Genomic DNA, 56,034 nt, shown 5'->3' with positions numbered 1-56,034 from the left:
TGCCGGCCGTCGTCGCGCAGCATGCGGAGGAAAGCGCGGTGCTCTTCCATGTGCGGGCGCGGATGGTCGATGCGCCTCATGTCAGGCTGCATCATCTGCGCCGCCTGGACGACCGGCTGGCGGCACATCTGGACGGTCTTGCCGTGGCGGGTGCGTACGGCGCACATCTGTGCGCGACGGCGCTGGCCATGCCCGGCCCGGGCGAACTCTTCGCAACCACCGCGCTGGCGCTCGACACGCACGACGGCCCTTGCCTCGACAAGGTGCTGGCGCTCGCGCATGCCTTGCCGGAGTGCCGCCCCGGCGTGCTGGCCGCCTTCGAATGGGTTTCAGCGCCTTCGTTGCGCGGCATCACCGGCGGGCTGCTGGCTTCTCCATCGGCATTCCATCGCATGGTGGGCATCCTGGCCTGCGGTGCGCATCGCGTCGATCCGGGCGCGCCGCTGGTGGCGGCGCTGGGCGATCCGGACAGCTTGTTGCGCGAGCACGCGCTTCGCATCGCAGGGGAGTGCGGCAGGCTGGACCTGCAGGGCGCTTGCGTGCGCGCCTTGGCCGATGAGGACGCCGCTTGCCGTTTTCAGGCTGCGCGTTCGGCGGTGCTGCTCGGCGACCGGCATGCAGCGATACGGGTACTGCACGAGGAGACGGGCGCAGGCAGGCCGCACCGGGCGCAAGCCATCGGGCTGCTGCTCAAGCTCGCCTCGCCCGAGCAGGCGGTGCCGATCCTGAAGTCTCTGTTCGAGTCGCAGGCGGATGCGCGAGAACTGATTCGCGGCCTTGGCACGAACGGCGATCCGCGCTGGGTGCCTTGGCTGATCGACAGGATGGACGATGCTTCCCTGTCGCGCCTGGCCGGCGAAGCCTTCACGCTGATCACCGGCCTCGATCTCGCGGAGCACGATCTGGAGCGCAAGCCACCCGATGGCGCCGAGACCGGTCCGATGGACGATCCGGCGGACGACGACGTTGCGATGGACGAAGACGACGGCCTGCCCTGGCCCGACGCGGGCAAGGTCGCCGACGCGTGGGCCGTTCGCGCGCAGGGCTTTCCGGAGGGCGTTCGCCACTTCATGGGAGCGCCACCGTCGTGGGACCACGCCGTCCAGGTGCGCGCCCGGGGTTGCCAGCGGCAACGCCGGGCGGCCTCGGAATACCTGTGCCTGCTTCGGCCCGGCACGGCGCTGTTTCCGACCGGAGCTCCTGCGTGGCGCCAGCAGCGCTGGCTTGGCGGACCCGAGGCCTGAGCGTTCATGCGTACCCCGTACATCCTCGCGCTCCTGGCCTTCGTGTTCGCTGTCGCGGCGGCCCTGCGCTGGACGCGCAACGCCGGGCACTCTGATCCCGCCACGCGCACCTGGCTCCTCGTCGCCCTGGTCTTCACCGCCATCGCAGCCTGGCTGCAATGGCATACCTCTTAAGGCGAGATTGCCAACATGTCCCACGGAATGAATACTCCCTGCGAGTTTGTTCGGGTGCATTCAGGCAAAGAGCCTTCGGGGGCCGATTCATGATCCATATCGCTGTCATCACCCGGCAAGGCGCTCCGGCGGGGCAGTCCATCTCTGCGGACTTCGGCCCCAATGGCGGCACCATCGGCCGGGCCGATACCAACACGCTGGTGCTCGACGATCCCGACCGCACGGTCTCGCGCGTGCATGCGCAGGTGCTGTGCCGCGACGGGCAGTACTTCGTCATCGACCGGGGCAGCAACCCGATGCAGTGCAACGGCGTGTCGCTGGGCTCGGGCAAGGAGGCGGCGCTGACCGATGGCGCGCGGCTGGTGGTCGGGAGCTTCGAGCTCACGGTGCGCGCGACGGCCGCCGCGCCGCCGCCTTCGCTGGCCATTCCCAACACTGTGATCGGGGCGCCCGCGGGCGCGCCTGCCGCTGCCGCGTCGTCGAGCGACGATCCCTTCGCCGACCTGCTCGCGGGCCTCGCTCCTGCGCCGGCACCGGCTGCGCCTGCAGTGGCGGCTCCCGCGGCCGCGCTGCCCGATTCGCTGCTCTTTCCCGACCCGATGGAAAGCGGCTCGCGCAACGTGCAGGCCGCGCAGGTCGATCCTTTCGCGAATCTGCTCGGGCCCACGCCTTCGTCGACGCCAGCGGCCGGCCTCGGGGCGCTCGATGATTTCTCCGACCTCGGTGCGCCGCCCGCGCATGGCAAGGCGGCGAACATCGACGAGCTTTTCGGCGGTGTGGGCGGTGGCGGCGGCATCGGCGGCGATCCGCTCGCGCTGTCGCCGCTGGCCGATCCGCTGCTGCAGCCGAACACCGCATCGAACGCCGATCCGCTGGCGGCCCTGCAGCAGGCGGCGCCGGCCACGCCCGTGCCGCGGCCGGACCATCTGCCGATCGACCAGTTCGGCTTCACTCCGCCCAAGGCCGTCGAGCCGCCAAAGCCGCCCGCACCGGTGCCCGTGCCTGCACCATCGCCGGCACAGTTCGACGACATGACCGGCCAGCCGATCCGCATCAGCGGGCCGGAAGGCTCGGGCAGGCCGCTGGAACCGCTGAGGCCTCCGGCGCCGGCGCCGGTTCCACGCCCCGCCGCACCCGCACCGGAGCGCATGGCCAGCGACGACGAATTGCTCGCCGCCTTCCTGCGCGGCCTCGCGAGCACGCACCAGCCGCCCGAGATGCTCACGCCGGGCCTGATGGAGCGCATCGGCTCGATGCTGCGCAGCGCCACCGAGGGCACGCTGCAGCTGCTGCTCACGCGCCAGGAGTTCAAGCGCGAGGTGCGCGCCGAGGTCACGATGATCGCGGCGCAGGCCAACAACCCGCTGAAGTTCTCGCCCACTGTCGAGGTGGCGCTGGCGCACCTGCTGGGCCCCGGCGTGCGCGGCTTCATGCCGCCCGAGGCCGCGATGCGCGATGCCTTCAATGACCTGCGCGCCCACCAGTTCGGCGTGATGGTGGGCATGCGCGCCGCGCTGGCCCATGTCATCGCGCGCTTCGAGCCTGCGGAGCTGGAGAAGAAGATCAGTGCGAAGACGGCGCTCGACGCGCTCTTCAGCGCCAACCGCAAGGCCAAGCTGTGGGACCAGTTCGTGTCGCTCTACGGCGGCATCGCGAGCGAGGCGGAGGACGACTTCCACAGCCTCTTCGGCAAGGCCTTCCTCGAGGCCTACGAGGAGCAGATGGCGCGCCTGAAGTCCGACGGTCAGTAGGTACAAGAGCCGGAGCAGGAAGAACGACGACCCCGGTCGAAGCCCCCACAACAACACCAGCCATCGCGAGGCACCCCGCTTGGAAATCGAAATCGTCACGCTCTCCCGGCAAGGAGGCCGCACCTACAACGAGGACGTGCACGGCCATTGGCACGATGAGCGCTACGTTGCCTGCCTGGTGGCCGACGGTGCGGGCGGCCATGGCGGCGGCGACGTGGCGGCGGCCACCGCGCGCGCCAGCATGCTCGGCGGCTTCTCGGCCGCGCCGGGGCTGGACGAAGCCACGATGCGCGGCCTGGTGGAACAGGCCAACCGCGACGTGGTGGCGCGCCAGGCGGAAGGCGGCAAGCTCGCGGGCATGCGCTCGACCATCGTGTTCGCGGCCATCGACCTCGAAAGCCAGGCGCTCGCCTGGGTGCACAGCGGCGACAGCCGCGCCTACCTGTTCCGTGGCGGTGCCATCGTGGCGCGCACCACCGACCACAGCCTGGTGCAGCAGATGGTGGCCGGCGGCATGCTCGACGAGGAGGGCGCCCGGCTGCATCCGCAGCGCAACATGCTGCTGTCGGCGCTGGGCTCGATCGAGGAGGCGCCCGACATAGCGGTGTCGGAGCGCATGCGCCTGCTGCCCGGCGACGTGCTTCTGCTGTGCAGCGACGGCGTATGGGAGCCCTTGGGCGACGAATGCCTGATCGACACGCTGCACGCCTCGCGCACGCCCAGCCAGTGGACCGAGCTGATCGACGCGCAGGTCAAGGCCAATGCCAAGCCGGGCCACGACAACTACACGGCGCTCACGCTGTGGGTGATCGAGGACGACGGCGACGACGTGACGCGGCTGATGCCGGAGAACGTTGCGTCCACGGATTGCTGAGGATTTCCGTCTCGAGGCAAGGAAAGAGGCAAAGAAGAAGGGCCCGAAGCAATCGCTCCGGGCCCTTGTCGTTCCAGCCGGGTCGGCTGTCCGTTCAGGCGCCGCCCGTGCTCGGCACGGTCTGGGGCGCGACGTAGGTGTACTTGCTCGCCGTCTTCTTCACCTTCTTCAGCGCGTTGCGCAGCTGCGCCGGCATGTCGCTGCGATTGGGCAGGTTGGTGTAGTTGTCGATGCCCTGTTCCTTGCAGCAGTTGGCGCAGCCGTTGTTGAGCAGGTCGAGCGCATAGCGCGTCTTGCTCAGCGTGCTGGAGGCGCCGGGCTCGCGGAACGGATCGAAGATGCCGTCGGGCAGTACCTTCTGTCCCAACGCGATCGCCTGCGTCTGGAAGTGCGTGATGTGCTTCTGCGTGACCGGCCCGTAGTAGCCGTCCACGACGATCACCTCGGTCTGGCCCGGGGGCGGGTCCAGGTCGTGGTTGAAGCCCAGCAGCTCGTAGTAGAAGATCTTGAACAGCGCCTGCACCAGCATCACGTCTTCACGCGTGTTGGAGCCGATCCGGCCTACCGACCAGTCGATGTTGTAGGCGGTGAGCAGAGCGCCGCTTTTGCCGATGAGTGGGGTGCTGAATGCCATTGCATTGCTCCGGTGAGGACGCGTGGGAACCGCACCGGGCACTGGCGCGCCCGATGCCGTGCCCGGCGGGTCCGTCGTCCGTCAGCGCGTCTCGGTGGTCGCGACGTTCCAGCCGAACTTGACTTCGCCGCCGGCCGCGCCCTTGTCGTCCTGGGCCTTGTAGGCGAACTCGATGTCCTTGAACGAGCACGACACCTGCTCCTGCACGTCGCCGCCCTGGGCGCCGCCGGGGCCGACCATGGAGATGAACACTTCCTTGAGCGTGACCTTCAGGTACTCCTGCTGGCCTTCGCCCGATTTGCGGCAGGTCAGGACCATGTCCTTGAAGTGCTTGCCGCTCACGCAGTTCTTGGCCAGCACCGGGGAGGCCTTGTCGTAGACGTGCGTGAAGTGGAACTCGCCGGGCGTGGCCTTGCCCTTGCCCGAGCCGCCGCCGGAGCCTGCGCCCGAGGAATTGCTCACGTTCCAGGTCCACGACGAGATCTCGATCTCGTCCTTGTGGTCCTTGTGGGAAGACTCGCCCTTGACGCCGTCGAGCTTGATGTGAAAGTCAGAAGACATGTTCCTACTCCTTGGAACCCGATTGCGTTCGGGCAGTTGCTGTTGATGATCGAGACGGATGCTTGTGCTGCCGGAGGCTTGTCGGCGGGGCCGGTCCCCGGCAGCTGTGGATAGAACGAAACGGGATCGGGAATTTCAAGAAAAAACCGGCCCGTTCCGAGCTTTCTTTTCTTCTTCTCTTTTTCCTTCCGGCGCCTCAGGCGCCGCCCTTGGCCGAGGGAAGCTTCGACACCAGGCGCAGCGAGACGGTGAGGCCCTCCAGCTGGTAGTGCGGGCGCAGGAAGAACTTGGAGGTGTAGTAGCCCGGGTTGCCTTCCACTTCCTCCACGACCACCTCGGCGGCGGCCAGCGGCTTCTGGGCCTTGGTGATCTCCGAGGAGTTGGCGGGGTCGCCGTCCACGTAGTTCATGATCCACTTGTTGAGCCAGCGCTGCATGTCCTCGCGCTCCTTGAAGCTGCCGATCTTGTCCCGCACGATGCACTTCAGGTAGTGCGCGAAGCGGTTGCAGGCGAAGAGGTAGGGCAGGCGCGCCGCCAGGTTGGCGTTGGCGGTGGCGTCGGGGTCGTCGTACTCGGCCGGCTTGTTCAGCGACTGGGCGCCGATGAAGGCCGCGAAGTCGGAATTCTTGCGGTGGATCATCGACAGCAGCCCCGCCTTCGAGAGCTCGGCCTCGCGGCGGTCGCTGATGGCGATCTCGGTGGGGCACTTCTGGTCCACGCCGCCGTCGTCGCTCGGGAAGGTGTGCAGCGGCAGGTTCTCCACCGCGCCGCCCGACTCGATGCCGCGGATGCGCGAGCCCCAGCCGTAGAGCTTGTACGAGCGGTTGATGTTGGTCGCCATCGCGTAGGCCGCGTTGGCCCAGGCGTACTTGTTGTGGTCGGCGCCGGCGGTGTCTTCCTCGAAGTCGAATTCCTCCACCGGGTTGGTGTTGGCGCCGTACGGCGTGCGCGCCAGGAAGCGCGGCATGCACAGGCCGATGTACTTGGAGTCGTCCGACTCGCGCAGGCTGCGCCAGCCGGCGTACTCGGGGGTGGAGAAGATCTTGGTCAGGTCGCGCGGGTTCGCGAGCTCCTGCCACGACTCCATCTGCATCAGGTTGGGGCTGGCGCCGGTGATGAAGGGCGCGTGCGCCGAGGCGGCGATCTTCGCCATCTCGCCGAGCAGCTCCACGTCGGGCGGGCTCTGGTCGAAGTGGTAGTCGCCCACAAGCGCGCCGAAGGGCTCGCCGCCGAACTGGCCGTATTCCTGCTCGTAGATCTTCTTGAACATCGGGCTCTGGTCCCAGGCCGCGCCCTTGAACTTCTTGAGGTTCTTGGCCAGCTCCTGTTTGGAGATGTCCATCACGCGGATCTTGAGGTTCTCGTCGGTCTCGGTGTTGTTCACCATGTAGTGCAGGCCGCGCCACGCACTCTCGAGCTTCTGGTAGTCGGGGTGATGGATGATCTTGTTGACCTGGTCGGTCAGCTTGGCGTCGATCGCGGCGATCATGGCCTGGATCGACTTGGTCACGTCCTTGCCGATGATGGTGCTGTTGGCCAGCGCCTGCTGCGCCAGCGTGAGCACGGCGGCTTCGACGGCGCTCTTGGCTTCGTCGCTGCGCGGCTTGAATTCCTTCTGCAGCAGCGACGAAAAGTCGCTGCCAGCGTACGCGACATCTTTCAGCGCGCTCTGTTCGAGTGCTTCGGCCATGGTGATCTACTCCTCGTGTGCTCTGATGGTTGTCGACTCAGGCGGCGGGGGCGCTGCCGTCCTCGGGTTTCTTGCTCGCGGCCAGCGTCTGCAGCAGGGCCGGGTCTTCCAGCACCTTGGCCAGCAGTTCTTCCGCGCCGCCCTTGCCGTCCATGTAGGTGACGAGGTTCGAAAGCTGCGTGCGCGCCTCCAGCAGCTTGTTGAGCGCGCCGACCTTGCGCGCCACCGCGGCGGGCGAAAAATCTTCCATGTTCTCGAAGGTGAGCTCCACCTTCAGGTCGCCCTCGCCGGTGAGCGAGTTCTCCACCGCGAAGGCCGCGCGCGGCTTCATGGCCTTCATGCGCGAGTCGAAGTTGTCGACGTCGATCTCCAGGAACTTGCGGTCTGCCACCGGCGCGAGCGGGTCGGCCGGCTTGCCGGAGAGGTCCGCCAGCACGCCCATGACGAAGGGCAGCTGCACCTTCTTCTCCGCCCCGTAGAGCTCCACGTCGTACTCGATCTGGACCCGGGGCGCCCGGTTGCGGGCGATGAATTTCTGACTGCTCTTGGCCATGGAGATGCTCCTTGCGGGTGTGAATGGGGACGGATGCGGGGTGGTGGTCGGGGCTTACTCGGAAGGACGGCGGCCCGTGACCGTTTCAATGGTGTCCATCGCGTTCGGCGCGAGGTTGGCCATGATCTCGAGGAAGCTCACTCCGATGAGCTTCTTGGCGCGCTCGATCAGAAGCGGCGCGGGGTTGCCCGGCTCGGCCTGCTCCAGGTAGCGGATCACGCGGTCGAGCATCTGCACGGCGTCCTGCCGGTTCTGTATCTCGCCGCGCGCGGCGGCGGGGCGCGAGGCCGCGGCACCGTTGGCTTGTGCATCCGCCGCGGCGCCGCCGGAGTCCTGCGCGGCGGCGGCATCTGCCGGCGAGCCGCTGGCGGAGGCGCAGGCCTTCTGCAGCACGCGCGCGATGGAGCGCAGCGGGTCGAGGTCGAATGCATCGGCGCGGCCTGTGCGCTCGGCGATGAGCTTCTTCAGCTGCTCCACCAGCGCGGGCACGCCCAGCGCTGCCTGGATGGCATCGGGCCGCTCGGACTGGATGGCCTCCAGCCCGCCCTGCACCTGCGCCATCGAGTAGGTGGCTTCGCCGCCCACGGCGGTGAGCGCGTTGTGCGCGATGGCGATGTCGCGCACGCGGATCGGCCCCACGCCGCGCGCGACGCCGACCTGCGCCTCGTAGAGGTCGCGCAGGCCCATGGTCTCGTCGGTCAGCGGCGCGAGCGCGTTCAGGCGCATCGTCGGGTCGTTGTCGTCGTCGGCATCCAGCTTTGGATGTATGCCGTCCCAGAAGGTGTCGAGCAATCCGTTGAGCAGCCGCAGGCCGGAGGCGAAGCCTTCCACGCCCTGCAGGCGGGTGGAGGCGCGCAGCAGCAGCACGGCGGCGCGCACGTCCTTGCTGCGCCGCAGGATGTTCCCGGCCTTCTCGCCCACCTCGCGCCACTCGGGCTCGACCGCGGGGATCACCGTGTCGCCGAACTGCTGCTCGGGCTTGCCCTGCGCGTCCGCGACCAGCGCCATGAAGTCCGCGTCGTACTCGAGATCGTCGCCGCACGGCGATGCATCGCCGATGGGCGCGAGCAGTGTTGCAGCGAGTTCGTTGTTCAGCATGTTGCCTATCGGAGTTCGCTGGTGATAATCAAAGATGCGTCTTGACCGGTCAATGCAACGAAGGGAATAGCATGCGCACGCTGGGTACACACCATTCGTCCTATGAGGGCTTCCTTGCCGCGGCAACGCGGCGCCACATCGCCGTTCTTGGCCTTGCTGGAGCCGGTCTTCTGCTTGCGGGCTGTGCGGCGAAGCCCGTGGTCACCACGGTGGCCGTCACGCTCACCGCGGGCGCCGACGCCAACCCCGATGCGCGCGGCCGCGCATCTCCGCTCACGGTGCGCGTGTATGCATTGAAGTCGCCCGGCCCCTTCGAAGGCGCCGACTTCTTCTCGCTGTTTGAGAAGGACCAGGCCACGCTCGGCGCCGAGCTCGTGCAGCGCGAAGAGGTGCTGCTGCGGCCCGGCGAGACGAAGAAGCTCGACTTCAACCTGCCGCCCGATGCGAAGTCGATGGGCGTGATGGCGGCCTACCGCGACCTCGACCGCGCACGCTGGCGCGAGGTGCGCCCGGTGGTCACCGGCAAGGCGCAGTCGCTCGATGTGACCTTCGGCGCGCGTGCGATGCGCGTGGACGCCAGGTAGCCCGTGCGCTACCGGTCATGACGGCCTTCCCGGCCGCACCAAAGGCTGGTCGACGGGAAGGAAGTGCTCGAACAGGTCGTGCACGAAGGCGCCGCCGGCCGCGTCCGACGCGGATGCCGTAAGATAGAAGCCGCGCCAGCGCGGCGCGCGCGGCCCGCGGCCGTGGTTCTCGAACAGCACCTGCGCGAACTGGCGCAGCCCCGGCTGCAGGGCGCGCACCGCTTCCACGAACTCATGAATGGCGAGCCGGCCGGTGGGGCCGGGCTGCTCGCGCAGCAGCGACATGCGCAGCGCGTGCAGCTGCTGAGCGATGGGCTCGAACACGGTGTCCAGCCGCTCGCCAGCCGGAGTCTCGATGAAGGCTGAAGGATCGGTCAGCCTGTGTCCCAGTGCCTGCGCAAGCACTTCGGGCGGCAGCGCTCCGCGCAGGGTCGCATAGCCCGGCAGCCGTTCGAGGCCGGTCACGACGAGGTAGGTGGGCATCTGCAGCCGCAGGCCGTCGCTGGCTTCGCCGAGCAGGCGGCGCGTTCGCGCGGCGAGCGACTTCAGCTCCGTGGCGTCGGCATCCAGAAGGTCGCCGGCGGCCACGGCCACCACGAGGCCGTTGAGCGGCAGGCGGTCGCGCCGCTCGGCCAGCGCAAGCAGTGAGTGAAGCCAGAGGCTGCGCGACTGCGGCGTGCCCGCCTTGTCGCCGACCGCGGCCGCATCGATCTCGATAGCCACCAGCCGATGGGTCAGCCACCAGTGCCACCAGGCGGCACCGGATGCGGCGTCCGTGCGTTCGGCGTGCGCGGTCGCGAGCAGCCCCGCGAGGTTGGCCGATGCATCGCCGAAGAAGAGGAACCACGGCACCGGCGCCGAGGGCCTGGCCCATGGCGCGCGGCGCATGGCCTGCTGCGCCCGCGCCATGCTTTCCTTCAGCGTGTCGACGGCCAGTGCGGTTCCCTCGGCATCGGCCGCCGGTTCGGCCAGCGCGGCGAGGCGCTTGCGCAGCCCGCGCCGGCGCGCGCCCCGGCCGGCATCGCGCACCACCGCGTACAGCAGGCCGAAGCCCAGCAGGCACAGCGCCAGCAGCAGCCAGAAGCGGTGGGCGGGCGACAGCAGCAGGCCGGTCATCGCGAGACGGTCTCCAGGAAGACGAAGTCGGCGATCAGCCGGTCGCTGTTCTTGCTGGCCGCGAGCGACTCGCGCAACCTCAGCAGGTAGGCGGAGGCGAGCTCGAAGGGCGGCCGGTCGGCGGTTTCGGTGAGGGGCGTGGGCGACGAAAGCACTGTGATCAGCACGCTGCCGAAGGGCGGACTCACCAGCCAGCTGGAAGGGATGTCGCGGCCTATCTCCAGGACCTCGCCCGCGTGCAGCCGCGTGGGCTGCTGCCCGGCGTTGAGGTGCATGACGGAGCCGTCGGCCGTGTAGTAGTCGACCCAGATGTAGCTGTCGTGGCGCGGCGCGGTCACCTGCACGCGCACGTTGTCGCCCTCGCGCAGGCGGCCGTCGCGGGCCGTGGGCGCGCTCACGTCGAGGCCGTAGGCCTTCTCGGTGTTGCGCGCCTGGTAGGGCTTGAGGATGGCGAACACCTCGCAATGCGGCCACACGCGCAGTCCGATGTCGAAGCGCGGCGACTTCACGCCGGGCAGGGCGCTCACTTCGTGCTCGACGCGCGGCAGGTCTCCGGGCTGCGAGACGAAGCCGGTGACCCGCGTGCGGCCCTCGTGGTCGACGCTGGCCGTGAGGTCGGCGCAGGCGAAAGCCTGCAGGTGCTGCTCGACGCGCTGGGCCAGGCCGGTGGCGGCTGCGGGCGGGCCGCCGGACCACAGCCACGGCGTGTACAGCAGCGGCAGCGCCAAGGCCAGGGCGGCGGCGCCGAGCAGCAGGGTGCGGTCGCGCCGGCGCGTGTCGTTGGGGCCGCGCGGGTCGGGCGCCTCGTAGGGTTGCGGCGCGATGTGGTCCTGCAGCAGGCTGCCCATGGACAGCGGGCGCAGCAGCAGCTGGCGGCCGTGCAGGTCCTTCAGCTTGCCGAGTTCGCCCTGGTCGCCGTCCTCGAAGTAGTACTGTCCCCTGAAGCCGAGCGCCAGCGCGTGCCAGTACACCTCGCGCACCGCGTCGTCGTCGGGGCCCAGGGCCGAGAGGTGGTGGAAGAACTCGCTGTGGGCGTTGTTGGAGTTGAATAGCTGCACCTGCAGGGGAGCGGCCGTGCCTGTCGCGCCGGCCGCGTCCGGGTGCCGCGCGAGGATCTCGTCGATCCAGGCCACCATGGCGAAGGAGGCCGACTCGATCTGCGCGGCGGGCGTGCCGGCGGCCTCGGCGGCGGCGCGCGCCGCGTCGAGCTGCTGGCGGGCCCGTTGCTGCGCCGCGTCGTGCGGCAGCAGGGGCGCGCCGGACGCGATGGACGCATCCAGCGCGAGGCCGGATGAGATGAAGCTGGAGAAACAGTCGAGAAGGCGGGCCATGGGCGGGCCCGCTCATTCATGCGTTGCGAAGGATGCCTTGCACCGGCGTCTGCAGCGATGGCACATGCCCATGTCCCCGGTTCCTTCGAGTAGGCGGCCATTCTTTCAAAGGGCTTGCAAGGGGCGCCATACCGCTTGGGGTCTATGCCGTTGGTGGGGCCGCCGGCCTTGCTGCGCGGGGCTTTCGCCGGTATCTTCAGCGTCTGCCGTGCTTCGCACGCTGGGATACGGGGAAAAGACATCATGAAAATACTGATCGCCGACGACCACCGGCTCGTCATCGAGGCGGTCAAAGCCAAGCTGTCGGAGCTGGAGCCCGGCATCGAATTCGTCCTGGCGATGAGCGTCGACGAATTGCTTGCCGGAGCCACCGACGACCTCGACCTGGCCCTGATCGACCTCAACATGCCCGGCGCCGACGGCCAGGCCCACATCGACGAGATCCGCCAGCGCCATCCGGCCGTGCCGGTGATCGTGCTGTCGGGCTACGAAGACCCGGCCATCATGCGCAGCGCGCTCGAGCGCGGCGTGCTCGGATTCATACCCAAGGCCTACTCTCCCGACGTGATGCTCTCGGCCGTGCGGCTGGTGCTGGCCGGCGGCGTGTACGTGCCGCCGATGATGCTGACGGCAGTGCCCCCCGGCATCGTGGCCGGCATGGCGCAGCAGGCGGGCTCCGAGGCGATGGTGCGCGGCACCGGTGGTGGCGGCACCCAGACGCTGGAGCACCTGCGCAGCGTGCTCACCGAGCGGCAGGTCGAGGTGCTGCAGCTGCTGTCGCAGGGCAAGCCCAACAAGCTGATCGGGCGCAGCCTTGGCATCAGCGAGGGCACGGTGAAGATCCACCTGGCGGCGATCTTCCGCGCGCTCAACGTGCGCAACCGCACCGAGGCGGTGGTGGCCGCCCAGGCGCTGACCGAGGCGCAGCAGGCCTGAGCGGAGCCGCGCCTTGCGGCTCCTTTCTCCTTTCATTGCACCAGCAGTTCGAACTCGGCCACGGTCATCGTGCCGGTGTTGTCGAACTCGATGCGGTACTTGCTGTAAGACTCGGTGCCCGCCTTCAGCGCGAAGGGGCGGGTCTGCTGGCGCCATGTGAAGCTCTCGTTGCTGCGCTCGTCGAGCGTGACCCAGGCGACGCCGTCCTTCGATGCCTTGAGCTTCCAGCTTCTCGGGTCCTGCCCTGCGTCCTGCGTGCCGGAGGTCAGGGTGTAGATCTTCGGCACGCTGGCGGGCTGGCCCGTGGCGGCGTCGGCCTCGATCCATGCGTTGGCCGACGTGCTCCGCCAGGCGGTGTCGGAGTTGCGGTCGTACACGTTCGCCAGCTGGCCGGTTGCGCTGGACGACACCGTGTAGGCCCCGGTGGGCAGCAGCGACTTCAGCGGCGAGGGCCTCGCGCTGCCCTGCGTGATCGAGCTCGGCACGTCGTTCTCGCCCGTGCCCCACGAGGAGGGCTGCGCACCCATGACGAACTCCAGCGTTGCGCCGTCGGCGATCTCGCTGTGCAGCAGGTAGCTGCGCGTGACCGGCTGGCCGTTCAGGCGCAGGCTCTGCACATAGCGGTTGGTGTCGCTCACGCCGGGGGCGGTGATGACGATGCGCTTGCCGTTCTCCAGGCTAACCACCATTTTCGGGAAGTAGGGCGCACCGATCGCGTACTCGGGCCGGCCCATGCTCACCGGGTAGAAGCCCATGGCGCCGAACACGTACCAGGCCGACTGCTCGCCGTTGTCCTCGTCGCCGATGTAGCCGCTGCCGTCGGACAGGCCGTTGGCGTCGAATCCGGATGTGTAGAGCTTGCTCATCACGTCGCGCAGGTACTTCTGGCCCTGCGAAGGCGCGCCCGCGTAGTTGTACATGTAGATCGAGTGGTGCACCGGCTGGTTGGAGTGCTGGTACTGGCCGACGCCCGCCAGCTGGCTGACCACGTGGGCTTCCTTGATCTCGTGGATCACCGTCCAGTAGCTGCCGGACTGCAGGTAGGTCGGCGCGGAGAAGAAGGTGTCGAGGCTGGCCTTGAGCTGCGCGCGCCCGCCGTGCAGGTTGGCCAGGCCCTGGCCGTCCTGCGGCGCGAGGAACTGGTACGACCAGGCGTTGCCCTCGGTGTAGCCGTAGCCCCAGTCGTCGGGCGTGGTGCCGTCGTCGGTCCATTGGCCGGTGCTGTCCCTCTCGCGGAACCACTTGCCGGCCCAGGCGCCCGCGCCCTTGTCCGAGAAGAGGCGGGTGTAGTTCAGCGCGCGGTCCATGTAGTAGGCATGGTCGTCGGGCTTGTTCAGCGCCTTGGCCATCTGGGCGATGCCGAAGTCGTTGAGGTTGGCCTCCAGCGACCAGGCCACGCTCTCGCGCGACATCGTGTCCGAGGGCACGTAGCCGTAGAAGACGGATTTGTTCATGCCCTTGCGGCCCTTGGCGCCGTCAGTGCTGTTGACCGAGGCGTTGCGCAGCATCGAGGCGTAGGCCGCGTCGGCGTCGAAGTTGCGCACGCCCTTGAGATAGGCGTCGGCGAAGATCACGTCGGAGCTGGTGGCGACCATGCTGTCGCGGTAGTCGGGGCCCGACCAGCGCGGCACCCAGCCGCCGTCCTTGTAGGCGTTGACGAAGCCGTCCAGCATCTCGCCCGCCTGAGTCGGAACGAGCAGGGTATAGAGCGGCCAGGTGGTGCGGTAGGTGTCCCAGAAGCCGTTGTTGACCCAGATCTTTCCCTGCCTTTTCGGCGTGCCGGGGAGATAGGGGCTCATGTAGGTCGGCGAGCCCTTGCCGGTCGCCGCATCGCGCACGTTCTCCCAGGCGGAGTTCGGGTACAGGAAGGCCCGGTACATGTTCGAGTAGAGCGTGATCTTCTTCTGCTCGAAGGCCTTGGCATCTTCCGTGCCGCCTTCCACCTGGACCGTGTTGAGCGTGTCGTCCCACGCCGCGGCCGCCAGCTGCCGGACGTCGTCGAAGCTCCTGTCGCCGATCTCCTGCGCGAGGTTGTCCTTCGCCTGGTCGACGCTGATGAAGGAGGTGGCGATCTTCATGCCCACGACCTTCGCGCCGTCCGGCGTCGCGAACTGCACCCAGGTCTTGATGCTGCCGATGTCGATGTTCTTCGACGCGGTGATGGGCGCGTCGAACTTCGCGTAGAAGTACATGAGCGGCGCGTTCTTGTCGCCGTTGTTGTCCACCATGCCCGATACCGCATTGGCGGCCGTGTCGACCGAGAGGTTGCCGGAGCCCTCGCCGGCGAAGCGGTCGAACAGTACCGTGGAGGTCGGCATGGCGGCAGGCGCGGTGAAGCGGAAGTAGGCCGCATGGTCCGTGGGCGTGATCTCGGTGCGGATGCCGTTGTCGAAGATCACGCTGTAGTAGTGGGCGTGCGCGACTTCCTTGGCCCGCGAGTAGGTCTGTGCGCGGTTGTCCGGATTGAGCCTGCCCAGGTCGCCGATGGGCATGATCGCGAGCGACTGCCTGTTGCCGATCCACGGGCTGGGTTCGTGCACCGCGGCGAAGGACTGGATCGTCTTGATGAGCGCGCCGTCGGAGGTTTCGCCGGTGCTGGTGTGGAATTGATAGAACCAGTTGTTGTCGTTGCGATTGATCGGTGTCCAGAAGTTGAAGCCGAAGGGCACCGCGATGGCGGGGAAGGTGTTGCCCCGCGTGAAGTCGCCGCTCGAATTGGCGCCGCGCATGATGTTGACGTAGTTCGCCAGCGGCTGCCTGGCGAAGGCGGCGGGCCCGGAAGGATTCGATCCGTCGGAGCCCGTGGTCGACGCCGTCGTCGTTGTTGCCGTGGCTCCTGCGCTACCACCGGACGCGTCGCCGGCGGTGCCCCCCGTCGTCGATGGAGGCGCCGTTCCCGCGCCCGTTCCGGGCAAGGGCAGGAACGAGCCGTTCGACCCGCCACTACCGCCGCCGCAAGCGGCAAGCGATGCAAGTCCCATGGCCAGCGCGAGCTGGCGCAGTCTTCGAGTGCTCATCTGTTTGCTCCCTTTCGAAATCGCAGCACGCTGCGCGATTCAGTCTAGGGACGGGGCGCGCAAGCAGCGCCTGTGCTTTCCCGCAAGCAATGCAGCGTTGCGAACGCAACAAGGGAACGGCGAGCTGCGGCCGTTGCTACCAGCGGTAGGTGAACTTCGCCTGCACCGCGCGCCGCTGGCCGAAGTACTGGCCGTTGCCCGCGACGTAGCTCCTGTCGGTGAGGTTGGTGGCGTTCAGCGCGAAGCTGTAGGGGCCCTGCTCGTAGCGCAGCGCCGCGTCCACCAGCGTGTAGGGCGGGTTGTAGCTGCTGTTGTCGGTGCTGGCCGGCACCTTGCCGACGTGGCGTATGCCGCCGCCCACGCTCCAGCCTTTCAGCGCGGGACTGCCGAAGCGGTAGTCCAGCCACAGCGAGGCGGTCTGGCGCGCCGTGTTCAGCGGCTGCTTGCCGATCTCCGCCGGGTTCAGGCTTTGCGTGACCTTGGCGTCGAGCAGCGTGTAGCTGGCCACCAGCTTGAGCTGCTTCGTGAGCGCGGCGCGCGCCTCGAACTCGGGGCCGCGCGTGCGCACCTCGCCGATCTGCGAGACCGGGCCGATGACGAACGGGTCGAAGACGGGCGAGTTGCTCTTGCGCAGGTCGAAGACCGACACGGTGAAGAGCGCGTCGATGCCGGGCGGCCGGTACTTCAGGCCCGCCTCGAACTGGCGGCCCAGCTCGGGCTTGAGCAGGGTGCCGTTGGGGATGGCGCCCGGCAGCGGCGTGAACGAGGTCGCGTAGCTGAAGTAGGGCGCCAGCCCGTTCGGCGCGAGGTACAGCAGGCCCGCGTTGTAGGTGGTCTTGGTGTTGGTGTCGATGCCGAAGGACGAGCTCACCAGCCGGTTGACGCTGCTGCGCGCGCGGTCCTGCCGCACCGTGAGACCCAGCGACCACGGCCCCTTGCGCATCTGGTCCTGCACGTAGAAGCCGCGCTGCGTGATGCTGTTGTCGCCCAGTCCGTTCACGGGCGGGTCTGATACAGGCTGGCCGTACACCGGCGCGAAGGCATCGATGGAGGGCGCCGGGCCGATGCCGCCTTGCTGCGAGCTGGCCTGCCGCTGGTACTCCATGCCCATCAGCAGCGTGTGCGAGACGGCGCCGGTGCTGAAGCGGCCTTCGACCTGGGTGTCGAGCGTGCTGGTGCGGTTTCTCTCGTCGACCCGCATCACCATGCGGTCGAGCGTGCGCAGGTCGCTCTGGAAGCCGGTGCCGTAGACCTGCCGGTAGTCGATGTCGAGCCTGGCGTGGCGCGCGTTCTGCCGCAGCGTCCAGTTGTCGCTGAGCTGGTGTTCGAAGAGGTAGGTGAGCGAGAACGCGTCGCGGTCGTAGCGGTCGTAGCCGGGCTCGCCGATGTAGCGCTCACGCGGAATGCTGCCCCAGGGGTTGGGCGTGATGAGCGCGCCTTGCGGCCAGATGCTCTTGGGCGTGGTGCGGTCGCGCGTGGCCTCCGCCATCAGCGTGACCTTGGTGCGCGCGGAGGGCATCCACGTGAGCGAGGGCGCGATGAAGCTGCGGTCGTCGCGGGAGTAGTCGGTCTGGCCGTCGCTGTTGCGCAGCACGCCGTTGAGCCTGAAGAGCAGGCTGCCGTCGGCGTTCATCGCGCCGCCGATGTCGAAGCTGCCCTGCCGGCGGTTGCGGTTGCCCAACGAGACGCTCACCTCGCGCACCGCCTCCGCCGAGGGCCGCTTGGACACCATGTTGATGGCCCCCCCGGGCGCCGACGGGTCGTACACCGCGCCCGGCCCCTTCAGCAGCTCGACGCGCTCCAGCGCCTGCGGCTCCACCAGCCAGCGCGTGGCGAAGCTGTTGGTGGGGAGCTTGAAGCCGTCGAGGTACTCGGCCGGCGCGAAGCCGCGCACCGTGAGCGAGGCGAAGCGCGTGTCGTAGCCCGCGACTTCGGTAAGCACGCCGGCCGAGTAGCGCAGCGACTGCTCGACGGTGTGCACGGCCTGGTCGTCCATCTGCGCGCGCGTGACCACGGTGACGGCGCGCGGGGTTTCCAGCAGCGGCGTGTCGGTGCGCGTGGCCGTGGCGCTGCGCTGCGCCACGTAGCCTTCGACCTGGCCGTCGGCGCGCTCGCCCGGCGCGTTGACGGTGAGCGTGGGCAGGATGGCGTTGGGCCCGGAGACCGCTGCGGGCGTGCCCGTGGCCTGGCGCACCGCATAGGCGCCGCTGGTGCCGGGCACGGCTTCGAGCCGGTGCGGCGAGAGCAGCTCGGCCAGGCCCTCTGCCACGGTGCGGCGGCCCTGTATGGCGGCGGCATCCTTTCCGCGCACCAGCGCCGGATCGAAGGAGAGCGTGATGCCGGCCTGCCGCGCGAAGCTGCTGAGCGCGTCTTCCAGCGCGCCGGCCGGGATGTCGAAGCTGGCGCGCGCCGGCACATCTGCCGGCTGCGCCTGCGCGCGCGCGGAATTCATGGGCGCAGCCCATCCCGCCGCGATACCCAGCAGCAGCGCGGAAAGCAGGGTGGGCCTTGTCTGCCGGAACCGCCAGAACCCGGGATGGCGGTCCGGAGAAAGGCGTCTCAACGTCGCGCGACAGTCAATGTGCCTCCAGTGCCGCGGTCGAGCCGGACCGGCAGTGTGCGTACCAGCGCCTCCAGCGCGCGACCGACGGGGTCGGGGCCGCTGAGCTGGAAGACGCCCGACACGCGCAGCGATGCCGCATCCGCGTCGCAGAGCAGCGGTGTGGCGTGGTAGCGCGCCAGCTCGGCGATGAAGGCATCGAGCCTCATCTGCCGCGCCACCAGCGCGCCGTCGGTCCAGGCGTCGGGCTCGAAGCTGCGGTCCACGATGCGCTGGGGCGGTTGTGCCGCGCCGCCGCGCACGATGTAGCCGTCTCCCGCCTGGGCGACTACCGGCTGTGCGTCGACGGTGGTGTGGATGGCCACGCGGCCCTCGGTCATCGACAGCCGCGTCTGGTCGTCCTGCTCGCGCACGCCGAAGCGCGTGCCCAGCGCCTCGAAGCGCGCGTGCGGCGTCTCGACCCAGAATGCGCGGTGGCCGAGCAGCGAGCCGCCGTCCGCGCCGGTGCGTACGAAGAGTTCGCCGCGCCGCAGCACGATGCGGCGGCGGCGCGGCGAGAAGATCACCTGCACCTCGGAGCCGGTGTTGAGGTTCAGCTCGGTGCCGTCGGCCAGCGTCACGCGCTTGCGCTCGCCCACGGCGGTGGCGTAGTCGGTGCGGCTCTCCCACGGCTGCTCGCGCCAGACGAAGAGGCCGGCCATGCCGCCCGTGACGGCCAGCCCCATCACGCCCAGAACCCCGAGCGCGCGGCGGCGGCCCTGCTGGGCCCGCAGGCGGGTGGCCGCCTGCAGCGCGCCGTGCGCCAGCGCGCCGCCGGCCTCGCCCATGCGCGGCACCTGGCGGAAGGTGTCTTCCACGGCCTGCACCTGCTGCCAGGCCTGCTCGTGCGAGGGATGCGCGGCGCGCCATGCGCCGCATTCGTCATGGGTCTTCTCGTCGGCGCTGCCGGAGCCCAGTCGCACGGCCCAGGCGATGGCCTGGTCGAGCAGCTCGGCGGCCGTGGCCGTGCCGTCGCCGGTTAGCGGGGTGGAAGGAAATGCGGCTTTCATTCTGGATGGCTCTGCGCACTTCCCGTGATCCCGGTCGCACGAAATAGCCTCGGCCAAAGCCAGGAACACCGCGGAACCGGCTTTGCCGGGCCGCCGGTGTTGCCCCCGGCGAGGGGGGAGGAGAAGCGACACGAAGTGCGCGAAGCCTGGGGGAGTTTCATCATTTCAGCGCCAGGCAGTGACGGATGGCGGTGGCCATGTATTTTTCTACGGAGCTCAGGCTCACATCGAGGCGCTGCGCGATCTCCGCATAGCCGAGGCCGTCGAGCCGCGAGAGCAAAAAGGCGCTGCGCGCCTTGGACGGCAGCCCGTCGAGCATCGCGTCGATGCGCACCAGCGATTCGACCAGCAGCATCTGCGCCTCGGGCGAGGGCGCCTGCGGCTCGGGCAGCGCGGCGATCGCCTCCAGGCAGGCGCGCTCCAGCGTTCGGCGGCGCACGTGGTCGACCACCAGCCCATGCGCGATGGTGGTGAGCCAGGCGCGGGGCTCGCGGACCTCGTCGATGTCGCGCGGGCGGCCCAGCACGCGCACGAAGGTGTCCTGCGCCAGGTCGGCGGCGTCGCCCGGGTGGCCCAGCTTGCGGCGCAGCCAGCCGAGCAGCCAGCCGTGGTGGTCGCCGTAGAGGCTTTCCACGCTGCGCGAAGGAGGACGGTCGTCCGGCATGGAGGAGGGCGAGGAAAAGTCGTTCGGGAACGCGGCGAGTGCGGCAGGCATGAATCTATCTCACTGCGTTGGCGCTGGCGAACGGCGTTTCGCCCCGGCAGGGCAGCCTGTCGGGAGCCGGTGGCTGCGGGTCTGCATGATGGGCGCGAGCGTGGACAGGGCCGTGGCGCCCGCGCGGCCCTGCTCGCAGCGGCCGAAGCCGACCGAGAGCGCGAGGCCGGCCACGGCCGCGCCGAGGCAGCAGCCGTCGAAGAGCCGGGAGCGCGCGGTGCCGCCGGCGTCCCGCGAGCGCAGGCTCTCCCGGACGAAGAGCCGGCGGGTGGCCATCACAGCAGCCCCTTCGGCGCACGCGCGGCGCGGACGCCGTACAGCGGAAACCGCAGCGTGAGGCAACCGTCGCCCAGCGGCGAGGGCGCGGTATAGATGCGCGCACCGTGGCGCGCGGCGATGGCCTGGCAGGCATGGGCCAGGGACGACGTGGGTCGGCCGATGCCGGTCTCGAAGGCCTGCGAGAGGCGGGGCGCGGTGCCGGTGGAAATGTCGGCTTCGCGCAGGCTCACCACCGCCTGGTGTCCTTCGGCGCGCGCCAGCACATGCAGCGTGGCGCCCCGCGGCAAGGTCGCGGCCGCGGCGTCCGCGATGTGAGACACGAGCCGCGGCAGGTCGCCGGCGATGGCTACAACCGTGAGCGCGGCGTCCGGCACGGCGAGGTCGAGCCCGATGCCGCGCTGCGCCAGGGTTTCGCCATGCGTGGTGGGCGTTGTGGCGAGCGCGCGCAGCGGCTGGCGCAGGTCGATGCGTTCGCGCGCGGCGGCTGCTTCCTGCCGGGCGGCGAGCTGGGGCATCGGCGTGCCGTTGGCGCGGGTCGAGAGCGTCTTGCCGGCGAGCCAGGCGGCGCCGAGGGCGAAGCAGGCGGCGACCACGAGGCCGAGGCTGCCGGTGCTCATCGGACGCTTCCCCGGGGGCACGCCGAGGGCGGCGGTGCCTGAAAGCGATGACGGGGGGTCTGAAGCATGGGGAGGCGGCTCCTCTTTTCGGTCTCGGGTGAATGCACTCCCTTGCCGGACGAGGCCCGCAAAACCCGTAATGGCGGGCCGAAAAAATCCGGGCGTCAGGCCCGGCATTCGGGCGCGGCCTTGTCCAGCATGAGCACGATGCGCCCGATCAGCCGCTCGCTGTAGGCAGGCGCGGGATGCAGCACGTCGGCCATCTCGGCGGGCTTGAAGGTCACGGCGCCCCAGTCGGCGAAGAGCGCCCCCGTCTCGCCGGCCACCCTGCGGGCGATGGCGTCGGCCTCGTCCCTGCCCGTCGCGGTGAGCGGCTGCCGGCTGAGCCCGGTGATGACCGGGGTGCGCCCCTCGGCCTGCACATGCGCGACCATGCGGCGCAGCGCGGGCTCGTAGGGCTGGCCAGACATCGCGTCGTTGATGCCGTGCTGCAGCACCACGAAGTGCGTGGTGAGCGGCGCCGTGGAGAACGCCGGCGCGCGCCGGGTGGCGGTGGCGCCCGGCTCGCTGTTGTCGATCACCGTGTAGGCGGGGCGCAGGCGCTTGAGCATCGCGGCGGGCGGCTCGTCGAAGCGCCTGTTGGCGGCATAGCCGCCGTGCAGGATCGAGTCGCCCTCGAAGGTGACGGTGCAGTCGCGCGGGGCCTGCGGGTCCGGCTGGGCTGTCGAAGAGGCCGCGTGCGCCGGCTGTCGCACGGAGGCCTTGTTGTTGCCGGTGTTGTGGTTGTGGCTGTTGCCCCCGCAGGCGGGGACCAGCGCGCCGATCGCCAGGATGGCGAGCAGCGTGAATGCGATGTCGGACAGGCGGACGCAGGCCGCGCGGCGGTGAGCGGGAAGGAAAACCAAGGCAATCTCCGGATGGCGCCACTGGCAATTCAGTGGCGTTCATCCGGTTGCCGAACGAGATGCGCAAACCCGCAATGCGCATCGCAAGGAAATCCCGCTTCAGTCCTTCGACGCCACGCAGGCCATCTGCAGCTGCTGCAGGTGCGAGCGGAACGCGACCGCGTCCTGCCAGCCGTCCACCACGAATCGGTGGTCGCGCGCGGCCGGCAGGTTGGCGGCCGGGGCCAGGTTCACCCGGTAGCGCTCGTCCACCGAGAAGGCGATGTGCAGCGTCTCCAGCCGCAGCGAGGCGGTGGATTCGTGCGCGCCGGGCGCGGTGGTCGCGAGCCGCAGGATGCACGGCGTCGCCAGCGTCAGCCTCGCGTCCACGCTGCGCGCCTCGTGGCGCAGCATGTCGTTGAGCGCGTGGACGTGCTCCGCGGCGCTCATGTCGCCGGCGGCGGGCGCGTCCCTGGTGGGATAGCCGTCGGTGCAGGCGCTTGCCGCTGCCGCGACGGCGAGCCCGGCGGCGATCCAGCGTCGCCGCCGGGCAGCTTGCGGCGCCGTCACACCGCCAGCGACACGATGCCCGCCACGCCCGCGAAGGCGGCCACGCCGGCGAGCAGGCCGGCATCGCGGTGGTTCGAGACGAGGCGTTCGCGCCAAGCCAGGTAAAGCAGCAGGAGGCAGGCGCCGAAGATGATCAGTGAGAGTTCGCTCATGAATGACAGGAATCGATTGGGTGAATGGGGTTGGATGCCCGCGCCGGACACGCCCGCGCGGGACGACGACGAACGCGACGCGCGGGCACAGTGGCCCGCACGTCGCGCATCGCGAGGATTCGTGAAAGTGGAAAAGGAAAGAGATGCGGGCGGACCCGCACCCTCTCTCGCCTAGGCGGCGATGCGCATGCGCGGCGGTTTCAGTGGAACCGGTGGCACGCGGGATGCGGGCGTGTGAGAGTGCTGCGGCGGTGGCGCGTCACGCCACGCGGCGTGGTGCAACGTGGCGTTGCGCAGTCCGCAGATTTCGGAGAGGTCCGGCGCGAGTTCGGTGGCCGGCGAGCGCTCTTCCAGCGTGGTGAACGGCTCGGCCGGTGCCTCGCAATGGGGGCTCGACGACAGATGGAGCCCGGCGACGGCCGGCGCCATCGCCGCCTCGTGCGACTGGGCTAGAGCGGCAAAACTCTGGCAGCCCAGTGCGAGCACGAGCAGCAGCGACAGCAGCCAGCGGGGCATCGTCAGGAGAGCGTTGTTGCAGTGTTCTTCAGCGCTTGGCGAAGACGCCGTTCCACGCGAAAACCGAATTGGGTGCGTTCACGCGCAGCGGCAATGCGGCGGGGCTCAGTGGGGCTTCCTTCCTCTTCGGCTGCGACGGCTCGTGCTCCACGCGCACACCCTTGGCGAGCTGGTCTTCGACCAGGCTCTGCAGCGTGACCGAGCCCAGGAACTCCATCACGTGATGCTTGGCGGAGGCCCACAGCGCCTCGGTGGAATAGCAGCCCTTGCCGCCGGCTTCGCCCTTCTTCGACGAGTCTTCGGCGTCGGACAGCGGCTGGCCGTCGACCGAGGCAAGGATGTCCGCCACCGTGATTTCGGATGCCCTGCGCGTCAAGGTGTAGCCGCCGCCCGGTCCGCGTGTCGCCTTGATCAGCGCATGCTGGCGCAGCTTGCTGAACAGGAGTTCGAGCGACGAGCGGGCAATGTGCTGGCGCTTGCTGATCGACGCCAGTGGCACCGGGCCATCCTGCTCGCGCATCGCGACATCGATCATGGCCGTCAAGGCGAAGCCGCCCTTCGTCGTGAGACGCATGGAGTGTTCCTCGTTGTTGGGTTTTTCAAACAATGCGTCATAGGTGTGCAAAAGGCCCCGAAAAGTTTCCGAGGCATGGCAACTACGGTTTTTGAAACAGTTTGAAAACCCCGGCCAGGCACGATCGCCGCACGACAGCTGAACTCGGACTCCGCTGAAAACCGATGCCGAGGGCTATTTACGGGCCTTTCCAACAAGCGCAACGACCTCCGTGAGATCGGCAATCTGCCCCTGGTGCAGAAGCGCGAGCTTTTCCAGCTTCCTGCGCCCGGCTACCAGCAGATGAACCTCGACCTGGCGCCGGTCGGTGGTGCTGGGCTTTCGCTTGACAAGGCCGGCTTCCTCGCAGCGCGAGACGAGCGCGACCACGCCGTGAAGCTGAGCCTGCAGGCGCTCGGCGATCTCGCTGACCGTCGCCCATTCCCGGCCCGGGAAGGCCTGGGTGTGGAGCATCAGCTGGTACTGCAGCACGGTGATGCCCTCGGCGCGCGCGGCGTCCTCGCTGAAGCGCAGGAAGCTGCGCAGCCTGAATCTGAAGTCGGAAAGCGCCTCGAGCTGGTGCTTCTCGATGCTGCGCGGTTGGCTGGCCATTGACGTCTTGTTGGTGTCATGTGTCGAAGCGGCCAATGTAGCAGCGCCCCCGGAAGACGCATGGGGTAATTACTCACAACATGATCTATTAAACCTCATAGCATGAGGTACCTGTCTGCAACCTGACCAGGAGGCATCGCGCCTCCGCGCTGCCCGTTGCACGCATCCTCCTTGTCCGGCGCCGTTGTCCTGCGGCGGTGCGCGCGGCGAAATCCATTCATCGGAAAGAGAAATTGCCTATGCGGATCCAGAGCCAGAAGACTTTCTTCTCCGGCCTCATGTTCACTTGCGTCGGAGCGGCCTTCGCGATCGGGGCCAACAACTACAACGTCGGCAGCGCGGCCCGCATGGGCCCCGGCTATTTCCCGCTGATCATCGGCACGCTGCTGACGGTGCTGGGGCTGGTGGTGGTCGCGAGCGCATTCACCATGAAGACCGCCGATGGAGATCCCGTCGGAAAGATCGCATGGAAGCCGCTGGGCTTCATCATCAGCGCGAACCTGTTGTTCGGAGTCCTGCTGGCGGGCCTGCACAACATCGGGCTGCCGGCCATGGGTCTGATCGTCGCGATCTACGCGCTCGTCGTCGTCGCCTGCATGGCGGGGGCGAACTTCTCGATGAAGCTTTCGCTGATCCTCGCGACCGTGCTGGCCGTGGGCAGCTACCTCACCTTCATCGTCGGGCTGAAGCTGCAGTTTCAGGTCTGGCCGACCTTCATCAGCGGCTGAAGGAGGAAGGCGCCATGACCGACCTGATCAACAACCTCTCGCTCGGCTTCGCAACGGCCGTATCGCTGCAGAACATCCTGTACGCATTCATCGGCTGCCTGCTGGGCACGCTGATCGGCGTGCTGCCCGGCATCGGCCCGACGGCCACCATCGCCATGCTGCTGCCCGCCACCTATGCGCTGCCGCCGGTGGCGGCGCTGATCATGCTCGCCGGCATCTACTACGGCTCGCAGTACGGCGGCTCGACCACTGCGATCCTGGTGAACCTGCCGGGCGAATCGTCTTCCGTGGTCACGGTGATCGACGGCCATCAGATGGCCAAGCAGGGCAGGGGAGGGCCGGCGCTTGCCGCGGCCGGCCTGGGGTCGTTCTTCGCAGGCTGCGTGGGCACTCTGATCCTGGCCGCGTTCGCGCCTCCGCTGACGGAGATCGCCTTCAAGTTCGGCCCGGCCGAATACTTCTCGCTGATGATCCTGGGCCTCATCGGCGCCGTGGTGCTGGCCTCGGGCTCGCTGCTCAAGGCGATCTGCATGATCATGGTGGGTCTGCTGCTCGGACTCGTGGGCACCGACGTCAACTCCGGCGTTGCGCGCTACAGCTTCGACATCCCCGAACTCACGGACGGCCTGGGGTTCATCGCCATCGCGATGGGCGTGTTCGGCTACGGCGAGATCATCGCCAACCTGGCCAGGCCGGAGGACGAACGGGAGGTGTTCACGGCGAAGGTCTCGGGCCTGATGCCGACGAAGGAAGACTTCCGGCGCATGCTCCCCGCGGTGCTGCGCGGCACGGCGCTGGGCTCCTCCCTGGGCATCCTGCCAGGCGGCGGTGCGCTGCTGTCGGCCTTCGCGGCGTATACGCTGGAGAAGAAGATCAAGCTCAAGCCGGGCGAGGTCACCTTCGGCAAAGGCAACATCCGCGGCGTTGCGGGCCCTGAAGCCGCCAACAACGCGGGCGCGCAGACTTCGTTCATTCCGATGCTCACGCTGGGCATTCCGCCCAATCCGGTGATGGCGTTGATGGTCGGTGCGATGACCATCCACAACATCCAGCCCGGCCCGCAGGTCATGACCAGCAATCCGGAGCTCTTCTGGGGCCTGATCGCCTCGATGTGGATCGGCAACCTGATGCTGGTGATCCTGAACCTGCCGCTCATCGGGCTGTGGATCAAGCTGCTGACGATTCCCTACCGGTGGCTGTTTCCGGCCATCGTGCTGTTCTGCGCCATCGGCGTCTACTCGACCAACAACAACGTCTTCGACATCTGGCTGGTCGCGATCTTCGGCGTGGTGGGCTACACCTTCATCAAGCTGGGCTGCGAGCCGGCGCCATTGCTGCTGGGGCTGATCCTCGGGCCGATGATGGAGGAGAACCTGCGCCGCGCACTGCTGCTGTCGCGCGGCGACTGGAGCGTGTTCGTGTCGCGGCCGATCTCGGCGGGCCTGCTGGTCGCCGCGCTCATCCTGCTGCTGATCGTGCTGCTGCCGTCCATACGCTCCAAACGCGAGGAGGCTTTCGTCGAGGAGGGCGGCTGAGGCGGAGGCCGCCTTCGACCACACCGGGAGGCGGGCAGTCGTTGCGGGCTGGATTCCGGCGGCACTGAGGTTTGGGTGCTGCTCGGATAGAGTGCCGGGAATCCCTCGAAACTCTGCTCGCGCGTCCTTGAACTCCATCAGCTTCTCCCGCACCCGCTTCGACGCCGCCATCGTCGACCTCGACGGCACCATGGTCGACACGTTGGGCGACTTCGCCGCCTCGCTCAACCGCATGCTCGACGATCTCTCGCTGCCGCACGTGGCGCCTTCCGCCATCGAGAAGATGGTGGGCAAGGGCTCGGAGCACCTGATCCATTCCGCGCTCGTGCACGTGATGGGGCCGGCCGTCGCCGATGCCGCGGAGGCCGACGCGAAAGCGCGTGCGCTGTTCGACCGGGCCTGGGAGCGTTATCAGCATCACTACCTCGCCATCAACGGGCGGCATTCGGCGGTGTACCCCGGCGTGATCGAAGGGCTGAAAGCGCTGCGCGCACAGGGCCTGAGGCTGGCGTGCCTCACCAACAAGCCGACCTCGTTCGCCAAGCCGCTGCTGGCCGACAAGGGGCTCGACGGCTTCTTCGAGCTTGTGTTCGGCGGCGACGCCTTCGAGCGCAAGAAGCCCGATCCGCTGCCGCTCTTGAAGACCTGCGAGGCGATGGGCACGGCACCTGAGCGCACGCTGATGGTCGGCGACTCGAGCAACGACGCGCGCGCCGCGCGTGCGGCGGGTTGTCCCGTGGTGCTGGTGACCTACGGCTACAACCACGGCGAGCCGGTGCGCGGCGTGGATGCCGACGGTTTCGTCGATTCGCTGGCCGAGTTGGCGCCGGCCGCCGCGCGGTAGCAGCGCCAGTTACTGCTTGCCGAGCAGCGCGTCCTTCAGCTTCCAGTCGGCCGGGTTCGGGCCCAGCCAGATGCGCAACAGCGCGTTGAAGAAGGCCTGCTCCTTGATCGGATCGGGCTGGGGCACGCCGCGCACGGTGATCAGCGTGCCTGTGCCGGGCAGCCAGTCGATGGTGAAGGTGTCGCCGGTCTTCAACTGTTTCTGGTCAGCGAACATCTGGCCCATGCGCAGCAGGCCCGGAATGAGGTTGACCATCTCGCTCTTGGGTGAGTTGTCTTCCACGCCCTTGGTGAAGAGCTTGCCGAGCTCGTTCGCGTCGATGTCGCGCAGCATCGTGATGGCCACGCGCTTGGGGCCGGGCGCGGCCAGTGCTTCCTCGGGCGTCGACACCTTCTTGCCCACGTAGAGGCCGGCCGTGTAGACCTTGAAGATGGCCTTGTAGCGGATGCCCGCGCCATTGAGCACGAGGGGCGCGCCACGCAGATCCAGCTGGTCTTCGAGCTTGACGCCACCTACGTCGACCTGTGCGGCCGGCACACCGAGGCTGGCGGCGGCGAGGCAGGCGGCCAGGACGAGGCGAGGGAACACGGTCGTGAGCGGAAGGGCGGTCAACGCTGTCTCCTTGAAAATTTGCGAACGGTCGTTCGAATGTATCTTTTCGTTCTACTCCTTCGGCTTCGGGGGAACCCTGAAAGCCACCGCCGATGCGCCCGGTTGCACGTTCGGGCGTTTTCGTGGGCTAAACTCCGCAGCTCATATGTTCGTTCATCACGTCATTCAAACAGGTGAAGGCAGCCGGGGAGCCTGGCCCTGGCGTCGCCATACTTCGCTGACTGTTTGATTGCGCGGCGCACGCCGTGCGCCCGCGGTTCCGGACCGGCACGTTCGCCGGCACCGGGCCAACCCGTGAATGACCTTGCCGCCGGCCGAAGGAGCGCCGCAGGCAACTGGAGAACGAATCCGTGATCACCGAACTTGAATTCAAGAGCCTCAGCGCCCAGGGCTACAACCGCATTCCGCTGATGGCCGAGGCCTTCGCCGACCTCGAGACTCCTCTTTCCCTCTACCTCAAGCTGGCCCATTCGCAAGGCGGCGGCAAGCACAGCTTCCTGCTCGAATCGGTGGTGGGCGGCGAGCGCTTCGGGCGCTACAGCTTCATCGGGCTGCCGGCGCGCACGCTGCTGCGCGCCAGCGGCTTCGGCGCCGAAGCCGTCACCGAGGTGGTGACCGACGGGCAGGTGATCGAGACCATCCGCGGCAATCCGCTCGATTTCGTCGCCGAGTACCAGAAGCGCTTCAAGGTCGCGCTGCGCCCGGGCCTGCCGCGCTTCTGCGGCGGCCTTGCCGGCTACTTCGGCTACGACACCGTGCGCCACATCGAGCGCAAGCTCGAGAAGACATGCCCGCCCGACGCGCTGGGCTGCCCCGACATCCTGCTGCTGCAGTGCGAGGAACTGGCGGTCATCGACAACCTCTCGGGCAAGCTGTACCTCATCGTCTATGCCGATCCGAAGCAGCCCGAGGCCTATGCGGTGGGCAAGCGCCGGCTGCGCGAGCTGAAGGAAAAGCTCAAGTACTCGGTGAGCGCGCCCATCGTGAAGCCCACGCAGCCGCACCCGCCCGAGCGCGGCTTTGCCAAGGCCGACTACCTTGCGGCCGTGGAGCGCGCAAAGGAAATGATCGCCGCCGGCGACTTCATGCAGGTGCAGGTGGGCCAGCGCATCAGCAAGCGCTACACGGAGTCGCCGCTGTCGCTGTATCGCGCGCTGCGTTCGCTGAACCCGTCGCCCTACATGTACTACTACAACCTCGGCGACTTCCACGTGGTGGGCGCTTCGCCCGAGATCCTGGTGCGCCAGGAGAACACCGGCGAGGGCGAGCAGAAGATCACCATCCGCCCGCTGGCCGGCACCCGCCCGCGCGGCGCGTCGCTGGAGCTCGACAAGGCGGCCGAGGTGGAACTCATCAACGACCCGAAGGAACGCGCCGAGCACGTGATGCTGATCGACCTCGCGCGCAACGACATCGGCCGCATCGCCAAGACCGGCAGCGTGAAAGTGACGGAAGCCTTCGCGGTGGAGCGCTACAGCCACGTGATGCACATCGTGAGCAACGTCGAAGGCACGCTGAAGGACGGCATGACCGCCATCGACGTGCTCAAGGCCACCTTCCCGGCCGGTACGCTGACCGGCGCGCCGAAGGTGCATGCGATGGAGCTTATCGACGAACTGGAGCCCACCAAGCGCGGCCTGTACGGCGGCGCCTGCGGCTACATCAGCTACGCGGGCGACATGGACGTGGCCATCGCGATCCGCACCGGCATCGTGAAGGACCAGATGCTGCACGTGCAGGCCGCGGCCGGCGTGGTGGCCGACTCGGTGCCCGAGCTGGAGTGGAAGGAAACCGAGGCCAAGGCTCGGGCGCTGCTGCGGGCGGCGGAACTGGTCGAGGAGGGGTTGGAATGAGTGGCGTGGGATACGGGCAGCCGAACGCAGAGGGCGCGAAGGTTTCGCAGAGGTCGCAGAAGGAACCGCCAGGTTTTGAAAATGACTGTTCGCACGATGTCATCGGCGCGGCGGTCGAGGTTCAACGTGTGCTTGGCACGGGGCTTCTGGAAAGCGCCTATGCGGCTGCGATGGCGATCGAACTGCATGAGCGCGAGTTGGCGTTCGAACGCGAAGTCCCGATCGAGGCGGTCTACAAGGGGCGCCCGCTGGGCATCGCATACCGCGCAGACTTCGTGATCGAGGGCAGCGTGCTGCTCGAACTCAGGGCCATGGATGCCGTCAGCGAGGCGCATCGTGCGCAGTTGCTGTCGTATCTGCGCGTCTCCGGCATGAAGCTGGGCCTGCTGATCAACTTCCATACCTTCCCCGTCGTCAAGGGAATCCATCGGGTGGTGAACAAGCTATGAAGACCTTCTTTTTGAATTCCTTCTGCGATTTCTGCGAAACCTTCGCGACTTCTGCGTTCGGAAGTCCGGATTCGGAGGGCCTCGAAAAATGAAGCTCCTGATGATCGACAACTACGACAGCTTCACCTACAACATCGTCCAGTACTTCGGCGAACTGGGTGCGGACGTGCAGGTGCACCGCAACGACGAGATCACGGTCGAGCAGATCGGCGAGCTGATCGCTTCGGGCGTGACGCGGCTGGTGGTGTCGCCGGGGCCTTGCTCGCCGGCGGAGGCGGGTGTGTCGGTGGCGGCCATCGAGGCCTTCGCCGGCAAGCTGCCCATCCTGGGGGTGTGCCTGGGGCACCAGGCCATCGGTGCGGCCTTCGGCGGCAAGATCGTGCGCGCGCAGCAGCTCATGCACGGCAAGACCAGCGAGATCACGACCACGCAGGAAGGTGTGTTCGCGGGGCTGCCCCAGAGGTTCGTCGTCAACCGCTACCACTCGCTTTCCATCGAGCGCGAGAGCTGCCCCAAGACATTGGCTGTCACCGCCTGGACCGACGACGGCGAGATCATGGGCGTGCGTCACACCGGCTTCGCGCACGATGTGCGCATCGAGGGCGTGCAGTTCCATCCGGAATCGATCCTGACGGAGCACGGTCACGCCATGCTCAAGAACTTTCTGGATTGACCACCACCATGACCACCGATCGCACTTCCTTCGTCGACCTGCGCAGCGACACCGTCACCCAACCCACGCCCGCGATGCGCGAAGCCATGATGGCTGCGCCCTTGGGCGACGACGTCTTCGGTACCGATCCGAGCGTGAACGCGCTGCAGGAAAAGATCGCGGCCATGCTGGGTTTCGAGGCGGCGCTGTTCGTGCCCACCGGCACGCAGAGCAATCTGTGCGCGATCCTGTCGCACTGCGGCCGCGGCGACGAGTACATCGTCGGCCAGCAGGCGCATTGCTATCGCTGGGAAGGCGGTGGCGCGGCGGTGTTCGGCAGCGTGCAGCCGCAGCCGCTCGACCACGCGCCTGACGGCACGCTGCCGCTCGCGCAGATCGAGGCGGCCATCAAGCCCGACGACGCGCACTTCGCTCGCACGCGGCTGCTGGCGCTGGAGAACACGCTGGGCGGTAAGCTGCTGCCATTCGAATACGTGCAGGCGGCGACCGATCTCGCGAAGAGCAAGGGACTGCAGCGACATCTGGACGGTGCGCGGCTCTTCAACGCCGCGACCGCGCAGGCCGCGCTGAACAAGCGCGGCGACATCCGGGCCGAAGCCCGCCGCATCGCGCAGTGCTTCGACAGCGTGTCGGTGTGCTTCAGCAAGGGGCTTGGTGCGCCGATCGGCTCGGCGCTGGTCGGTTCGCGCGAGTTCATCGCCCGCGCGCACCGCATCCGCAAGATGGCTGGCGGCGGCATGCGGCAGGCCGGCCTGCTGGCCGCGGCGGCGTCGCATGCGCTCGACCACCATGTCGACCGCCTTGCTGACGACCACGCGCTGGCACAGCGCCTGGCGCAGGGGCTCGAAGGCATCGAGGGGCTGAAGGTGGAGGCGCCGCACACGAACATCGTGTTCGTCGATCTCGCCGGTGCTGCGCAGGCGCGCTCTTCGGAGCTGCTGGCGAGCCTCAATTCGCAGGGCATTCTTGCGACGGGACTCTACCGGCTGCGCTTCGTGACGCACCTCGATGTCGACGTCGCCGGCGTGGACCGGGCCGTTGCCGCGATCCGCGCCTTCTTCGCCAAATCCTGAAAACGGCGGGAACGCGATGCCCGATCTTCCGCATCTGCTCGCATTCATCGCCGCCGGCTGGCTGCTGAACCTCACGCCGGGGCCCGACGTGCTGTACGTGGTCACGAATTCGCTGCGTTCGGGCGCGCGCGCCGGCATCATGGCCGGGCTGGGCATTACGACAGGGTGCTTCGTGCACGTCTTCGCTGCCGCCATCGGCGTGGGCACGCTGATGGCGACTTCTGTCGGGGCCTTCACCGTGCTCAAGTACATCGGCGCGGCCTACCTGCTGTACCTTGGCGTGCGCATGCTGATGTCGCGCGCCACGCCGCCCGCCGATCTCGACGCTGCCGCCGCGGCGGTGAGCGGGGAACGCAGCCTCAAGGCGATCTTCGTGGGCGGCTTCTGGACCAACGTGCTCAACCCGAAGGTCGCGCTGTTCTTCCTGGCCTTCGTGCCGCAGTTCATTGCGCCGGGCACCGGCAACACGGCGCTGGCCTTCGTGCTGCTGGGCGTGCTGTTCAATCTCAACGCCGTTCCCGTCAACGTGGGATGGGCGCTGGCGGCGGGCTGGATGGCGCGCCGCAGTGCTGTGCGCAAGGGCATGCACTGGCTCGACCGCGCCGCCGGCGTGCTGTTCATCGGCTTCGGCCTCAAGCTCGCGTTCACCGACGCGCCCGCCGCCGTTCGCGTCGGCCGCTGATTCTTTTCGAGGAGACTTTCCATGATCACCCCCCAGGAAGCGCTGCAGCGCACCATCGAGCACCGCGAGGTCTTCCACGACGAGATGCTGCACATCGTGCGCCTCATCATGAGCGGCGAGTGCTCGCCCGTGATGATGGCCGCGCTGATCACCGGCCTGCGCGTGAAGAAGGAAACCATCGGCGAGATCACCGCCGCCGCGCAGGTGATGCGCGAGGTGTCGACCAAGGTGCCGGTGAAGGACACGACGAACCTCGTGGACATCGTGGGCACGGGCGGCGACGGCTCGCACACCTTCAACATCTCGACCTGCTCGATGTTCGTGGCCGCCGCCGCGGGCGCCAAGGTGAGCAAGCACGGCGGGCGCAGCGTGTCGAGCAAGTCGGGCAGCGCCGACGTGCTGGAGTCGCTGGGGGTGAACATCAACCTCAAGCCCGAGCAGATCGCGCGCTCCATCGAGGAGTGCGGCATCGGCTTCATGTTCGCGCCGAACCATCATCCGGCGATGAAGAACGTCGCGCCGGTTCGCAAGGAGCTGGGCATCAAGACCATCTTCAATATCCTCGGGCCGCTGACCAACCCGGCCGGCGCTCCGAACATCCTGATGGGCGTGTTCCACCCCGACCTCGTGGGCATCCAGGTGCGTGCGCTGCAGCGGCTCGGTGCCGAACATGCGGTGGTGGTCTACGGGCGCGACGGCATGGACGAGATCTCGCTCGGCGCGGCGACCATGGTGGGCGAGCTGAAGGATGGCGAGATCCGCGAATACGAGCTGCATCCCGAGGACTTCGGCTTCCAGATGTCGAGCAACCGCGCGCTGCGCGTGGAAACGCCTGAACAGTCGAAGGCGATGCTGCTGGCCGTGCTCGACAATCAGGCCGGCCCGGCGCTAGACATCGTGCTGCTGAACGCCGGGGCGGCGCTTTACGCGGCGAACGTGGTCGACTCGGTGCAGGCGGGCGTGGAGCGCTCGCGCGCCGCCATCGCCTCGGGCGCGGCAAAGGCCAAGCTGGCGGAGCTGGTCAAGGCCTCCTCGACCGTCTGAGCTTCAAGAGAACAGGAAACCCAGAAGTCATGTCCGACATCCTCGACAAGATCGTTGCCGTCAAGCGCCAGGAAGTGGCCGCGGCACTGAAGCGCACGCCGCTCGAAGCCGTGCGCTTCGACGCCGAGAGCCGCGTGCTGACGCGCGACTTCGAAGGCGCGCTGCGAGCCAAGATCGCGGCAGGCCAGGCCGCGGTGATCGCCGAAGTCAAGAAGGCCAGCCCGAGCAAGGGTGTGCTGCGCGCGGACTTCATTCCGGCCGACATCGCGCAAAGCTACGCCGAGGGCGATGGCGAGATCAGCGCGGCCTGCCTCTCGGTGCTGACCGACAAGCAGTTCTTCCAGGGCGGCGTGGACTATCTCAAGCAGGCGCGCGCCTCGTGCGAGCTGCCGGTGCTGCGCAAGGATTTCATCGTCGATGCGTACCAGGTGTACGAGTCGCGCGCGATAGGCGCCGACGCGATCCTGCTGATTGCCGCCTGCCTCGACGACGCGCAGATGAAGGACTACGAAGCCATCGCGCGCGGGCTGGGCATGGCGGTGTTGGTGGAGGTGCACGACGCGGCCGAGCTGGACCGCGCGCTCGGGCTGAAGACGGCGCTGATCGGGATCAACAACCGCAATCTGCGCAACTTCGAGGTGTCGATACAGGCGACCATCGATCTGCTGCCGAAGCTGCCTGCCGATCGCCTGCCGGTGACTGAGTCGGGCATCGGCACGCGCGAGGACGTGGCCACCTTGCGCGCGGCCGGCGTCAACGCCTTCCTGGTCGGCGAGGCTTTCATGCGCGCCAAGGAACCCGGCGAGGCCCTCGCTGCATTGTTCAAATGAGCCGGCCCGATCAGCTGTCGAGCAGCAATCCGGCCGACTGGCCGGTGGCCCCGGGCTGGCAGCCGCTGGTCGACGAGTTCTTCGGCAGTGCCGTGGGGCGGAAGCTGCAAGACTTCCTGCGCGAGCGGCTTGACGCTGGCGCCGTGATCTTTCCGCCGCAGCCGCTGAGGGCGCTGGAACTCACGCCGCCGGAAGACGTGCGCGTGGTGATCCTGGGGCAGGATCCGTATCACGGGCGCGGCCAGGCCGAGGGGCTTGCGTTTTCCGTGGCGCCCGGCGTGGCGCTGCCGCCGTCGCTGCGCAACATCTTCAAGGAATTGCAGCGCGACCTGGGGACTGCGCCGCCGCCGTTTCCGAATCCGGGCGGCAGCCTGGTGAAGTGGGCCACGCATGGCGTGCTGCTGCTGAACACCTGCCTGACGGTCGAGGAGGCCCAGCCAGCCAGCCATTCCGGGCGTGGCTGGGAGGTGCTGACGGATGTCGTCATTCGGCATGTTTCAAACGGCGCTAAACCTGTTGTTTTTATGCTGTGGGGCTCTCATGCTCAGAGTAAGCGGGCGTTGATCGATGTTGGGCGCCATAAGGTGCTGATGTCGAATCATCCGTCGCCTCTTTCGGCTCAACGGCCGCCCGTGCCGTTCATCGGCTGCGGTCATTTCGGCGAAGCGCGCGCTTGGCGGGAGGCGCAGCGGTCGGAGGGGTGAAAACTTAGGCGATAATCGTGGGCTAACGCCTCGAGCGGTTTTCCTGCATCTTTGTTGATGCATGGGTTTCCGGGTAGTCACAAAACCGTGCTATATTTCGAGGTTCGCCGGAGAGGTGGCCGAGTGGTTAATGGCAGCAGACTGTAAATCTGCCCTCTTACGAGTACGCTGGTTCGAATCCAGCCCTCTCCACCAGCGATGAATTTGGTTTCTAAGAGCGTTTGGATTTCGCGCTTTGGGTGCCTCGAGTGCTCCTGATGCGGGAGTAGTTCAATGGTAGAACCCCAGCCTTCCAAGCTGATGACGCGGGTTCGATTCCCGTCTCCCGCTCCAGAGACCCGGTTCGGCGCCGGAAGCGAATGGTTAGATAAAGCCCTTTTGGCTCAGTGGTAGAGCACTCCCTTGGTAAGGGAGAGGTCGCGGGTCCGATTCCCGCAAAGGGCACCAGTTTTTGGGGGTTGCAAAAGCTGCATTGCAACCCATCTGCATACGTTGGAAACGTTTTTTTCGGAGTCGAAAAATGGCAAAAGGTAAATTCACCCGCACCAAGCCGCACGTGAACGTGGGCACGATCGGTCATGTCGACCATGGCAAGACCACGCTGACGGCTGCGATCGCAACGGTGCTGTCGTCGAAGTTCGGCGGCGAAGCCAAGGCCTACGACCAGATCGACGCTGCGCCTGAAGAAAAGGCACGCGGCATCACGATCAACACCGCGCACGTCGAGTACGAAACGGCCAACCGCCACTACGCACACGTCGACTGCCCCGGCCACGCCGACTACGTGAAGAACATGATCACCGGCGCCGCCCAGATGGACGGCGCGATCCTGGTGTGCTCGGCCGCCGACGGCCCGATGCCCCAGACCCGTGAACACATCCTGCTGGCTCGCCAGGTGGGCGTGGGCTACATCATCGTGTTCCTGAACAAGTGCGACATGGTCGACGACAAGGAGCTGCTCGAGCTGGTCGAGATGGAAGTCCGCGAACTCCTCGACAAGTACGAATTCCCCGGCGACGACACCCCCATCATCCACGGCTCGGCCAAGCTGGCCCTGGAAGGCGACAAGGGCGAGCTCGGCGAAGGCTCGATCATGAAGCTGGCCGAAGCCCTGGACACGTACATCCCGACGCCCGAGCGCGCCGTGGACGGCACGTTCCTGATGCCCGTGGAAGACGTGTTCTCGATCTCGGGTCGCGGCACGGTGGTGACCGGCGCCGTCGAGCGCGGCGTGATCAAGGTCGGTGAAGAAATCGAAATCGTGGGCATCCGCCCGACGGTCAAGACCACCTGCACCGGCGTGGAAATGTTCCGCAAGCTGCTGGACCAGGGCCAGGCTGGCGACAACGTCGGCGTGCTGCTGCGCGGCACGAAGCGCGAAGAAGTCGAGCGCGGCCAGGTGCTGTGCAAGCCCGGCTCGATCAAGCCGCACACGCATTTCACCGCCGAGGTGTACGTTCTGTCGAAGGATGAAGGCGGCCGTCACACGCCGTTCTTCAACAACTACCGTCCGCAGTTCTACTTCCGCACGACGGACGTGACCGGCGCGATCGAGCTGCCCAAGGACAAGGAAATGGTCATGCCCGGCGACAACGTCAGCATCACCGTGAAGCTGATCGCTCCGATCGCCATGGAAGAAGGCCTGCGCTTCGCCATCCGCGAAGGCGGCCGCACCGTGGGTTCGGGCGTCGTGGCGAAGATCCTCGACCTGTAATACGGCGGGCGCGAAGAGTACCGGAGGGGTATAGCTCAATTGGCAGAGCGTCGGTCTCCAAAACCGAAGGTTGTAGGTTCGATTCCTACTGCCCCTGCCACTTAAGGTGGCACTCCGAAAAGCCCGTCGCGTCCCGACGGGCTTCGGCGTCTCAAGAGACGCATTGAATTGAAGGCCTCAGGGTCACAGGAAATCAGCCGAACATGGCCACTTCTCAAATCGAAACGGTGAGCACCGGCGCCGACAAGGCCAAACTGGCTGCGGCGGTGGTGCTGGCAGTGGGCGCCATCGTGGCGTTCTATCTGCTGGCGCGCCAGGGCTCGCTGGTGCAATGGGCTGCGCTGCTGGTCGGTCTGGCGGCGGCTGTGGTTGTTTTCGGTAGTTCGGAGAATGGCCGCCAGCTTTGGGCGTTCGGCCGCGATTCGTGGCGCGAAGTCAGGAAGGTCGTCTGGCCGACCCGCAAGGAGGCGATGCAGATGACGGCCTACGTGTTCGCCTTCGTGGCGATCATGTCCGTCTTTCTCTGGCTGACCGACAAGACGCTCGAGTGGGTATTTTTCGACCTCATTCTGGGCTGGAGAAAGTAGATGACTGACGACGCAGTTGAAACCACGCCGGGCGCGCCGGAGGAAGAAGGCACGTCCGTGCTGGCTCCTGCCGCCAACCCTGATCTGCGTTGGTACGTGGTGCATGCCTATTCGGGCATGGAAAAAGCCGTCGAGCGCAACATCACCGAGCGCATCAACCGCGCCGGCATGCAGGACAAGTTCGGCCGCATCCTGGTCCCGACCGAAGAAGTGGTCGAGATCAAGAATGGCCAGAAGCGCACCACCGAGCGTCGCTTCTTCCCGGGCTACGTTCTGGTCGAAATGATCATGGACGACGAGAGCTGGCACCTGGTGAAGCACACCAACAAGGTGACGGGTTTCGTGGGCGGCGCCAAGAACCGGCCGGCCCCGATCTCGCAGAAAGAGGTCGAAGACATCGTCAGCCAGATGCAGCAGGGCACGGAGAAGCCGCGCCACAAGATCGAATTCACCGTCGGCGAATTCGTGCGCGTCAAGGAAGGCCCGTTCACCGACTTCAACGGCACCGTCGAGGAAGTCAACTACGAGAAGAGCAAGGTCAGCGTGTCGGTCATGATCTTCGGCCGCGCGACGCCTGTGGAACTCGAATTCGGCCAGGTCGAGAAGACCTGAGCCCCGGACCGCGAGGTCCGAACCATTCCCGGCTGCGCGTTGTCCGACTCGGCGCGCGGCCTTGATCGAAGAGTCGTTTAACCCCGGGGAGCCTCGGCCGCAAGCCGAAGCGATATCACCCGCAAGGAGCAAAAAGCATGGCGAAGAAAATCGTCGGCTTCATCAAGCTGCAAGTGCCAGCTGGTAAGGCCAACCCGTCCCCGCCGATCGGTCCTGCACTCGGTCAGCGCGGTCTGAACATCATGGAATTCTGCAAGGCGTTCAACGCCCAGACGCAGAGCTACGAGCCGGGTCTGGCGCTGCCGGTGGTCATCACCGCTTTCGCCGACAAGAGCTTCACCTTCATCATCAAGTCGCCGCCCGCTGGCGTGCTGATCAAGAAGGCGATCAAGCTCGAGAAGGGTTCCGCACGTCCGCACACCGACAAGGTCGGCAAGATCACGCGCGCGCAGCTCGAAGAGATCGCAAAGACCAAGATGAAGGACCTGACCGCCGCCGACATGGACGCCGCGGTTCGCACCATCGCCGGTACGGCCCGTTCGATGGGCGTGAATGTGGAGGGCGTGTAAATGGCCAAGATCACCAAGAAGCAGAAGTCGCTCGAAGGCAAGGTCGACAGCACCAAGCTGTACCCGCTGGCTGACGCGATCACCATCGTCAAGGAAGCCGCCACCGCCAAGTTCGACGAATCGATCGACGTGGCCGTGCAGCTCGGCATCGACGCCAAGAAGTCGGACCAGGTCGTGCGTGGCGCCGTCGTGCTGCCCAACGGCACCGGCAAGACCAAGCGCGTCGCCGTGTTCGCCCAAGGCGCCAAGGCAGAAGAAGCCAAGGCCGCCGGCGCCGACATCGTCGGCATGGACGACCTGGCTGCCATGGTCAAGGCTGGCGACATGCCCTTCGACGTCGTGATCGCCGCACCGGACGCCATGCGCGTCGTCGGTACGCTCGGTCAGGTGCTGGGTCCGCGCGGCCTGATGCCGAACCCGAAGGTCGGCACCGTGACCCCGGACGTCGCCACGGCCGTGAAGAACGCCAAGGCCGGCCAGGTCCAGTTCCGCGTCGACAAGGCCGGTATCGTGCACGGCACGATCGGTCGCCGCTCGTTCGACAACGACAAGCTGCAGGGCAACCTCGCTGCGCTGATCGAAGCTCTGGTCAAGGCCAAGCCCGCGACCAGCAAGGGCGTGTACCTGCGCAAGGTGGCTGTGTCGTCGACCATGGGTCTGGGTGTCCGCGTGGACACGCAAACCATCTCGGCGAGCTAAAGAGATTTGCTCCACCTCGCAAGGGTGGGGCGGATGTGGTGGGTCGTGGCGGCTTCGGTTGCCGCGGGCCATCCAAGACCGCTGGTGTGCAGGGTGCTGCACTTAAACGCCGGACCTTCCCGTCCGGTATCCAGCGCAGATGGCGACCCCACTGCAAGGAATCGAGAAAGTTGATTTTTTGTTCCTGACAGTTGGTCGCTGCATGAAGCGCGATCCAGGCCCCTGCCGAAGATCGCATTTAAAGGAGTAGACCTTGAGTCTGAATCGCAGTGAGAAAGAAGCGGTCATCAACGATGTGACCAGCCTCGCCGCAAAAGCTCAAACGCTCGTGATGGCGGAATACCGTGGCATCACGGTTGCCGATATGACCAAACTGCGCAACGAAGCGCGCAGCAAGGGTGTGAGCCTGAGTGTTCTGAAGAACACGCTGGCCCGCCGTGCTGTCGCCGGTAGCGCGTTCGAGGTCGTCGGCGACCAGATGACCGGTCCGCTGATCTATGGCTTCTCCGAAGACGCTGTGGCCGCCGCCAAGGTGGTGGCCGATTTCGCGAAGACCAACGACAAGCTGGTCATTCGCGGTGGCGCATTCGGTGGCAAGGCCCTGGACGTCGAAGGCGTGAAGCAACTGGCCAACATCCCTTCGAAGGAAGTGCTGCTGGCTCAACTGCTGGGCTTGATGCAATCCCCGATCTCTCGTACCGCCCGCGTTCTCGCGGCGCTGGCCGAGAAGCGTGGTGGTGGCGAAGCTGCACCCGCCGATGCCCCGGCAGAAGCACAGGCTGCTTGAGCAGCTTGCGTTTGAAACATTCAACCCAATTGTTAGGAAACAAAAATGGCATTCGATAAAGACGCATTTCTGACCGCGCTCGACAGCATGACGGTCCTGGAACTCAACGACCTGGTCAAGGCCATCGAAGAGAAGTTCGGCGTGAGCGCCGCTGCAATGGCCGCTCCGGCTGCTGGTGGTGGCGGTGCCGCTGCTGCTGCAGTCGAAGAGAAGACCGAGTTCAACGTCATGCTGATGGATGCTGGCGCGAACAAGGTTTCGGCGATCAAGGCAGTGCGCGAAATCACCGGCCTGGGCCTCAAGGAAGCCAAGGACCTGGTGGAAGCCGCTCCCAAGGCTGTCAAGGAAGGCCTGTCGAAGGCTGACGCTGAAGCCGCCAAGAAGAAGCTGGAAGAAGCCGGCGCCAAGGTGGAACTGAAGTAATTCAGACCCCCTGGAGGGCTGGAGGTGCCTGAAAAGGCCCTCCAGCCTTTGCCGCTTTCAGAGCGCACTCAAAAGCCGGCTCGTTGCCGGCTTTCCCGGAGGCCCAAAGGGCTCCGGAAAAGCCAAAACGAGGCGGGATTTTTGAGTGTCTTCTGACCCCGACTGCAGAAGACCCCTTGGTTCGGGCGATGTGCAACGCATCGCTGTCCGCCAACGGCTGGTAGTGGCCAGCCGCCAAGCAGTGGTGCCCAGGCACTGCTGACAAGTCGCTGAAGATCTCAAGCACCGGAGCTCTCATGGCCCAATCGTCCGCGTACAGTTACACCGAACGCAAGCGCATCCGAAAAAGTTTCGGCAATCGCGACAGCGTCGTCGAAATCCCCTACCTGCTGCAGATGCAGAAAGACGCATACACCGCGTTCCTGCAAGCCGGCATCCCCCCGAAACAACGTACCGTCGAAGGCCTGCAGGCCGCGTTCGACGCTGCCTTCCCGATCGTCTCGCACAACGGTTTCGTCGAGATGAAGTTCCTCGAGTACAACCTGGCGAAGCCGGCGTTCGACGTGCGCGAATGCCAGACCCGCGGCCTGACCTTCGCGTCGGCCGTGCGCGCCAAGGTGCAGCTCATCATCTATGACCGCGAGTCGTCGACCTCGCAGTCGAAGGTGGTCAAGGAAGTGAAGGAACAAGAGGTCTATATGGGCGAAGTGCCGCTCATGACGGACAAGGGTTCGTTCATCATCAACGGTACCGAGCGCGTGATCGTGTCGCAGCTGCACCGTTCGCCGGGCGTGTTCTTCGAGCACGACAAGGGCAAGACGCACAGCTCGGGCAAGCTGCTGTTCTCCGCCCGCGTGATCCCCTACCGCGGTTCGTGGCTCGACTTCGAGTTCGACCCGAAGGACATGCTGTACTTCCGCGTCGACCGTCGCCGCAAGATGCCGGTGACGATCCTGCTGAAGGCCATCGGCCTGAACCCGGAATCGATCCTCGCGAACTTCTTCGTGAACGACAACTTCCGCCTGATGGACAGCGGCGCGCAGATGGAGTTCGTCTCCGAGCGCCTGCGCGGCGAAGTCGCGCGCTTCGACATCACCGACAAGTCGGGCAAGGTCGTGGTCGCCAAGGACAAGCGCGTCACCGCGCGCCATACGCGTGAGCTCGAGCAGGGCGGCACCACGCACATCAGCGTGCCGGAAGACTTCCTGATCGGCCGCGTGATCGCCCGCAACATCGTCGATGCCGATTCCGGCGAGATTCTGGCCAAGGCCAACGACGAGCTGACCGAGTCGCTGCTGAAGAAGCTGCGCACGGCCGGCGTGCAGGACGTGCAGGTCATCTACACGAACGAACTCGACCAGGGCGCGTACATCTCGCAGACCCTGCGCATCGACGAAACCGTGGACGAGTTCGCCGCCCGCGTGGCCATCTACCGCATGATGCGCCCCGGCGAGCCGCCGACGGAAGACGCCGTGCAGGCCCTGTTCCAGCGCCTGTTCTACAACCCGGACACGTACGACCTGTCGCGCGTCGGCCGCATGAAGTTCAACGCCAAGGTCGGCCGCGACGAGTCGACCGGCCCGATGGTGCTGACCAACGAGGACATCCTGGCCGTGGTCAAGATCCTCGTGGACCTGCGCAACGGCAACGGCGAAGTCGACGACATCGACCACCTGGGCAACCGTCGCGTGCGCTGCGTGGGCGAACTGGCCGAGAACCAGTACCGCACCGGCCTGGCCCGCATCGAGAAGGCCGTGAAGGAGCGTCTGGGCCAGGCGGAGCAAGAGCCGCTGATGCCGCACGACCTGATCAACAGCAAGCCGATCTCGGCCGCCCTGAAGGAGTTCTTCGGCGCCTCGCAGCTGTCGCAGTTCATGGACCAGACGAACCCGCTGTCCGAGATCACCCACAAGCGCCGCGTGTCGGCCCTTGGCCCGGGTGGTCTGACGCGCGAACGTGCCGGCTTCGAAGTGCGCGACGTGCACGTGACCCACTACGGCCGCGTGTGCCCGATCGAAACGCCTGAAGGCCCGAACATCGGCCTGATCAACTCGCTGGCCCTGTACGCCCGCCTGAACGAATACGGCTTCATCGAGACGCCGTACCGTCGCGTGGTCGACGGCAAGGTCACCAACGAGATCGACTACCTGTCGGCCATCGAGGAAGGCAAGTACGTCATCGCCCAGGCCAACGCGGCCCTGGACAAGGACGGCAAGCTGACCGGCGACCTGGTCTCCGCCCGCGAAGCCGGCGAATCGATCCTGGTCGGCGCGGAGCGCATCCAGTACATGGACGTGTCGCCCGCGCAGATCGTGTCGGTGGCCGCATCGCTCGTGCCGTTCCTCGAGCACGACGACGCGAACCGCGCGCTGATGGGCGCCAACATGCAGCGCCAGGCCGTGCCGGTGCTGCGTCCGGAGAAGCCGATGGTCGGTACCGGTATCGAGCGCGTCTCCGCGGTCGACTCGGGCACCGTGGTCACGGCCACCCGCGGCGGTATCGTCGACTATGTCGACGCGACCCGTGTCGTGGTGCGCGTGAACGACGCCGAAGCGGCTGCCGGTGAAGTCGGTGTGGACATCTACAACCTGATCAAGTATCAGCGTTCGAACCAGAACACCAACATCCACCAGCGCCCCATCGTCAAGCGCGGCGACAAGATCGCCAAGGGCGACGTGGTGGCCGACGGCGCATCGACCGACCTCGGCGAACTGGCTCTCGGCCAGAACATGCTGATCGCGTTCATGCCCTGGAACGGCTACAACTTCGAAGACTCGATCCTGATCTCGGAACGCGTCGTCGCCGAAGACCGCTACACCTCGATCCACATCGAGGAACTGGTGGTGATGGCCCGCGACACGAAGCTGGGCGCCGAAGAAATCACGCGCGACATCCCGAACCTGGCCGAGCAGCAGCTCAACCGCCTCGACGAGTCCGGCATCATCTATGTCGGCGCCGAAGTGCAGCCGGGCGACACGCTGGTGGGCAAGGTCACGCCGAAGGGCGAGACCACGCTGACGCCTGAAGAGAAGCTGCTTCGCGCCATCTTCGGCGAGAAGGCTTCCGACGTGAAGGACACCTCGCTGCGCGTGGACCAGGGCTCGCAGGGCACCGTGATCGACGTGCAGGTGTTCACCCGCGAAGGCATCCAGCGCGACAAGCGCGCCCAGCAGATCATCGACGACGAACTCAAGCGCTTCCGCCTCGACCTGAACGACCAGCTTCGCATCGTCGAAGCCGACGCGTTCGACCGTATCGAGAAGCTGCTGACCGGCAAGGTCGCCAACGGCGGCCCGAACAAGCTGGCCAAGGGCACCAAGCTCGACAAGGCCTACCTGTCGTCGGTCGAGAAGTTCCACTGGTTCGACATCCGCCCGGCGGAAGACGAAGTGGCGACGCAGCTCGAGTCGATCAAGAACTCGCTGGAGCAGACGCGCCACAGCTTCGACCTCGCGTTCGAAGAAAAGCGCAAGAAGCTCACGCAGGGCGACGAGCTGCCCGCTGGCGTGCTCAAGATGGTCAAGGTCTACCTGGCCGTCAAGCGCCGCCTGCAGCCCGGCGACAAGATGGCCGGCCGCCACGGCAACAAGGGTGTGGTGTCGAAGATCGTTCCGGTCGAGGACATGCCCCACATGGCCGACGGCACGCCGTGCGACATCTGCCTGAACCCGCTGGGCGTGCCCTCGCGGATGAACGTGGGCCAGGTTCTCGAAGTGCACCTGGGCTGGGCCGGCAAGGGCGTGGGCCAGCGCATCGGCGACCTGCTGCAGCAGGAGGCCAAGGTGGCCGAGCTGCGCAAGTTCATGGAGCAGCTGTACAACGGCTCGGGCCGTCAGGAGAACATCGCCTCGCTGAGCGACACCGAACTGCTCGAGATGGCCGGCAACCTGCAGAACGGCGCGACCTTCGCGACGCCGGTGTTCGACGGTGCCTCGGAAGAGGAAATCCGCGGCATGCTGAAGCTGGCCTATCCGGACGACATCGCCAAGGCCAAGGGCCTGACCGAGAGCCGCACGCAGGCCTACCTGTTCGACGGCCGCACCGGCGACCAGTTCGAGCGTCCCGTCACCGTCGGCTACATGCACTTCCTGAAGCTGCATCACCTGGTGGACGACAAGATGCACGCCCGCTCGACCGGCCCGTACTCGCTGGTCACGCAGCAGCCCCTGGGCGGCAAGGCGCAGTTCGGCGGCCAGCGTTTCGGGGAAATGGAAGTGTGGGCGCTCGAAGCCTACGGCGCTTCCTACGTCCTGCAGGAAATGCTGACCGTGAAGTCCGACGACGTGCAAGGCCGTACCAAGGTGTACGAGAGCATCGTCAAGGGCGAGCACTCGATCGAAGCCGGCATGCCGGAGTCGTTCAACGTGCTGGTCAAGGAAATCCGTTCGCTGGGTCTCGACATCGAGCTCGAGCGTTCCTAATTTGAAAAGGGAAAGAGTCTTATGAAATCGCTACTCGACCTGTTCAAGCAATTCACGCCCGATGAGCATTTCGATGCCATCAAGATCGGCATGGCTTCGCCCGAGAAGATCCGTTCGTGGTCCTTCGGCGAGGTGAAGAAGCCCGAGACGATCAACTACCGCACGTTCAAGCCCGAGCGCGACGGCCTCTTCTGCGCGAAGATCTTCGGCCCCATCAAGGACTACGAGTGCCTGTGCGGCAAGTACAAGCGCCTGAAGCACCGCGGCGTGATCTGCGAGAAGTGCGGCGTCGAAGTCACGCAGACCAAGGTGCGCCGCGAGCGCATGGGTCACATCGACCTGGCCGCGCCCTGCGCCCACATCTGGTTCCTGAAGTCGCTGCCGTCGCGCCTGGGCCTCGTGCTCGACATGACGTTGCGCGACATCGAGCGCGTGCTGTACTTCGAAGCCTACGTGATCACCGACCCCGGCATGACCCCGCTGAAGAAGTTCGGCATCATGTCCGAGGACGACTACGACGCGAAGCGCAAGGAATACGGTGACGAGTTCGTCGCCAAGATGGGCGCCGAAGGCATCAAGGACCTGCTGGAAGGCATCGAACTCGACAGCGAGATCGAACGCCTGCGCGGCGACCTGACCGGCTCCGAAGTCAAGGTCAAGAAGAACTCCAAGCGCCTGAAGGTGCTGGAAGCCTTCCGCAAGTCGGGCATCAAGCCCGAGTGGATGGTGCTCGACGTGCTGCCCGTGCTGCCGCCGGACCTGCGTCCGCTGGTGCCGCTGGACGGCGGCCGCTTCGCGACCTCCGACCTGAACGACCTGTACCGCCGCGTCATCAACCGCAACTCGCGCCTGCGCCGCCTGCTGGAGCTGAAGGCTCCGGAAATCATCGCGCGCAACGAGAAGCGGATGCTGCAGGAAGCCGTCGACTCGCTGCTGGACAACGGCCGCCGCGGCAAGGCCATGACGGGCGCCAACAAGCGCGCGCTGAAGTCGCTGGCCGACATGATCAAGGGCAAGAGCGGCCGCTTCCGCCAGAACCTGCTGGGCAAGCGCGTCGACTACTCGGGCCGTTCGGTCATCGTGGTGGGCCCGACGCTCAAGCTGCACCAGTGCGGCCTGCCGAAGCTGATGGCGCTCGAGCTGTTCAAGCCCTTCATCTTCTCGCGCCTCGAAGCCATGGGCATCGCGACCACGATCAAGGCTGCCAAGAAGGAAGTCGAATCGGGCACGCCGGTGGTCTGGGACATCCTGGAAGAGGTCATCAAGGAGCACCCGGTCATGCTGAACCGCGCTCCGACGCTGCACCGCCTGGGCATCCAGGCCTTCGAGCCGATCCTGATCGAAGGCAAGGCGATCCAGTTGCACCCGCTCGTCTGCGCGGCTTTCAACGCCGACTTCGACGGCGACCAGATGGCCGTCCACGTGCCGCTGTCGGTGGAAGCGCAGATGGAAGCCCGCACGCTGATGCTGGCGTCCAACAACGTGCTGTTCCCGGCTTCGGGCGAACCGTCGATCGTTCCCTCGCAGGACGTGGTGCTGGGCCTGTACTACACGACCCGCGACCGCATCAACGGCAAGGGCGAAGGCCTGGTCTTCTCCGACATCGGCGAAGTCCAGCGCGCGCTCGACGCCAACGAAGTCGAACTCACCGCCAAGGTGGCGGTGCGCATCACGGAGTACACAAAGAACAAGGAAACCGGCGAATTCGTGCCGTCGACCTCGCTCGTGGACACCACCGTGGGCCGCGCGCTGCTGTCCGAGATCCTGCCGAAGGGCCTGCCGTTCTCGAACATCAACAAGGCGCTGAAGAAGAAGGAAATCTCCAAGCTCATCAACGTCTCGTTCCGCAAGTGCGGCCTGAAGGAAACCGTCGTCTTCGCAGACAAGCTGCTGCAGAACGGCTTCCGCCTGGCAACCAAGGCCGGCATCTCGATCGCCATCGACGACATGCTGGTGCCTTCGGAGAAGCACGGCATCATCGAGCGCTCGGCCAAGGAAGTGAAGGAGATCGAGCAGCAGTACGTCTCCGGTCTCGTGACCTCCGGCGAGCGCTACAACAAGGTGGTGGACATCTGGGGCAAGGCCGGCGACGAAGTGTCGAAGGTGATGATGGCCAAGCTGTCGAAGCAGAAGGTCATCGACCGCAACGGCAAGGAAGTCGAGCAGGAGTCCTTCAACTCGATCTACATGATGGCCGACTCGGGCGCCCGCGGTTCCGCGGCCCAGATCCGCCAGGTGGCCGGCATGCGCGGCCTGATGGCCAAGCCTGACGGCTCGATCATCGAGACGCCCATTACCGCGAACTTCCGCGAAGGCCTGAACGTGCTGGAGTACTTCATCTCCACCCACGGTGCCCGTAAGGGTCTGGCCGACACGGCGCTGAAGACGGCGAACTCGGGCTACCTGACCCGTCGTCTGGTCGACGTGACGCAGGACCTGGTCGTGACCGAGCAGGACTGCGGCACGCACGGCGGCTACCTGATGCGCGCCATCGTCGAAGGCGGTGAAGTCATCGAATCGCTGCGCGACCGTATCCTCGGCCGTACCGCTGCCGACGACGTGCTGCACCCGGAAAACCGCGCCGTGCTGCTGAAGGCCGGCGAGATGTTCGACGAGGACACCATCGAGTCGCTGGAAGCGCAAGGCGTCGACGAGGTCAAGGTGCGCACCGCGCTGACCTGCGAGACCCGCTTCGGCATCTGCTCGACCTGCTACGGCCGCGACCTGGGCCGCGGCGGCCTGATCAACATCGGCGAAGCCGTCGGTGTGATCGCCGCCCAGTCCATCGGCGAACCCGGCACGCAGCTGACGATGCGTACCTTCCACATCGGTGGTGCCGCTTCGCGCGCCGCCATCGCCTCGAGCGTGGAAGCCAAGTCGAACGGCTCGATCGGCTTCAACGCCACGATGCGCTACGTGACCAACAGCAAGGGCGAGCTGGTCGTGATCTCGCGTTCGGGTGAAATCATCATCCACGACGAGCACGGCCGCGAGCGCGAGCGCCACAAGGTGCCGTACGGCGCGACCCTGACGGTCAAGGCCGACCAGCAGATCAAGGCTGGCCACGTCCTGGCCAACTGGGACCCGCTGACCCGCCCGATCATCACGGAATTCGCCGGCAAGACGCAGTTCGAGAACGTCGAGGAAGGCCTCACGGTCGCCAAGCAGGTGGACGAAGTGACCGGTCTTTCGACCCTGGTCGTGATCGACCCGAAGCGCCGCGGCGCCGCCAAGGTCGTGCGTCCGCAGGTGAAGCTCATCGACGCCTCCGGCGCCGAAGTGAAGATCCCGGGCACCGACCACTCGGTGACGATCGGCTTCCCGATCGGCGCGCTGGTGCAGGTGCGTGACGGCCAGGACGTGGGCCCCGGCGAAGTGCTGGCGCGTATTCCGGTCGAAGGCCAGAAGACCCGCGACATCACCGGCGGTCTGCCGCGCGTTGCCGAGCTGTTCGAAGCCCGTTCGCCGAAGGACAAGGGCATGCTGGCCGAAATGACCGGCACCGTGTCGTTCGGCAAGGAAACGAAGGGCAAGATCCGCCTGCAGATCACCGATCCGGAAGGCACGGTCTGGGAAGACCTCGTGCCGAAGGAAAAGAACATCCTGGTGCACGAAGGCCAGGTGGTGAACAAGGGCGAATCGGTGGTCGACGGCCCGGCGGACCCGCAGGACATCCTGCGCCTGCTGGGTTCGGAAGAACTGGCGCGCTACATCGTGGACGAAGTGCAGGACGTGTACCGCCTGCAGGGCGTGAAGATCAACGACAAGCACATCGAGGTGATCGTTCGCCAGATGCTGCGCCGCGTCGTGGTCGACAACCCGGGCGACACCAGCTACATCGCCGGCGAACAGATCGAACGCAGCGAGATGCTCAACACCAACGACGCCCTGCGCGCCGAAGGCAAGATCCCCGCGACGTTCACCAACCTGCTGCTGGGTATCACGAAGGCATCGCTGTCGACCGACTCGTTCATCTCGGCCGCTTCGTTCCAGGAAACGACGCGCGTGCTGACCGAAGCCGCGATCATGGGCAAGCGCGACGAGCTGCGCGGCCTGAAGGAAAACGTCATCGTCGGCCGCCTGATCCCCGCGGGCACCGGCATGGCGTACCACCAGGCACGCAAGGTCAAGGACGCCATGGACGAGGCCGAGCGCCGCGCCATCGCCGAATCGGAAGCGGCCGAACTGGCCGGTTCCGGTGAAGCCGATGCTGCCGCCAGCACGGCGGACGCCAGCGAAGGCGCTGCGACCGAATAACTGGTTAGCATCACCGGCCATGACCGGTACACCACGCCCCCCGACCGGCCCCGGTCGGGGGGCGTTTTCATTTGTTCCCTGTGATTGATTGCTTGATGAGGCCTTGTCGTCGATGAGCGTATTGCCCGAATCGCTGGCCGGCTGGATCGCGGTCGCGGTCCTGCTCTTCTGGTTTGTCGGCGCCTACAACCGGCTGGTACGCCTTCGCGCGGCCGTGCTGCAGGCCTATGGCCAGCTCGATGCGGCGCTGGGCAAGCAGCTCGACTTCGTGCAGGCCAGCATCGCGGCCGGCCCGCAGACCGAGGCGGCGCCGACCGGCGAATCGCTGTCGTCCATCGCGCCGCTGCAGGCCGCAACGGCGCAGCTCGCGACCCTGCTGGGCGCAACCCGGCTGCGCCCGCTCGACGTCGGCGGCATGGCGGCGCTGGCGACCGCGCTGCAGGTCTGGATCGGCGCCTGGCAGCGGCAGCATCCCGACCAGGTGACCGTGTTCGACGCCGATGGCACGTTGTCGCGGCCCGCACAGCTGCTGCCCGGCGCGACAAGCATGGTGCCCGGCACGGCGGAGCCCATCGGCTGGCCCGAACCCTCCGCCGCGGCGGAGATCGCGCGCAGCCAGTTCAACCAGGCGGTGGCGCAATACAACGCCGCCATCGCCCAGTTTCCGGCCTTGCTGGTGGCATGGGCCGTGCGTCTGCGTCCGGCGGCACCGCTGCTTTGAGCGGCGCCGGCCTGTGATCCGGGCCGCCACGGCCGCAGTGGTATTTCCTGTCGCTCTCTTTCCATGTACGAAGTCCGGCTTTTGGCCGGCCCGTTACCATCGCCTCCAACTTGTCAGAACTACCCTCCGACCCCTCTCGCAGAGGCCCTGGCGACACGCCGCCCCTGCAACAACCCCCGCTCTGGCGCCAGCTGCAACTGACGGCGGCGGCGCTGGCGTCGATCCGCGCCGGCACGTCGGGCTCCGTGGCCTTCGAGGCCGTCGAGCCCGCGCTGCGGCCCGGCGTGCAATCGCTCGGCTTCCAGGTGCTGCGCTGGCTCGGCCGCGCCGAGGCGCTGCGCCGCCACCTGGCCAAGCGCACGCCGCCGCCCCTGCCCGATGCGCTGCTGTGCACCGCGTTGGCACTCGCCTGGAATGCGGAGCACGCTCCCTACGAGCCGTTCACCCTGGTCGACCAGGCCGTCGAGGCCGCCAAGCGCAATCCCGCCACGCGGGCGCAGGCCAGCTTCATCAACGCCTGCCTGCGGCGCTTCCTGCGCGAACGCGACGAGCTCGTGGCCGCCACCGACTCGGAACCCGTCGCGCAGTGGAACCACCCGCGCTGGTGGATCGAGCGCCTCAAGCGCGACCATCCGCGCGATTGGCAGCGGGTGCTGGCCGCCGACAACGCGCAGGCGCCGATGACGTTGCGGGTCAATGTCCTCAGGACGACAGCGGCCTCCTACCTGACCGAACTCGAAACCGCCGGCCTGGCCGCGACGCGCGTGGGCCCGAGCGGCCTGCAACTGGCGCGCGCCCGGCCCGTGCAGCAGCTGCCCGGTTTTGCCGACGGTGCCTGCTCGGTGCAGGACGCGGCCGCGCAGATGGCCGCACCGCTGCTGCTCGAGGGCCTGCTGCCGGAGAAAGCGCAGCCCCTGCGCGTGCTCGACGCCTGCGCCGCCCCCGGAGGCAAGACCGCGCATCTGCTCGAAATGGCGGGCACCGGCGCCATCGAGGTCACCGCCCTGGAAGTCGATGCCGCCCGCAGCCGCCGCATCGACGACACCCTGGCCCGCCTCGGGCTTCAGGCCAAGGTGCTCGTCGCCGACGCCGCCCGGACCGACCAGTGGTGGGACGGCACGCCTTTCGACGCCATCCTGCTCGACGCGCCGTGCACGGCGTCCGGCATCGTGAGGCGCCATCCCGACGTGCGCTGGCTGCGCCGCGAGAGCGACACGGCCCAGCTCGCCGCCCAGCAGGCCACGCTCCTGGCCGCCCTGTGGCCGCTGGTGCGGCCCGGCGGGCGACTTCTTTACTGCACTTGCTCCGTGTTTCGCGAAGAGGGCTCGCAACAAATTGATGCGTTTCTTGTACACAACACCAACGCACGATTGCTGCCGTCGCCGGGCCATTTGCTGCCCCAAAGCGGGTCGAATGCTCGTGGCGTCCCGGACAATGCCTCTGGTGACCACGACGGCTTTTTCTACGCCCTGCTTGAAAAGCGTCCTCGTTGAGCGACGGCGCTGGCTGTTCCTGTCGCTGCCCGTCCTGCTCTGGTTCTGGGCGATCTGCATGTCCCTCCTGCCGGCTGCGGCCTTCGCCCAGGGGCGCAGCGGCGCCACCATCACCCAGATGCGGCTGGAGCAGGCCGACGATGGCGTCTACTTCAGCGCCGCCGTGCAGTTCGAGCTGCCCTCGCTGGTCGAGGAGGTGCTCGACAAGGGCATCGCCATCTATTTCGTGGCCGAGGCCGAGCTCTTCCAGGAGCGCTGGTACTGGACCGACCGCAAGGTCGCGCAGGTCACGCGCCACATGCGGCTGGCCTACCAGCCGCTCACGCGCCGCTGGCGGCTCAACGTGTCGGCGGCGCCCATGACCGGTGCAGCAGGCCTGGGCATCTCGCTGAACCAGAACTTCGACACCCTCGGCGACGCGCTCGACGCCATCAAGCGCGTCGGCCGCCTGCGCATGGGCGACCTGGCCGAGATCGGCGACGACCCGCAGCACCAGGTCACCTTCCGCTTCAGGCTCGACACCTCGCAGCTGCCGCGTCCGTTCCAGATCGGCGTGGTCGGCCAGGCCGACTGGAACATCGCCGTCGAGCGCACGGCCAAGCTTCCGCTGGAGAAGCAGAAGTGAGCACTCCGGCGCGCAGCGGCACGGCGGCCTCGTCCGCCGCGAGCCGCGCGCGGGCCAGGCGCTGGGCCATCGGCGTCGGCGCCGCGCTGGTCACCGCAATCGGTCTCGTGCTGATGTTCCTGCTGGCGCAGGCCACCAACAACCGCGCGCTGTACGAGCGCTACTACGTGCGCCTCTTCGGCATCAACGTCGTGGTGGCGGTGCTGTTGGTGCTGGTGATCGGCTGGGTCGCCTTTCGCCTGCTGCGGCGGCTGCGGCAGGGCAAGTTCGGCAGCCGGCTGCTCATCAAGCTGGCGGCCATCTTCGCGCTGGTGGGGGTGGTGCCGGGGGCGCTGGTCTACGTGGTGTCTTACCAGTTCGTCGCGCGCTCGATCGAGAGCTGGTTCGACGTCAAGGTGGAAGGCGCGCTCGATGCCGGCCTGAACCTCGGACGGGCCACGCTCGATTCGCTGTCCGATGACCTTGCCGTCAAGACGCGCAGCGCCAGCGCGCAACTGGCGCAGGTGCCCGACGCGAGCGCCGGCCTGGTGCTCGAGCGCATCCGCGACCAGCTCGAGGCCAGCGACGTGATCCTCTGGACCGGCTCCGGGCAGCTCGTGGCCAGCGCCGGCACCTCGCGGTTCCAGCTCAACCCCGACCGGCCGACACAGCAGCAGTTTCGGCAGGTGCGTCCCGAGCGTGCCGTCGCGCACGTCGAGGGGCTGGACGAAACCACCGCGCCGGGCGCGACCCCGCCGGCAGCGAGCGTGCGTGCGCTCGCGATGGTGCAGCGGCCCGGCTTCGACTTCGATACCGCGCCGCGTTACCTGCAGGTCACGCGGCCACTGCCGCCGGCCGTGGTCGCCAACGCGCTGGCCGTGCAGGAGGCCAACCGTGAATACCAGGAACGGGCGCTGGCGCGCGAAGGGCTGCGGCGCATGTACATCGGCACGCTCACGCTGAGCCTGTTCCTCGCCGTGTTCGGCGCGGTGCTGCTGGCCGTGCTCTTCGGCAACCAGCTCGCGCGGCCGCTGCTCGTGCTGGCCGAAGGCGTGCGGCAGGTGGCGGCCGGCGACCTGCGGCCCACGGCTGTGCTGCAGGGCAAGGACGAGCTGGGCGGCCTCACGCGCTCCTTCGCCGTCATGACGCAGCAGCTGGCCGATGCCCGCGGCGCGGTCGAGAAGACCATGGGCCAGCTCGACGCGGCGCGCGCCAACCTGCAGACCATCCTCGACAACCTGACCTCGGGTGTGATCGTGCTCGATGCCAAGGGCACCGTGCTGTCCACCAACCCGGGCGCGACCCGCGTGCTGCGCGCGCCGCTCGCGGCCTACGAGGGCCGGCCGCTCATCGAGGTCCCGGGGCTGGGCGAATTCGGCGCCAAGGTGCAGCAGCAGTTCGAGGACTTTCTCGTCGAGCGCATGCAGCACGGCCTCGACCACTGGCAGCACGCTTTCGAGCTGCATGCCTCCGGTGCCGATCTGCCGCAGCAGGACGGCGCCATCAACATCGTCGCGCGCGGCGCGGAGCTGCCAGGCGCCGCGCGGCTGCTGGTGTTCGACGACATCTCCGAGATCGTCTCGGCCCAGCGCGCGCAGGCCTGGGGCGAGGTCGCGCGGCGGCTCGCGCACGAGATCAAGAACCCGCTCACGCCGATCCAGCTCTCGGCCGAACGGCTCGAGATGAAGCTCTCGGGCAAGGTCCAGCCGCCCGAGCAGGCCGTGCTCGTGAAGTCGGTGAAGACCATCGTCGACCAGGTCGACGCGATGAAGCGGCTGGTGAACGAATTCCGCGACTACGCGCGCCTGCCCGCAGCCGACCTCAAGCCGGTCGACCTGAACGCCCTGCTGACCGACGTGCTGCAGCTCTACAGCGCTGAGAACCTGCCGATCACGCTGCGCTCCGAGCTCGACGAGCGCTGCCCGCCCATCAGGGGCGACGCGCAGCAGATCCGCCAGGTCATACACAACCTGTTGCAAAACGCGCAGGACGCTGCGGAAGCCGCTGCGAGCGGAACGGGCAAGGCGGGCGAGGTCACCATCCGGACGCGGCTGGGCGACTCGGGGCAGCGCGTGCGCCTGACCGTGCAGGACAGTGGCCCGGGCTTCGCCGAGAACATCCTCAAGCGCGCGTTCGAGCCCTACGTCACCACGAAAACAAAAGGTACAGGTTTGGGACTCGCCGTCGTCAAGAAGATCGCCGACGAGCACGGCGCGCGCATCGAGCTTTCGAACCGCGTCGTCGATGGGGCTGTAGCAGGGGCACAAGTCTCGCTATCATTCGCGCTGGCAAGCGAGCCGCGGGCAGCGGCCGCTCACACCGAAGATTCGTCGAAGTCTTCCGCCGCCTGAGCCGCACGAATGTCCGTCGCACAGGCGATGGATGGGCCAGAGGACTCAACATACCATTGCGGACACCAGCGCACACAACAAGCAGCACTCATGGCAAACATTCTCGTGGTCGATGACGAGCTGGGCATCCGGGACCTGCTCTTCGAAATTCTCAATGACGAGGGCCACAACGTGGAACTCGCGGAGAACGCGGCCGAAGCGCGCGCTGCGCGCCAGCGCGCACGACCCGATCTCGTGCTGCTCGACATCTGGATGCCCGATACCGACGGCGTCACGCTGCTCAAGGAGTGGTCCACCGCCGGCCTCCTGAGCATGCCCGTCATCATGATGAGCGGGCACGCCACCATCGACACGGCGGTCGACGCCACGCGCATCGGCGCATTCGCCTTTCTCGAAAAGCCCATCACCATGCAGAAGCTGCTCAAGGCGGTGGAGCAGGGGCTGGCCCGCGAGAGCGCGCGCCGCGCGGCGGCAGGCGTGGTGCCCGCGCCGATCACCGGCAGCCAGGCCACCGCCATCACGACCACCGGCGACAGCCTGCTGATGGCCTCGCTGGCTTCCGTGCCCGTGGCCGACACCGGCCCGCAGTCGACCCAGAGTTTCGACCTCGACCGCCCGCTGCGCGACGCGCGCGACGGCTTCGAGAAGGCGTACTTCGAGTTCCACCTGGCGATGGAGAACGGCTCCATGACCCGCGTCGCCGAGAAAACCGGCCTCGAACGCACCCATCTTTACAGAAAGCTCAAACAACTTGGCGTTGATCTTTCAAGAGGGCGCAGAAGCGCTGTATAATCTGAGGCTGCACACAGCAACGGCCCGGTAGCTCAGTTGGTAGAGCAGCGGATTGAAAATCCGCGTGTCGGTGGTTCGATTCCGCCCCAGGCCACCAATCCAAGCCCCTGATTCTTCACGGAATCAGGGGCTTTTCAGTTTGTGATGCTTCGGCAGCGCGGCCAGATCGCCAGATGTTCGCCCGCGCGGGCTTTTCTTCAACTAACTGTTGGCGAAGATGTCCCCATACCCCTGGAAGACCCAGCGATCTCCGCTTTGCGTACAGATCCCGGTGAATTCGTTGTTGACCCCGCGCGACCAGAAGTGGAGCCCGAGTCGCCCGCGATACAAGATGATCTGTGCCAGATCGGCATCGATCTCACCGAGCCGGGCGACCATCTCGTCGATCTGCGGCAGCACAGCCTCCAGTATTGGCATGACCTCGCGTTCAAGCGTCTCCTGATCGACGGCATACACCTGGATCGTGAGCTCGTCCGCTGTACCGCGGTACAGATCGCAATCGAACTGCACGCGGCCTTCATCGTCTCGATGGTCGTCCGCCTGGTGGAAGCCTTGAAGTCGCAGTTCGGCGAGATAGTCCATCGGCGGTTGCAGGGTTCGTTCATGAAACCGCTGACGGAGCGGTGGATGCGGGAGCATATCCAAGGGCTGGAGCTTTCGCCGGAGCCGATCCATATCTAGGTCGAACAACTCTCCCGCAGAACCTCACGCAGAGAGCTGATCGTGCCGTCCGCAACGTCGATGCGCCGATGCAGAGCCTCGTTGATCAGCCGGACCAGCGCGCCGAGTTCGGAGCGCGTCGGGCAGAGCTCTTCGCAGTCGGTCACCTGCAACGGCGCGATGAGCTTTTCGAGGCACGCGTATGCGCTGTGCACGTCGCGGATGCTGGTGATGTCGTCGCCTGCCT

At 67.0% G+C, this 56,034-nt stretch carries 53 protein-coding genes and 5 tRNA genes (2 of these 58 cut by a window edge); 36 read left to right on the top strand and 22 right to left on the bottom strand.

Translation table 11 applies throughout. From position 1 onward, the window contains the following. The 4 genes from ACAM57_RS28680 to ACAM57_RS28665 all read left to right on the top strand — a co-directional run. Window positions 1–1,244, top strand: the 3' portion of a protein-coding gene (locus ACAM57_RS28680; RefSeq protein WP_369659792.1) for a TIGR02270 family protein. It extends 52 nt beyond the left edge of the window; only the last 1,244 of its 1,296 coding nucleotides appear in the window; its start codon lies beyond the left edge, outside the window; it ends in the stop codon at window positions 1,242–1,244. 6 nt (window positions 1,245–1,250) lie between these two features. Continuing rightward, a complete protein-coding gene (locus tag ACAM57_RS28675) occupies window positions 1,251–1,418 on the top strand; it encodes a hypothetical protein (RefSeq protein WP_369659791.1) in 168 nt (55 codons plus the stop codon). 89 nt (window positions 1,419–1,507) lie between these two features. Further along, window positions 1,508–3,169 (top strand): type VI secretion system-associated FHA domain protein TagH, encoded by a 1,662-nt coding sequence (gene tagH, locus ACAM57_RS28670; protein ID WP_369659790.1) that lies wholly within the window; start codon window positions 1,508–1,510, stop codon window positions 3,167–3,169. A 79-nt stretch (window positions 3,170–3,248) separates the two neighbouring features. Further along, the gene (locus ACAM57_RS28665) at window positions 3,249–4,043 is read left to right on the top strand and encodes a PP2C family serine/threonine-protein phosphatase (RefSeq protein ID WP_369659789.1); all 795 of its coding nucleotides are present in this window, start codon (window positions 3,249–3,251) and stop codon (window positions 4,041–4,043) included. Window positions 4,044–4,137: 94 nt separating this feature from the next. On the opposite strand, the gene ACAM57_RS28660 is transcribed toward ACAM57_RS28665, so the two are convergent. From ACAM57_RS28660 to tssA, 5 genes are all read right to left on the bottom strand, one after another. Beyond that, the gene (locus ACAM57_RS28660; protein WP_126025740.1) at window positions 4,138–4,677 is read right to left on the bottom strand and encodes a peptidoglycan-binding protein; all 540 of its coding nucleotides are present in this window, start codon (window positions 4,675–4,677) and stop codon (window positions 4,138–4,140) included. An 81-nt stretch (window positions 4,678–4,758) separates the two neighbouring features. After that, window positions 4,759–5,238 (bottom strand): type VI secretion system tube protein TssD, encoded by a 480-nt coding sequence (locus ACAM57_RS28655; RefSeq protein ID WP_126025741.1) that lies wholly within the window; start codon window positions 5,236–5,238, stop codon window positions 4,759–4,761. A gap of 196 nt (window positions 5,239–5,434) precedes the next feature. Continuing rightward, window positions 5,435–6,928: a type VI secretion system contractile sheath large subunit gene (tssC, locus tag ACAM57_RS28650; protein ID WP_126025742.1), complete on the bottom strand. Its 1,494-nt coding sequence runs from the start codon at window positions 6,926–6,928 to the stop codon at window positions 5,435–5,437. A gap of 37 nt (window positions 6,929–6,965) precedes the next feature. After that, on the bottom strand, window positions 6,966–7,481 hold the full coding sequence (gene tssB, locus ACAM57_RS28645) for a type VI secretion system contractile sheath small subunit (protein WP_108142618.1): 516 nt from the start codon (window positions 7,479–7,481) through the stop codon (window positions 6,966–6,968). A gap of 54 nt (window positions 7,482–7,535) precedes the next feature. Beyond that, complete coding sequence (tssA, locus tag ACAM57_RS28640; RefSeq protein WP_126025743.1) at window positions 7,536–8,579, bottom strand: type VI secretion system protein TssA; 1,044 nt, start codon at window positions 8,577–8,579, stop codon at window positions 7,536–7,538. A 71-nt stretch (window positions 8,580–8,650) separates the two neighbouring features. Between tssA and tssJ the strand changes: the two genes are divergently transcribed. Continuing rightward, window positions 8,651–9,163, top strand: a complete 513-nt coding sequence (gene tssJ, locus ACAM57_RS28635) for a type VI secretion system lipoprotein TssJ (protein WP_184639897.1) — start codon at window positions 8,651–8,653, stop codon at window positions 9,161–9,163. Between the two features lie 15 nt (window positions 9,164–9,178). Here tssJ and ACAM57_RS28630 read toward each other — a convergent pair whose 3' ends face one another. Then, complete coding sequence (locus ACAM57_RS28630) at window positions 9,179–10,279, bottom strand: type VI secretion system protein (protein WP_369659788.1); 1,101 nt, start codon at window positions 10,277–10,279, stop codon at window positions 9,179–9,181. Continuing rightward, the gene (locus ACAM57_RS28625; protein ID WP_369659787.1) at window positions 10,276–11,610 is read right to left on the bottom strand and encodes a DotU family type IV/VI secretion system protein; all 1,335 of its coding nucleotides are present in this window, start codon (window positions 11,608–11,610) and stop codon (window positions 10,276–10,278) included. Before ACAM57_RS28625 ends, ACAM57_RS28630 begins: the two co-directional genes overlap by 4 nt. Before the next feature lie 243 nt (window positions 11,611–11,853). Here ACAM57_RS28625 and ACAM57_RS28620 point away from each other — a divergent pair, with 243 nt between their 5' ends. Continuing rightward, a complete protein-coding gene (locus ACAM57_RS28620; RefSeq protein WP_369659786.1) occupies window positions 11,854–12,546 on the top strand; it encodes a response regulator in 693 nt (230 codons plus the stop codon). Between the two features lie 32 nt (window positions 12,547–12,578). Here the strand turns inward: ACAM57_RS28620 and ACAM57_RS28615 are convergent, their stop codons facing one another. The 12 genes from ACAM57_RS28615 to ACAM57_RS28560 form a co-directional block, all read right to left on the bottom strand. Further along, a complete protein-coding gene (locus ACAM57_RS28615) occupies window positions 12,579–15,563 on the bottom strand; it encodes a GH92 family glycosyl hydrolase (RefSeq protein ID WP_369659785.1) in 2,985 nt (994 codons plus the stop codon). A gap of 136 nt (window positions 15,564–15,699) precedes the next feature. Continuing rightward, window positions 15,700–18,015, bottom strand: coding sequence for a TonB-dependent siderophore receptor (locus ACAM57_RS28610; protein ID WP_369659784.1), 2,316 nt, complete (start codon window positions 18,013–18,015; stop codon window positions 15,700–15,702). Window positions 18,016–18,122: 107 nt separating this feature from the next. Continuing rightward, window positions 18,123–19,172 carry a FecR domain-containing protein gene (locus ACAM57_RS28605; RefSeq protein ID WP_369659783.1) on the bottom strand — a complete coding sequence of 350 codons (1,050 nt, stop codon included), beginning with the start codon at window positions 19,170–19,172 and terminating at the stop codon, window positions 18,123–18,125. Between the two features lie 160 nt (window positions 19,173–19,332). Beyond that, window positions 19,333–19,836: a sigma-70 family RNA polymerase sigma factor gene (locus tag ACAM57_RS28600; RefSeq protein ID WP_184640552.1), complete on the bottom strand. Its 504-nt coding sequence runs from the start codon at window positions 19,834–19,836 to the stop codon at window positions 19,333–19,335. A gap of 60 nt (window positions 19,837–19,896) precedes the next feature. Further along, on the bottom strand, window positions 19,897–20,166 hold the full coding sequence (locus ACAM57_RS28595) for a hypothetical protein (protein WP_369659782.1): 270 nt from the start codon (window positions 20,164–20,166) through the stop codon (window positions 19,897–19,899). Next, on the bottom strand, window positions 20,163–20,783 hold the full coding sequence (locus ACAM57_RS28590; protein WP_369659781.1) for a hypothetical protein: 621 nt from the start codon (window positions 20,781–20,783) through the stop codon (window positions 20,163–20,165). The genes ACAM57_RS28595 and ACAM57_RS28590 overlap by 4 nt, the downstream gene beginning before the upstream one ends. Before the next feature lie 164 nt (window positions 20,784–20,947). Next, entirely contained in the window at window positions 20,948–21,688 is a 741-nt protein-coding gene (locus ACAM57_RS28585; protein ID WP_369659780.1) for an SGNH/GDSL hydrolase family protein, read from the bottom strand. Between the two features lie 99 nt (window positions 21,689–21,787). Beyond that, complete coding sequence (locus ACAM57_RS28580; protein WP_369659779.1) at window positions 21,788–22,237, bottom strand: hypothetical protein; 450 nt, start codon at window positions 22,235–22,237, stop codon at window positions 21,788–21,790. Further along, on the bottom strand, window positions 22,234–22,389 hold the full coding sequence (locus tag ACAM57_RS28575) for a hypothetical protein (RefSeq protein ID WP_184639877.1): 156 nt from the start codon (window positions 22,387–22,389) through the stop codon (window positions 22,234–22,236). Before ACAM57_RS28575 ends, ACAM57_RS28580 begins: the two co-directional genes overlap by 4 nt. 171 nt (window positions 22,390–22,560) lie before the next feature. Next, window positions 22,561–22,905: a hypothetical protein gene (locus ACAM57_RS28570; RefSeq protein ID WP_369659778.1), complete on the bottom strand. Its 345-nt coding sequence runs from the start codon at window positions 22,903–22,905 to the stop codon at window positions 22,561–22,563. A gap of 28 nt (window positions 22,906–22,933) precedes the next feature. Continuing rightward, complete coding sequence (locus ACAM57_RS28565) at window positions 22,934–23,479, bottom strand: Rrf2 family transcriptional regulator (RefSeq protein ID WP_184639874.1); 546 nt, start codon at window positions 23,477–23,479, stop codon at window positions 22,934–22,936. 174 nt (window positions 23,480–23,653) lie between these two features. Next, window positions 23,654–24,070 carry a MarR family winged helix-turn-helix transcriptional regulator gene (locus ACAM57_RS28560; protein WP_369659777.1) on the bottom strand — a complete coding sequence of 139 codons (417 nt, stop codon included), beginning with the start codon at window positions 24,068–24,070 and terminating at the stop codon, window positions 23,654–23,656. A 239-nt stretch (window positions 24,071–24,309) separates the two neighbouring features. Between ACAM57_RS28560 and ACAM57_RS28555 the strand changes: the two genes are divergently transcribed. The 3 genes from ACAM57_RS28555 (at window position 24,310) to ACAM57_RS28545 (ending at window position 27,177) form a co-directional block, all read left to right on the top strand. Next, complete coding sequence (locus tag ACAM57_RS28555; RefSeq protein WP_369659776.1) at window positions 24,310–24,798, top strand: tripartite tricarboxylate transporter TctB family protein; 489 nt, start codon at window positions 24,310–24,312, stop codon at window positions 24,796–24,798. A 14-nt stretch (window positions 24,799–24,812) separates the two neighbouring features. Further along, entirely contained in the window at window positions 24,813–26,333 is a 1,521-nt protein-coding gene (locus ACAM57_RS28550; protein WP_126025758.1) for a tripartite tricarboxylate transporter permease, read from the top strand. A gap of 127 nt (window positions 26,334–26,460) precedes the next feature. Beyond that, entirely contained in the window at window positions 26,461–27,177 is a 717-nt protein-coding gene (locus tag ACAM57_RS28545) for a phosphoglycolate phosphatase (protein ID WP_369659775.1), read from the top strand. A 9-nt stretch (window positions 27,178–27,186) separates the two neighbouring features. On the opposite strand, the gene ACAM57_RS28540 is transcribed toward ACAM57_RS28545, so the two are convergent. Further along, window positions 27,187–27,789, bottom strand: a complete 603-nt coding sequence (locus ACAM57_RS28540; RefSeq protein WP_369659774.1) for a chalcone isomerase family protein — start codon at window positions 27,787–27,789, stop codon at window positions 27,187–27,189. Window positions 27,790–28,139: 350 nt separating this feature from the next. Here ACAM57_RS28540 and trpE point away from each other — a divergent pair, with 350 nt between their 5' ends. The 27 genes from trpE to ACAM57_RS28405 all read left to right on the top strand — a co-directional run bounded on the left by trpE (window position 28,140) and on the right by ACAM57_RS28405 (window position 55,224). Beyond that, complete coding sequence (gene trpE, locus ACAM57_RS28535) at window positions 28,140–29,642, top strand: anthranilate synthase component I (protein WP_369659773.1); 1,503 nt, start codon at window positions 28,140–28,142, stop codon at window positions 29,640–29,642. After that, window positions 29,639–30,091: a GxxExxY protein gene (locus ACAM57_RS28530; protein ID WP_369659772.1), complete on the top strand. Its 453-nt coding sequence runs from the start codon at window positions 29,639–29,641 to the stop codon at window positions 30,089–30,091. The genes trpE and ACAM57_RS28530 overlap by 4 nt, the downstream gene beginning before the upstream one ends. A gap of 88 nt (window positions 30,092–30,179) precedes the next feature. After that, on the top strand, window positions 30,180–30,764 hold the full coding sequence (locus ACAM57_RS28525) for an aminodeoxychorismate/anthranilate synthase component II (protein ID WP_369659771.1): 585 nt from the start codon (window positions 30,180–30,182) through the stop codon (window positions 30,762–30,764). 8 nt (window positions 30,765–30,772) lie between these two features. Beyond that, window positions 30,773–31,837: a low-specificity L-threonine aldolase gene (gene ltaE, locus ACAM57_RS28520; RefSeq protein ID WP_369659770.1), complete on the top strand. Its 1,065-nt coding sequence runs from the start codon at window positions 30,773–30,775 to the stop codon at window positions 31,835–31,837. A 16-nt stretch (window positions 31,838–31,853) separates the two neighbouring features. Continuing rightward, complete coding sequence (locus ACAM57_RS28515; RefSeq protein WP_369659769.1) at window positions 31,854–32,519, top strand: LysE family translocator; 666 nt, start codon at window positions 31,854–31,856, stop codon at window positions 32,517–32,519. Between the two features lie 21 nt (window positions 32,520–32,540). After that, window positions 32,541–33,563, top strand: coding sequence for an anthranilate phosphoribosyltransferase (gene trpD, locus ACAM57_RS28510; RefSeq protein WP_126025765.1), 1,023 nt, complete (start codon window positions 32,541–32,543; stop codon window positions 33,561–33,563). 29 nt (window positions 33,564–33,592) lie between these two features. After that, on the top strand, window positions 33,593–34,393 hold the full coding sequence (gene trpC, locus ACAM57_RS28505) for an indole-3-glycerol phosphate synthase TrpC (RefSeq protein WP_369659768.1): 801 nt from the start codon (window positions 33,593–33,595) through the stop codon (window positions 34,391–34,393). Continuing rightward, window positions 34,390–35,097: a uracil-DNA glycosylase gene (locus tag ACAM57_RS28500; protein WP_369659767.1), complete on the top strand. Its 708-nt coding sequence runs from the start codon at window positions 34,390–34,392 to the stop codon at window positions 35,095–35,097. The genes trpC and ACAM57_RS28500 overlap by 4 nt, the downstream gene beginning before the upstream one ends. Before the next feature lie 109 nt (window positions 35,098–35,206). Then, window positions 35,207–35,292, top strand: a tRNA-Tyr gene (locus ACAM57_RS28495). Window positions 35,293–35,356: 64 nt separating this feature from the next. After that, window positions 35,357–35,430 (top strand) — tRNA-Gly (locus ACAM57_RS28490). A 39-nt stretch (window positions 35,431–35,469) separates the two neighbouring features. Then, window positions 35,470–35,544: transfer RNA gene (locus tag ACAM57_RS28485), tRNA-Thr, on the top strand. A gap of 73 nt (window positions 35,545–35,617) precedes the next feature. Then, window positions 35,618–36,811 (top strand): elongation factor Tu, encoded by a 1,194-nt coding sequence (tuf, locus tag ACAM57_RS28480; RefSeq protein WP_093210122.1) that lies wholly within the window; start codon window positions 35,618–35,620, stop codon window positions 36,809–36,811. A gap of 24 nt (window positions 36,812–36,835) precedes the next feature. Beyond that, window positions 36,836–36,911: transfer RNA gene (locus ACAM57_RS28475), tRNA-Trp, on the top strand. 103 nt (window positions 36,912–37,014) lie between these two features. Beyond that, window positions 37,015–37,398 (top strand): preprotein translocase subunit SecE, encoded by a 384-nt coding sequence (secE, locus tag ACAM57_RS28470; protein ID WP_126021694.1) that lies wholly within the window; start codon window positions 37,015–37,017, stop codon window positions 37,396–37,398. Next, complete coding sequence (nusG, locus tag ACAM57_RS28465) at window positions 37,399–38,010, top strand: transcription termination/antitermination protein NusG (protein ID WP_126021693.1); 612 nt, start codon at window positions 37,399–37,401, stop codon at window positions 38,008–38,010. 137 nt (window positions 38,011–38,147) lie between these two features. After that, window positions 38,148–38,579: a 50S ribosomal protein L11 gene (gene rplK, locus ACAM57_RS28460; protein ID WP_093206996.1), complete on the top strand. Its 432-nt coding sequence runs from the start codon at window positions 38,148–38,150 to the stop codon at window positions 38,577–38,579. Further along, window positions 38,580–39,278 carry a 50S ribosomal protein L1 gene (rplA, locus tag ACAM57_RS28455; protein WP_126021692.1) on the top strand — a complete coding sequence of 233 codons (699 nt, stop codon included), beginning with the start codon at window positions 38,580–38,582 and terminating at the stop codon, window positions 39,276–39,278. Between the two features lie 253 nt (window positions 39,279–39,531). Further along, window positions 39,532–40,065 carry a 50S ribosomal protein L10 gene (rplJ, locus tag ACAM57_RS28450; RefSeq protein WP_126021691.1) on the top strand — a complete coding sequence of 178 codons (534 nt, stop codon included), beginning with the start codon at window positions 39,532–39,534 and terminating at the stop codon, window positions 40,063–40,065. 45 nt (window positions 40,066–40,110) lie between these two features. Then, window positions 40,111–40,488, top strand: a complete 378-nt coding sequence (gene rplL / locus ACAM57_RS28445) for a 50S ribosomal protein L7/L12 (RefSeq protein ID WP_369659766.1) — start codon at window positions 40,111–40,113, stop codon at window positions 40,486–40,488. Window positions 40,489–40,784: 296 nt separating this feature from the next. Then, window positions 40,785–44,909 (top strand): DNA-directed RNA polymerase subunit beta, encoded by a 4,125-nt coding sequence (gene rpoB / locus ACAM57_RS28440; protein ID WP_126021689.1) that lies wholly within the window; start codon window positions 40,785–40,787, stop codon window positions 44,907–44,909. A gap of 21 nt (window positions 44,910–44,930) precedes the next feature. Next, window positions 44,931–49,166, top strand: a complete 4,236-nt coding sequence (gene rpoC, locus ACAM57_RS28435; protein WP_184642748.1) for a DNA-directed RNA polymerase subunit beta' — start codon at window positions 44,931–44,933, stop codon at window positions 49,164–49,166. 112 nt (window positions 49,167–49,278) lie between these two features. Then, complete coding sequence (locus ACAM57_RS28430) at window positions 49,279–49,887, top strand: lema family protein (RefSeq protein WP_184642749.1); 609 nt, start codon at window positions 49,279–49,281, stop codon at window positions 49,885–49,887. A gap of 110 nt (window positions 49,888–49,997) precedes the next feature. Further along, window positions 49,998–51,380, top strand: a complete 1,383-nt coding sequence (gene rsmB, locus ACAM57_RS28425; RefSeq protein ID WP_184642750.1) for a 16S rRNA (cytosine(967)-C(5))-methyltransferase RsmB — start codon at window positions 49,998–50,000, stop codon at window positions 51,378–51,380. Continuing rightward, on the top strand, window positions 51,361–52,005 hold the full coding sequence (locus ACAM57_RS28420; protein ID WP_369659765.1) for a DUF4390 domain-containing protein: 645 nt from the start codon (window positions 51,361–51,363) through the stop codon (window positions 52,003–52,005). Before rsmB ends, ACAM57_RS28420 begins: the two co-directional genes overlap by 20 nt. Next, complete coding sequence (locus ACAM57_RS28415; protein ID WP_369659764.1) at window positions 52,002–54,335, top strand: ATP-binding protein; 2,334 nt, start codon at window positions 52,002–52,004, stop codon at window positions 54,333–54,335. Before ACAM57_RS28420 ends, ACAM57_RS28415 begins: the two co-directional genes overlap by 4 nt. Window positions 54,336–54,425: 90 nt before the next feature. Continuing rightward, window positions 54,426–55,127 carry a response regulator gene (locus tag ACAM57_RS28410; protein WP_126021684.1) on the top strand — a complete coding sequence of 234 codons (702 nt, stop codon included), beginning with the start codon at window positions 54,426–54,428 and terminating at the stop codon, window positions 55,125–55,127. Window positions 55,128–55,148: 21 nt separating this feature from the next. After that, a tRNA-Phe gene (locus ACAM57_RS28405) sits at window positions 55,149–55,224 on the top strand. A 104-nt stretch (window positions 55,225–55,328) separates the two neighbouring features. Here the strand turns inward: ACAM57_RS28405 and ACAM57_RS28400 are convergent. Together ACAM57_RS28400 and ACAM57_RS28395 are read right to left on the bottom strand one after the other, a co-directional pair. Next, the gene (locus ACAM57_RS28400) at window positions 55,329–55,709 is read right to left on the bottom strand and encodes a hypothetical protein (protein ID WP_369659763.1); all 381 of its coding nucleotides are present in this window, start codon (window positions 55,707–55,709) and stop codon (window positions 55,329–55,331) included. Window positions 55,710–55,804: 95 nt separating this feature from the next. Further along, on the bottom strand, window positions 55,805–56,034 hold the 3' portion of the coding sequence (locus tag ACAM57_RS28395) for a hypothetical protein (RefSeq protein ID WP_369659762.1). 127 nt of this gene lie beyond the right edge of the window; the window shows 230 of its 357 coding nt (coding positions 128–357); its start codon lies off the right edge, out of view — the gene reads right to left on this strand; the stop codon is at window positions 55,805–55,807.

Source organism: Variovorax sp. V15 (assembly GCF_041154425.1).
GTDB lineage: Bacteria > Pseudomonadota > Gammaproteobacteria > Burkholderiales > Burkholderiaceae_C > Variovorax > Variovorax guangxiensis.
The sequence above is the reverse complement of the archived record's forward strand: the minus strand, read 5'-3'. Positions and strand labels throughout refer to the sequence as shown.

Coding starts and splice junctions, on each gene's coding strand:
- ACAM57_RS28675 (WP_369659791.1), top strand. CDS start 1,251: ATGCGTACCCCGTACATCCTCGCGCTCCTGGCCTTCGTGTTCGCTGTC.
- tagH (WP_369659790.1), top strand. CDS start 1,508: ATGATCCATATCGCTGTCATCACCCGGCAAGGCGCTCCGGCGGGGCAG.
- ACAM57_RS28660 (WP_126025740.1), bottom strand. CDS start 4,677: ATGGCATTCAGCACCCCACTCATCGGCAAAAGCGGCGCTCTGCTCACC.
- ACAM57_RS28655 (WP_126025741.1), bottom strand. CDS start 5,238: ATGTCTTCTGACTTTCACATCAAGCTCGACGGCGTCAAGGGCGAGTCT.
- tssC (WP_126025742.1), bottom strand. CDS start 6,928: ATGGCCGAAGCACTCGAACAGAGCGCGCTGAAAGATGTCGCGTACGCT.
- tssB (WP_108142618.1), bottom strand. CDS start 7,481: ATGGCCAAGAGCAGTCAGAAATTCATCGCCCGCAACCGGGCGCCCCGG.
- tssA (WP_126025743.1), bottom strand. CDS start 8,579: ATGCTGAACAACGAACTCGCTGCAACACTGCTCGCGCCCATCGGCGAT.
- tssJ (WP_184639897.1), top strand. CDS start 8,651: ATGCGCACGCTGGGTACACACCATTCGTCCTATGAGGGCTTCCTTGCC.
- ACAM57_RS28630 (WP_369659788.1), bottom strand. CDS start 10,279: ATGACCGGCCTGCTGCTGTCGCCCGCCCACCGCTTCTGGCTGCTGCTG.
- ACAM57_RS28625 (WP_369659787.1), bottom strand. CDS start 11,610: ATGGCCCGCCTTCTCGACTGTTTCTCCAGCTTCATCTCATCCGGCCTC.
- ACAM57_RS28620 (WP_369659786.1), top strand. CDS start 11,854: ATGAAAATACTGATCGCCGACGACCACCGGCTCGTCATCGAGGCGGTC.
- ACAM57_RS28615 (WP_369659785.1), bottom strand. CDS start 15,563: ATGAGCACTCGAAGACTGCGCCAGCTCGCGCTGGCCATGGGACTTGCA.
- ACAM57_RS28610 (WP_369659784.1), bottom strand. CDS start 18,015: ATGAATTCCGCGCGCGCGCAGGCGCAGCCGGCAGATGTGCCGGCGCGC.
- ACAM57_RS28605 (WP_369659783.1), bottom strand. CDS start 19,172: ATGAAAGCCGCATTTCCTTCCACCCCGCTAACCGGCGACGGCACGGCC.
- ACAM57_RS28600 (WP_184640552.1), bottom strand. CDS start 19,836: ATGCCGGACGACCGTCCTCCTTCGCGCAGCGTGGAAAGCCTCTACGGC.
- ACAM57_RS28590 (WP_369659781.1), bottom strand. CDS start 20,783: ATGAGCACCGGCAGCCTCGGCCTCGTGGTCGCCGCCTGCTTCGCCCTC.
- ACAM57_RS28575 (WP_184639877.1), bottom strand. CDS start 22,389: ATGAGCGAACTCTCACTGATCATCTTCGGCGCCTGCCTCCTGCTGCTT.
- ACAM57_RS28570 (WP_369659778.1), bottom strand. CDS start 22,905: ATGCCCCGCTGGCTGCTGTCGCTGCTGCTCGTGCTCGCACTGGGCTGC.
- ACAM57_RS28565 (WP_184639874.1), bottom strand. CDS start 23,479: ATGCGTCTCACGACGAAGGGCGGCTTCGCCTTGACGGCCATGATCGAT.
- ACAM57_RS28560 (WP_369659777.1), bottom strand. CDS start 24,070: ATGGCCAGCCAACCGCGCAGCATCGAGAAGCACCAGCTCGAGGCGCTT.
- ACAM57_RS28555 (WP_369659776.1), top strand. CDS start 24,310: ATGCGGATCCAGAGCCAGAAGACTTTCTTCTCCGGCCTCATGTTCACT.
- ACAM57_RS28550 (WP_126025758.1), top strand. CDS start 24,813: ATGACCGACCTGATCAACAACCTCTCGCTCGGCTTCGCAACGGCCGTA.
- ACAM57_RS28530 (WP_369659772.1), top strand. CDS start 29,639: ATGAGTGGCGTGGGATACGGGCAGCCGAACGCAGAGGGCGCGAAGGTT.
- ACAM57_RS28525 (WP_369659771.1), top strand. CDS start 30,180: ATGAAGCTCCTGATGATCGACAACTACGACAGCTTCACCTACAACATC.
- ltaE (WP_369659770.1), top strand. CDS start 30,773: ATGACCACCGATCGCACTTCCTTCGTCGACCTGCGCAGCGACACCGTC.
- ACAM57_RS28515 (WP_369659769.1), top strand. CDS start 31,854: ATGCCCGATCTTCCGCATCTGCTCGCATTCATCGCCGCCGGCTGGCTG.
- trpD (WP_126025765.1), top strand. CDS start 32,541: ATGATCACCCCCCAGGAAGCGCTGCAGCGCACCATCGAGCACCGCGAG.
- trpC (WP_369659768.1), top strand. CDS start 33,593: ATGTCCGACATCCTCGACAAGATCGTTGCCGTCAAGCGCCAGGAAGTG.
- ACAM57_RS28500 (WP_369659767.1), top strand. CDS start 34,390: ATGAGCCGGCCCGATCAGCTGTCGAGCAGCAATCCGGCCGACTGGCCG.
- tuf (WP_093210122.1), top strand. CDS start 35,618: ATGGCAAAAGGTAAATTCACCCGCACCAAGCCGCACGTGAACGTGGGC.
- secE (WP_126021694.1), top strand. CDS start 37,015: ATGGCCACTTCTCAAATCGAAACGGTGAGCACCGGCGCCGACAAGGCC.
- nusG (WP_126021693.1), top strand. CDS start 37,399: ATGACTGACGACGCAGTTGAAACCACGCCGGGCGCGCCGGAGGAAGAA.
- rplK (WP_093206996.1), top strand. CDS start 38,148: ATGGCGAAGAAAATCGTCGGCTTCATCAAGCTGCAAGTGCCAGCTGGT.
- rplA (WP_126021692.1), top strand. CDS start 38,580: ATGGCCAAGATCACCAAGAAGCAGAAGTCGCTCGAAGGCAAGGTCGAC.
- rplL (WP_369659766.1), top strand. CDS start 40,111: ATGGCATTCGATAAAGACGCATTTCTGACCGCGCTCGACAGCATGACG.
- rpoB (WP_126021689.1), top strand. CDS start 40,785: ATGGCCCAATCGTCCGCGTACAGTTACACCGAACGCAAGCGCATCCGA.
- rpoC (WP_184642748.1), top strand. CDS start 44,931: ATGAAATCGCTACTCGACCTGTTCAAGCAATTCACGCCCGATGAGCAT.
- ACAM57_RS28430 (WP_184642749.1), top strand. CDS start 49,279: ATGAGCGTATTGCCCGAATCGCTGGCCGGCTGGATCGCGGTCGCGGTC.
- ACAM57_RS28410 (WP_126021684.1), top strand. CDS start 54,426: ATGGCAAACATTCTCGTGGTCGATGACGAGCTGGGCATCCGGGACCTG.
- ACAM57_RS28400 (WP_369659763.1), bottom strand. CDS start 55,709: ATGGACTATCTCGCCGAACTGCGACTTCAAGGCTTCCACCAGGCGGAC.